Annotated in this window: 51 protein-coding genes and 3 tRNA genes (1 of these 54 running past the window's edge); 38 read left to right on the top strand and 16 right to left on the bottom strand. The window is 59.4% G+C overall.

The window, feature by feature from the left end:
* The 6 genes in view from VGL22_RS13570 to VGL22_RS13545 are tightly spaced (at most 33 nt apart) and all read right to left on the bottom strand, a layout consistent with a single transcriptional unit that may run on beyond the window.
* Positions 1-157, bottom strand: partial view of a phage tail protein gene (locus VGL22_RS13570; RefSeq protein WP_465267468.1) — the 5' portion only. The gene continues 311 nt to the left of window position 1, outside the view; 157 of the gene's 468 nt are visible here — the first part of the coding sequence; it begins with the start codon at positions 155-157; its stop codon lies off the left edge, out of view.
* On the bottom strand, positions 157-1,779 hold the full coding sequence (locus tag VGL22_RS13565; protein WP_465267467.1) for a hypothetical protein: 1,623 nt from the start codon (positions 1,777-1,779) through the stop codon (positions 157-159). The genes VGL22_RS13570 and VGL22_RS13565 overlap by 1 nt, the downstream gene beginning before the upstream one ends.
* 33 nt (positions 1,780-1,812) lie before the next feature.
* Positions 1,813-2,274, bottom strand: a complete 462-nt coding sequence (locus tag VGL22_RS13560; RefSeq protein WP_465267466.1) for a phage tail protein — start codon at positions 2,272-2,274, stop codon at positions 1,813-1,815.
* A 30-nt stretch (positions 2,275-2,304) separates the two neighbouring features.
* Positions 2,305-4,626: a phage tail sheath family protein gene (locus VGL22_RS13555; RefSeq protein ID WP_465267465.1), complete on the bottom strand. Its 2,322-nt coding sequence runs from the start codon at positions 4,624-4,626 to the stop codon at positions 2,305-2,307.
* A 13-nt stretch (positions 4,627-4,639) separates the two neighbouring features.
* Positions 4,640-5,503 carry a hypothetical protein gene (locus VGL22_RS13550; RefSeq protein WP_465267464.1) on the bottom strand — a complete coding sequence of 288 codons (864 nt, stop codon included), beginning with the start codon at positions 5,501-5,503 and terminating at the stop codon, positions 4,640-4,642.
* A complete protein-coding gene (locus VGL22_RS13545; protein ID WP_465267463.1) occupies positions 5,500-6,090 on the bottom strand; it encodes a Pvc16 family protein in 591 nt (196 codons plus the stop codon). Before VGL22_RS13545 ends, VGL22_RS13550 begins: the two co-directional genes overlap by 4 nt.
* Positions 6,091-6,718: 628 nt before the next feature.
* Between VGL22_RS13545 and VGL22_RS13540 the strand changes: the two genes are divergently transcribed.
* The 12 genes from VGL22_RS13540 (at position 6,719) to VGL22_RS13485 (ending at position 23,174) form a co-directional block, all read left to right on the top strand.
* Positions 6,719-7,462: a hypothetical protein gene (locus tag VGL22_RS13540; RefSeq protein ID WP_465267462.1), complete on the top strand. Its 744-nt coding sequence runs from the start codon at positions 6,719-6,721 to the stop codon at positions 7,460-7,462.
* Positions 7,463-7,474: 12 nt separating this feature from the next.
* Positions 7,475-10,150, top strand: a complete 2,676-nt coding sequence (locus tag VGL22_RS13535) for a molybdopterin-dependent oxidoreductase (RefSeq protein ID WP_465267461.1) — start codon at positions 7,475-7,477, stop codon at positions 10,148-10,150.
* Entirely contained in the window at positions 10,147-10,986 is an 840-nt protein-coding gene (locus tag VGL22_RS13530; protein ID WP_465267460.1) for a 4Fe-4S dicluster domain-containing protein, read from the top strand. Before VGL22_RS13535 ends, VGL22_RS13530 begins: the two co-directional genes overlap by 4 nt.
* Positions 10,979-12,079 carry an NrfD/PsrC family molybdoenzyme membrane anchor subunit gene (nrfD, locus tag VGL22_RS13525; RefSeq protein ID WP_465267459.1) on the top strand — a complete coding sequence of 367 codons (1,101 nt, stop codon included), beginning with the start codon at positions 10,979-10,981 and terminating at the stop codon, positions 12,077-12,079. The genes VGL22_RS13530 and nrfD overlap by 8 nt, the downstream gene beginning before the upstream one ends.
* A gap of 154 nt (positions 12,080-12,233) precedes the next feature.
* Positions 12,234-12,674 carry a chemotaxis protein CheW gene (locus tag VGL22_RS13520; RefSeq protein ID WP_465267458.1) on the top strand — a complete coding sequence of 147 codons (441 nt, stop codon included), beginning with the start codon at positions 12,234-12,236 and terminating at the stop codon, positions 12,672-12,674.
* Positions 12,671-14,290, top strand: a complete 1,620-nt coding sequence (locus VGL22_RS13515) for a CheR family methyltransferase (RefSeq protein WP_465267457.1) — start codon at positions 12,671-12,673, stop codon at positions 14,288-14,290. The genes VGL22_RS13520 and VGL22_RS13515 overlap by 4 nt, the downstream gene beginning before the upstream one ends.
* Positions 14,287-14,844: a chemotaxis protein CheW gene (locus VGL22_RS13510; protein ID WP_465267456.1), complete on the top strand. Its 558-nt coding sequence runs from the start codon at positions 14,287-14,289 to the stop codon at positions 14,842-14,844. Before VGL22_RS13515 ends, VGL22_RS13510 begins: the two co-directional genes overlap by 4 nt.
* The gene (locus tag VGL22_RS13505; protein WP_465267455.1) at positions 14,841-16,313 is read left to right on the top strand and encodes a HAMP domain-containing methyl-accepting chemotaxis protein; all 1,473 of its coding nucleotides are present in this window, start codon (positions 14,841-14,843) and stop codon (positions 16,311-16,313) included. The genes VGL22_RS13510 and VGL22_RS13505 overlap by 4 nt, the downstream gene beginning before the upstream one ends.
* A gap of 3 nt (positions 16,314-16,316) precedes the next feature.
* On the top strand, positions 16,317-18,338 hold the full coding sequence (locus tag VGL22_RS13500) for a response regulator (RefSeq protein WP_465267454.1): 2,022 nt from the start codon (positions 16,317-16,319) through the stop codon (positions 18,336-18,338).
* A complete protein-coding gene (gene cheB, locus VGL22_RS13495) occupies positions 18,335-19,477 on the top strand; it encodes a chemotaxis-specific protein-glutamate methyltransferase CheB (protein ID WP_465267453.1) in 1,143 nt (380 codons plus the stop codon). Before VGL22_RS13500 ends, cheB begins: the two co-directional genes overlap by 4 nt.
* A 14-nt stretch (positions 19,478-19,491) precedes the next feature.
* On the top strand, positions 19,492-21,549 hold the full coding sequence (locus tag VGL22_RS13490; protein ID WP_465267452.1) for a response regulator: 2,058 nt from the start codon (positions 19,492-19,494) through the stop codon (positions 21,547-21,549).
* Positions 21,550-21,698: 149 nt separating this feature from the next.
* Complete coding sequence (locus tag VGL22_RS13485) at positions 21,699-23,174, top strand: hypothetical protein (protein WP_465267451.1); 1,476 nt, start codon at positions 21,699-21,701, stop codon at positions 23,172-23,174.
* A gap of 56 nt (positions 23,175-23,230) precedes the next feature.
* Here VGL22_RS13485 and VGL22_RS13480 read toward each other — a convergent pair whose 3' ends face one another.
* On the bottom strand, positions 23,231-23,773 hold the full coding sequence (locus tag VGL22_RS13480) for an FtsX-like permease family protein (RefSeq protein WP_465267450.1): 543 nt from the start codon (positions 23,771-23,773) through the stop codon (positions 23,231-23,233).
* Positions 23,774-23,863: 90 nt separating this feature from the next.
* Positions 23,864-24,226, bottom strand: a complete 363-nt coding sequence (locus VGL22_RS13475) for an ABC transporter permease (RefSeq protein ID WP_465267449.1) — start codon at positions 24,224-24,226, stop codon at positions 23,864-23,866.
* A 57-nt stretch (positions 24,227-24,283) separates the two neighbouring features.
* Here VGL22_RS13475 and VGL22_RS13470 point away from each other — a divergent pair, with 57 nt between their 5' ends.
* Complete coding sequence (locus tag VGL22_RS13470; RefSeq protein WP_465267448.1) at positions 24,284-25,594, top strand: alkaline phosphatase family protein; 1,311 nt, start codon at positions 24,284-24,286, stop codon at positions 25,592-25,594.
* Positions 25,595-26,461: 867 nt separating this feature from the next.
* On the opposite strand, the gene VGL22_RS13465 is transcribed toward VGL22_RS13470, so the two are convergent.
* Both VGL22_RS13465 and VGL22_RS13460 read right to left on the bottom strand, forming a co-directional pair.
* The gene (locus tag VGL22_RS13465) at positions 26,462-29,134 is read right to left on the bottom strand and encodes an ADOP family duplicated permease (RefSeq protein ID WP_465267447.1); all 2,673 of its coding nucleotides are present in this window, start codon (positions 29,132-29,134) and stop codon (positions 26,462-26,464) included.
* Between the two features lie 3 nt (positions 29,135-29,137).
* Positions 29,138-29,473: a PadR family transcriptional regulator gene (locus tag VGL22_RS13460; protein WP_465267446.1), complete on the bottom strand. Its 336-nt coding sequence runs from the start codon at positions 29,471-29,473 to the stop codon at positions 29,138-29,140.
* A 526-nt stretch (positions 29,474-29,999) separates the two neighbouring features.
* On the opposite strand from VGL22_RS13460, the gene VGL22_RS13455 reads away from it, so the two are divergent.
* From VGL22_RS13455 to VGL22_RS13410, 10 genes are all read left to right on the top strand, one after another.
* Positions 30,000-30,401, top strand: a complete 402-nt coding sequence (locus VGL22_RS13455; protein ID WP_465267445.1) for a helix-turn-helix domain-containing protein — start codon at positions 30,000-30,002, stop codon at positions 30,399-30,401.
* Positions 30,298-30,651 carry a cupin domain-containing protein gene (locus tag VGL22_RS13450; protein ID WP_465267444.1) on the top strand — a complete coding sequence of 118 codons (354 nt, stop codon included), beginning with the start codon at positions 30,298-30,300 and terminating at the stop codon, positions 30,649-30,651. The genes VGL22_RS13455 and VGL22_RS13450 overlap by 104 nt, the downstream gene beginning before the upstream one ends.
* A gap of 161 nt (positions 30,652-30,812) precedes the next feature.
* Positions 30,813-31,079 (top strand): NAD(P)-binding protein, encoded by a 267-nt coding sequence (locus tag VGL22_RS13445; RefSeq protein WP_465267443.1) that lies wholly within the window; start codon positions 30,813-30,815, stop codon positions 31,077-31,079.
* Entirely contained in the window at positions 30,988-32,262 is a 1,275-nt protein-coding gene (locus VGL22_RS13440) for a phytoene desaturase family protein (protein WP_465267474.1), read from the top strand. Before VGL22_RS13445 ends, VGL22_RS13440 begins: the two co-directional genes overlap by 92 nt.
* Entirely contained in the window at positions 32,259-32,738 is a 480-nt protein-coding gene (locus VGL22_RS13435) for a glycosyl-4,4'-diaponeurosporenoate acyltransferase CrtO family protein (RefSeq protein WP_465267442.1), read from the top strand. The genes VGL22_RS13440 and VGL22_RS13435 overlap by 4 nt, the downstream gene beginning before the upstream one ends.
* Positions 32,735-33,058, top strand: coding sequence for a hypothetical protein (locus VGL22_RS13430; protein ID WP_465267441.1), 324 nt, complete (start codon positions 32,735-32,737; stop codon positions 33,056-33,058). Before VGL22_RS13435 ends, VGL22_RS13430 begins: the two co-directional genes overlap by 4 nt.
* 142 nt (positions 33,059-33,200) lie before the next feature.
* Positions 33,201-33,410: a hypothetical protein gene (locus VGL22_RS13425; protein ID WP_465267440.1), complete on the top strand. Its 210-nt coding sequence runs from the start codon at positions 33,201-33,203 to the stop codon at positions 33,408-33,410.
* 75 nt (positions 33,411-33,485) lie between these two features.
* Positions 33,486-33,902 carry an ABC transporter permease gene (locus VGL22_RS13420; protein ID WP_465267439.1) on the top strand — a complete coding sequence of 139 codons (417 nt, stop codon included), beginning with the start codon at positions 33,486-33,488 and terminating at the stop codon, positions 33,900-33,902.
* Positions 33,872-34,243, top strand: a complete 372-nt coding sequence (locus VGL22_RS13415; RefSeq protein ID WP_465267438.1) for a hypothetical protein — start codon at positions 33,872-33,874, stop codon at positions 34,241-34,243. Before VGL22_RS13420 ends, VGL22_RS13415 begins: the two co-directional genes overlap by 31 nt.
* A gap of 311 nt (positions 34,244-34,554) precedes the next feature.
* A complete protein-coding gene (locus tag VGL22_RS13410) occupies positions 34,555-36,309 on the top strand; it encodes an FAD-dependent oxidoreductase (RefSeq protein WP_465267437.1) in 1,755 nt (584 codons plus the stop codon).
* Between the two features lie 164 nt (positions 36,310-36,473).
* Here the strand turns inward: VGL22_RS13410 and VGL22_RS13405 are convergent, their stop codons facing one another.
* From VGL22_RS13405 to VGL22_RS13395, 3 genes are all read right to left on the bottom strand, one after another.
* Entirely contained in the window at positions 36,474-37,745 is a 1,272-nt protein-coding gene (locus tag VGL22_RS13405) for a hypothetical protein (RefSeq protein ID WP_465267436.1), read from the bottom strand.
* Positions 37,742-40,165, bottom strand: a complete 2,424-nt coding sequence (locus VGL22_RS13400; protein ID WP_465267435.1) for an Ig-like domain-containing protein — start codon at positions 40,163-40,165, stop codon at positions 37,742-37,744. The genes VGL22_RS13405 and VGL22_RS13400 overlap by 4 nt, the downstream gene beginning before the upstream one ends.
* A gap of 261 nt (positions 40,166-40,426) precedes the next feature.
* The gene (locus VGL22_RS13395) at positions 40,427-41,677 is read right to left on the bottom strand and encodes a caspase family protein (RefSeq protein ID WP_465267434.1); all 1,251 of its coding nucleotides are present in this window, start codon (positions 41,675-41,677) and stop codon (positions 40,427-40,429) included.
* A 583-nt stretch (positions 41,678-42,260) separates the two neighbouring features.
* On the opposite strand from VGL22_RS13395, the gene VGL22_RS13390 reads away from it, so the two are divergent.
* Together VGL22_RS13390 and VGL22_RS13385 are read left to right on the top strand one after the other, a co-directional pair.
* Positions 42,261-43,355, top strand: a complete 1,095-nt coding sequence (locus VGL22_RS13390) for a hypothetical protein (protein ID WP_465267433.1) — start codon at positions 42,261-42,263, stop codon at positions 43,353-43,355.
* A gap of 376 nt (positions 43,356-43,731) precedes the next feature.
* Positions 43,732-43,860, top strand: coding sequence for a hypothetical protein (locus tag VGL22_RS13385; protein ID WP_465267432.1), 129 nt, complete (start codon positions 43,732-43,734; stop codon positions 43,858-43,860).
* A gap of 404 nt (positions 43,861-44,264) precedes the next feature.
* Here VGL22_RS13385 and VGL22_RS13380 read toward each other — a convergent pair.
* A tRNA-His gene (locus tag VGL22_RS13380) sits at positions 44,265-44,339 on the bottom strand.
* A 125-nt stretch (positions 44,340-44,464) separates the two neighbouring features.
* On the opposite strand from VGL22_RS13380, the gene VGL22_RS13375 reads away from it, so the two are divergent.
* Both VGL22_RS13375 and VGL22_RS13370 read left to right on the top strand, forming a co-directional pair.
* Positions 44,465-44,541 (top strand) — tRNA-Pro (locus VGL22_RS13375).
* Positions 44,542-44,866: 325 nt separating this feature from the next.
* A complete protein-coding gene (locus VGL22_RS13370; RefSeq protein WP_465267431.1) occupies positions 44,867-45,361 on the top strand; it encodes a toll/interleukin-1 receptor domain-containing protein in 495 nt (164 codons plus the stop codon).
* A 10-nt stretch (positions 45,362-45,371) separates the two neighbouring features.
* On the opposite strand, the gene VGL22_RS13365 is transcribed toward VGL22_RS13370, so the two are convergent.
* Positions 45,372-46,631: a site-specific integrase gene (locus VGL22_RS13365; protein WP_465267430.1), complete on the bottom strand. Its 1,260-nt coding sequence runs from the start codon at positions 46,629-46,631 to the stop codon at positions 45,372-45,374.
* Between the two features lie 487 nt (positions 46,632-47,118).
* Here VGL22_RS13365 and VGL22_RS13360 point away from each other — a divergent pair, with 487 nt between their 5' ends.
* From VGL22_RS13360 to VGL22_RS13320, 9 genes are all read left to right on the top strand, one after another.
* Positions 47,119-47,349: a hypothetical protein gene (locus VGL22_RS13360; protein WP_465267429.1), complete on the top strand. Its 231-nt coding sequence runs from the start codon at positions 47,119-47,121 to the stop codon at positions 47,347-47,349.
* Positions 47,327-47,626 (top strand): helix-turn-helix domain-containing protein, encoded by a 300-nt coding sequence (locus VGL22_RS13355; protein WP_465267428.1) that lies wholly within the window; start codon positions 47,327-47,329, stop codon positions 47,624-47,626. The genes VGL22_RS13360 and VGL22_RS13355 overlap by 23 nt, the downstream gene beginning before the upstream one ends.
* The gene (locus tag VGL22_RS13350) at positions 47,623-49,653 is read left to right on the top strand and encodes a phage/plasmid primase, P4 family (RefSeq protein WP_465267427.1); all 2,031 of its coding nucleotides are present in this window, start codon (positions 47,623-47,625) and stop codon (positions 49,651-49,653) included. The genes VGL22_RS13355 and VGL22_RS13350 overlap by 4 nt, the downstream gene beginning before the upstream one ends.
* Positions 49,654-49,916: 263 nt before the next feature.
* Positions 49,917-50,216: a hypothetical protein gene (locus VGL22_RS13345; protein WP_465267426.1), complete on the top strand. Its 300-nt coding sequence runs from the start codon at positions 49,917-49,919 to the stop codon at positions 50,214-50,216.
* Positions 50,213-50,653, top strand: coding sequence for a hypothetical protein (locus VGL22_RS13340; protein WP_465267425.1), 441 nt, complete (start codon positions 50,213-50,215; stop codon positions 50,651-50,653). Before VGL22_RS13345 ends, VGL22_RS13340 begins: the two co-directional genes overlap by 4 nt.
* Entirely contained in the window at positions 50,640-50,933 is a 294-nt protein-coding gene (locus VGL22_RS13335) for a hypothetical protein (RefSeq protein WP_465267424.1), read from the top strand. The genes VGL22_RS13340 and VGL22_RS13335 overlap by 14 nt, the downstream gene beginning before the upstream one ends.
* Positions 50,934-51,482: 549 nt before the next feature.
* On the top strand, positions 51,483-52,031 hold the full coding sequence (locus VGL22_RS13330) for a hypothetical protein (protein ID WP_465267423.1): 549 nt from the start codon (positions 51,483-51,485) through the stop codon (positions 52,029-52,031).
* Between the two features lie 294 nt (positions 52,032-52,325).
* Positions 52,326-53,471: a TIR domain-containing protein gene (locus VGL22_RS13325; RefSeq protein WP_465267422.1), complete on the top strand. Its 1,146-nt coding sequence runs from the start codon at positions 52,326-52,328 to the stop codon at positions 53,469-53,471.
* Positions 53,472-53,519: 48 nt separating this feature from the next.
* Entirely contained in the window at positions 53,520-53,747 is a 228-nt protein-coding gene (locus VGL22_RS13320; protein WP_465267421.1) for a hypothetical protein, read from the top strand.
* Positions 53,748-54,243: 496 nt separating this feature from the next.
* Here VGL22_RS13320 and VGL22_RS13315 read toward each other — a convergent pair whose 3' ends face one another.
* The gene (locus tag VGL22_RS13315) at positions 54,244-54,588 is read right to left on the bottom strand and encodes a hypothetical protein (protein WP_465267420.1); all 345 of its coding nucleotides are present in this window, start codon (positions 54,586-54,588) and stop codon (positions 54,244-54,246) included.
* Positions 54,589-55,034: 446 nt separating this feature from the next.
* Between VGL22_RS13315 and katG the strand changes: the two genes are divergently transcribed.
* Both katG and VGL22_RS13305 read left to right on the top strand, forming a co-directional pair.
* Complete coding sequence (katG, locus tag VGL22_RS13310; protein ID WP_465267419.1) at positions 55,035-57,275, top strand: catalase/peroxidase HPI; 2,241 nt, start codon at positions 55,035-55,037, stop codon at positions 57,273-57,275.
* 260 nt (positions 57,276-57,535) lie between these two features.
* Positions 57,536-57,612: transfer RNA gene (locus VGL22_RS13305), tRNA-Arg, on the top strand.
* Positions 57,613-57,671: the final 59 nt, after the last annotated feature.

Here is a 57,671-nt window from a genome sequence, read left to right as displayed (position 1 = left end):
TGATGGTCTTCGGCTCCATCGTTGCTTCAAGCCCGGTGCACTCCGCGAAGCTCATCTCTGTGCTCGAACCTTGCGGGCCGTTCGCCAGGGAGTCGCTGGTGACCGCAACGCGGAAACGGAAGATATGCAGCGGAACGATACCCTGCGCGGTGGACATCAGCTCACCCCCGCCAGAACAGCGCTACCCTGCGCAGCGGCCCCGCTCGTTTCCAGCGCCAGCGTCACGCGGATCAATTCGATTGTGGACGCCGCGGTAAACGTCACCTGCGCAACCATGCGGCCGTTATCGAGATCGTTCTGTGTCATGGTGCTTCGATCGCACCGCACGCTGAATGCGTCGTCGGTTGAGGCACCTTCCAGCGCATTCATCCGCCACAAGCGGGTCATGAGTTCGGTGAGTGAAATTTCAACTCGTCGCCACAGCTGCGGTCCGTTGTTCTGGAAGACGCTCCGCTCGCCCAGCTGCCGGGCAGCTCGCGAGATCACTCCCACCAGGCGGTGAACCCGCGCAGGCCGATAAGCCTCGCCGGGATAAGCTGTCACATCGGAAAGCAGCCGCAGGCCGGAGGGTGTGAAGCCGAAGATACTAAGCCGCATGATCAGGGGCTTCCAGGAACCATCTCCCCATTGCGGCGGTGTTACCGGAATGGAAAGCTCATAGCCGGGCAATGAAGGCCAGATGTCCACGATCTCCGCCGGGACGACTTTGACGGCATCCATGAAAGCGCCGCGGGTGAGGGCGTTACATGCCAGCAGGCCGGCGAGCGCACCATCGGGCGGTTCCAGCGACTCATTGAGAACATACGATCCAGTCGTCCTCAGCCATGGATAGCCCAGTTGCAGAAAGGCGGTGGACAGGCCCGCATCAGGAGGCGGAGTTGTAGCATCAGGCTGGATGTTTTCCGGCATTTCTTTACTGATTGCATCGTGGATATCCGCAGCAAGCGCGGGGCTTGACGGATTCTCTGAAGCCGCAGCTGGATCAAGATGCTGCGGAAGAGGGAACGCGGCAACCAGTGTGATCTCCCGGATGCCGGCCTGGGCGAGGTACTGCAGAATGGTCTGGAGGCTTGCCGACCAGCCGTCGTAATCCGCGGGAGAGAGCCTTGGCGCCGGCAACGGGAACACCGGGTTTGGTTCGCCTGCCGCTTGCACCTGGGAGCACTCGACGAACTGCGACGGTCCAGCCTCGACCACGACAGGCACACCCTGCGCAAGCGTGGAGTCGGAGGCGGATAGCAGCGGCAGGTCCGGAACCGCAAGGATCGACACATCCGGCAACCCGCCCAGATGGCCAATGCCGTGCCAGTTCCTGCGATCGTTCGCAGAGAAGAGAACGCGTGGAAGCAGGGCGTCCAGCTTTTGTGCTTTGTCGCTCGCAGTGGGTTGAACATTGCCGGGAGTGGGGCCCAGCGGATCACCCATGCTTACGACATAACACCGTCTTCCACCCTGCGCGAAGAATGAGCGCACCGCAGCGGCCAGGTAGTCGGTCCCGAAACTTGCGTTGGATCCGCCGGGATCGAACAGCGCCGTGAACGTGGCGTAGCTCTCAATGGGAATGGGTATGTCAGTGAATGGCGGATTGATGGATCGACTGGTCGGGCCGGGTTGCGCATTACTACCGTTTGTCCAGCCATGCAACTGCAGCCATGCGACGATAGCGTCCGGCAGAGCGGCGCCCGTGGCTCGAGCCAGTCCCACAAAGCACGCGACATCGGTACGTGCGGGATCTGACTCGACCACTGGACGCGCGTTGTCGAAAACAATGCGGCTCATGGCTCACTCTCTTGAAGGGCTATGCTCTTTTGGTTACGAAGCCGGCGCTATCTCGTAGCCTTCGGCGGAGAGCACGAGTTCTTCCATGGCGACGTCGCCGCCGCCCTTGCCGGCCAGCGTTGGTCCGGTGTACTTCATAGGCACAACACGGCGCAGTTTCCATTGCTGAGCCGGTTTTCCCGCCTCATCGAGGAGAGTGATCACCACGTCTCGCTGGGCGGCGACGCCGGTGGTGCGCGTGGCTCTGATCCAGGCCCACAAGTCGGAGGAATCGACCACCCCGCGCTTCAGAGTGACGTCACCGACTTTGTGGGAGCCAGGGATTTTGCGCACGTGCGGCTCAGCGTCATTGCCGTCGCGGTATTCAGAGATATGAATGTCCGTCTCCAAGCCTGACACGTCTGAGAAACCGCCCAGCAATTTCTGAGGACTTCGCGGGCCGCTGAGATCGACCAGGTAGTTATATGCAGGTAGAGGCGCAGTTCTGTCGGGCATTGCGATTCTCCTTCACCACTTGGGTTGAGGCTAGCTCTGCTGCAGGGCCGTGGTCTGGCCGATGCGGAAAATGACAAACTCGGCTGGCTTCAACACGGCCACTCCGATAAGGCAGATCATGCGGCCGTTGTCGAGGTCGTTCTGCGTCATCGTGGTTCGATCGCACCGCACGAAGTACGCTTGCGAGGCGTTGTCTCCCAGCAGGTTTCCCTCTACGAATTCGTTATAGAGGAAGGAATCCACAGACTCCTTGACCCGCGACCAGAGCAACGGTCCGTTGTTCTCAAACACCGCCCATTGTGTGCTGTTGTCGATGGAGTGTTCGAGGTAGATGAGGTAGCGCCGCACATTGACGTACTGGAACTCCGAATCCGAACTGGCGGTGCGTGCTCCCCATACGCGGAATCCGCGGTTCGGGAAGGAACGCACGCAGTTGATGCCGAGGGGATTCAAGATGCCCTGTTCCGCGAAGTTGATATCGCGCTCCAGACGCGAAGCGCCCAGCACGACTTCATTCGCCGGAGCCTTAGAAACTCCGTGCTGCTGGTCATTGCGCGCATAGATGCCGGCCATGAAGCCGGTGGGGGGCACGGAAATCTCCGCGGCAGTCGCCGTCCCTGACTTGGCGAGAGGGTTGGGCGTCCAGATCCAAGGAACGTACAGCGCGGCGTAGCTGCTGTCGATGGCGCTGCGCACGCCCTCGTTATCTGAAGCGAGCTGATTGGGAGGCGTTTCCAGCACGGCAACGCGGTAGGCGCGGGGCTGGCTTACATGCGTGATCAGGCTGTTGATGATGTCCTGGCTGGCATCGAGGATACCGGAACCCGGCGCGCCCACGATGGCGATCTCTTCTATGGATCGCAGCAGGTCAAGTGCGGTGTCATAGTCGGTTGAAAGAGGCTCCGCGCCATCGTTGCCGTTCTGCAGGGTGAACGTCTGACTGGCGTTTGCACCGGGTCCGCCCCAGTTGGGGAAGATGGTTGAAAACAGCGTGTCCGGCGTCAGCGTGGAGTTGATGGTGAATGCAATCTGGTTCTGGAGCGCATCAATGTGCCGAGGCGGATTCGCGGAAAGCGCAGTGCCAAGGTAGTAGGGGTGCGCGCTGTGGAAGCCGAGTCCGTCGAATACCGCAGGGGATCCAGCAGCCGTGCTGGCCGTGACCTGCATGGTAAGTGCATAGAGTCCGGCAGGCGCATTCGCGGGCAACGCGTTCATCGTGGTGCCCGTCGCGTTGGTGTAAAAGGCGAAGGGCGAGAACACCGGCGCGCTCTGGCTGTGGGTAGCGGCCCCGGTGCGGGCAGCCACGGTAACTACCGTTCCCGAAGCATCGAGCGAAGACACCGTGAACGTCTCGTTGTCGATGAGCAGGACGGCGGGGATGCCGTTGACCGGCTTGGTTGCCGCGGCGGGCGCCGGGGTGGTGGTTGGCGCGGGCGTAGTAGTGGCTGCAGCGGCGGTGGTGGTGGGGCCCGCTGTGGTGGTGGGGCCCGCCGTGGTGGTGGCGGCGACGGTTGTAGTGGGAGCAACGGTGGTTGTGGCCGCGGCCGTCGTGGTTGGTGCTGGAGTTGTTGTCAGCGGTGCGGCATTGGAAAGTGTGAGCTGCAGAGCTGTGTTGTTGAGAGCCGCGAAGAGCACGCCCACCTGGCCCAGCACAGCCGTTCCCTTTGCGTGCGTCACGCCCGCGGAGCGAGTGACAGTGAGGATTGTGCCGCTGGGGTCATACCCGGTGACAGGAATGACCTCCGAATCGATGCGAATGTTGGCGGGAGTTTGCCAGGGAAACGGAGCGGTCAGGAATACCTTGGTGTCCGCGGCGGCAATATTGGCAGCGAGCGCTGACGTGTTGGCCGCTGAAGCGACCAGCGACCCTGCGGGCAAACTGCTCGCATTCTGGGTGCGTGTGGCCTTCAGCTTCACGCTGACGGTCTGATTTCCGGCGCTGCCGGGGAAGCGAGATGATACGACAACGTTGGTGGTTGCCGGATCCCCACTGCTGGCAATGCCCGCGTCCGCTGCGCTCTTAGGCGAGAAGACTCGCGACACGTAAAGTTGCGAACCGCCATTATCAAAGAACGCTTTGACCGCCATGGCCAGATAGTTCACGTTCTTGGGGTTGTCGTTCGAGACGCCGTCCAGCGCCAGCCTGTCATAACCGCCGTAGACATTTTGAAAATCGCCAAAGCTCGTGAGGAGCTCCGGTGTTGGCTTGTTGGGCACTGCCGGAAAGGCGGTAGTAGGACCGGTCAGCGTCACCCCTGCGAAGCCGACGGTGCTCGTTCCTACCCCTTCGATCGAAGGCGCCCGGAAACTGACCTCCTCCACGTAAACGCCTGGCGCTAAATACTCGGGCATTTTCCCTCCTCGTTCAAATCGAGATCGTTAGAGCGATCGAAACTGTTTGGCCGGGGCCAAGGTCGACTGATTTGGACGCACTCTTCCACTGCGGAGAGGGCGCCGACAGGTGCAGCAGGATGTCGTCGGGATTGGGGATGAAACTCCGTGGCTTTGTAAGAAGGCCAGGGTCGAACCACGCGGTGATGGTGGCCGGCGTTGTGGCTTCCTTGACTGCGCCGGTGCTGCTGGAACTCAGCTTCAATCCCAGGCCGGGCACCGCGAGCAATGCCTCGCCGTTAGCTCCGGTAACTCCGTTGATGGTCGGAACGCCTGCACTCTTCAACTGGACCACGGCCCAGGCCAACGCCGCAGGGGTGCTTGCATTGCTTGTCACGGAAACGCGAACCACTGCCCAGTTGGGAGCGACGGGCGATGCCGGAGTGGGATAAAGGACCACAGTTTGCGGGGTGGTGATAGCCGGCACCTGAGGTGCAGTTGCCAGCGCCGTAGTGGTGGGGGCTGGAGTTGTTGTAGAAGTGGCAAGCGTGGTGGTCGGAGCGGCCGTTGAGGTTGTAGCGGGCGAAGAGGCTCCTGCGGTCGGCAGCGGCTGCGGAACTGCGATATTGACGCGCCGCGGGAAATAGCGCATCGACGGATCCTGGATCGTTACTTCGAAGTTGGTCGGCGGCGGCCACGTGCTCGGATCGGGAACGAGGAAAAGGCTGGTAAGCGCCGCCATCTGGGGCGCATCCATCACCGCGACGACTCCGCTCCGGTTGCGGCGGAGAACGAGTTGCGCGGCCGTCACGGTGAGCGGGTCCTCGATGGTGCCTTGCGTGATCGCGTCGACGCATCGGAATCCGGATAGAACCCGGCGATCGACGTTCTCAATCATTGCACTCCTCCATCATCCGTGAGGGTGAAGCGTGTCGCCACTACGGGCGGCCCCTGAACCGTCCCTGTATCGATGCGCACGACGCGCGCGATATAGGAGACGCTCAAGCGATATTTGGGACCGAGCGCGTCCCAGATTCTCAGGATGTCTTCAAGGCTAAGATCTGCCGGCACCAATTGAATCGCTTCGGTCGTATCCCAGATAGCAGCGGGACTAAGAATGGAGTTATCCAGGATGGGTGTTGACTGAAGCTGCAACATAGTCCAACCGAGGATCGTTTGCTCAGCCTGAGCATCGGTTCCCCAGTAAGTAATCAAATAGTGCAAATCCAAAAACAACACCGGCTTTCTGTCGGGCCGGTCCTGAATCTGCGTCGCCGATCTGAAATTCTCGTTCGTTGTTATGCGGTGCAGAAACACCGTAACGACTTTATCGAGAGTGGTTGTATCTTCTTCGGCGATTTGTGAACTCGACACCAGTTGGAACTGGACGCCGGGATACTTATCTTTCAACTCCTGCGGAAAGCTGTTTGTCAGATATTGCGCCAGGGAGTTGCCAACTGAGTAGATGGCTGTGTAATCCGCCATTGCAGCTCCCTCGTGCGTGACCCGCGCGCAGCGGTTACGGTTCGATTTGGGCGATGCGATACGCCTCGATGATCGAGGTATTGCAGCGATGGACTACATGGATTTAAGCCGCTATGAACCTGTTTCGCGAGGCTTCGTAAATGAATCTTTACCTCTGCGAACGGTACGAATGATCCTGATGGGTATGTGTCCATCCACCAAGAAGGGGCCTGGGGCAAAGTGAGAAGTGCGCTCTATGATTTAGCTGAGGTTTGAGCCGCTTGTCAACATAAAAATCCGAATGCCTGTGAAGGTTCACTTTACACAGGCCGAACGGGACGCTGAATCATCGCGTTGCTCTTTAGCCCCTGCGCCCCAACGTGCTGATCAGGGAAGGCTTCTTCGCTCCGGCAATCTCAATTCAACTGCCGACATCGTAGCCAGCGCCAGCCCCGACCAGGGGGGCCGGATTCATTAGTGGAAGGTTAGGACCACATACATACAGTTCAACCAAGGATGTCTGGATTATGAATCGCTGGGACAATCGCAGCAGCCGGGTTTCTGATGCAGGTGGCGCCGGGCGCTGTAATACGCGTGGAGCGCGTTCCGCAATCCCTTTTCGAAACAATTCGGATGGTCGATTGCTCAGGTGACGCTCACGTTCACCATTGCAATCTGCGTACTGGACGTGGCCTCGTTCTTTACGGTTGTCCCGATCATGGTTTCGCCGCCGCGCGAGCGAGGCGCGAGCGATTCGCAATCCACGAAATTGGCAGCCCGAGGGCAACGCGTCAACTATTCCCGTCATCTGACAGCGCACGTGGCGTGTTCGCGCTGTGGAGGCAACCCGATGTCAGCAAAGCGAAAAGTACCGGCACGCGACCCCGAACGCGCCAGCGTCAATCAGCCGTTCAGCCCTAATTCCGTGAACAAGAGGTCGCGCCTCCAAGGGGCGACCGAGGTGCACAGCGTGTGCCCATACTGCGCCGTGGGCTGCAGCCAACTGGTGTATGTGAAAGGCGGCAAGGTCATCGACATCGAGGGCAATCCAGAAAGCCCTATCAACGAGGGGACCTTGTGTCCCAAAGGGGCGAACACGTTCCAACTAAACGTGAACCCACACCGGATCAAGCACGTGCTCTACCGCGCGCCTTATTCGAACCACTGGGAACGCAAGCCGCTGGAGTGGGCGATGGCCCGCATCGCCCAGCGTGCGATGGACGCTCGCGAAGAGGGTTTTGTCGAGACCCGCGACGGCAAGATACTCAACCACGTGACGAACATGATGTCGCTGGGCGGCGCCACGATGGACAACGAGGAGAACTACCTCATCAAGAAGTTGTTCAACGGCGGTCTCGGCATTATTCCGATCGAAAACCAGGCGCGAATATGACATAGCGCTTCGGTGCCCGGTCTGGGCGCCTCGTTCGGCCGCGGCGCGGCCACCAGCTTCCAGGAAGACATGCAGAATGCGGACTGCATCCTGATTATGGGCTCCAACATGGCTGAAGCGCATCCGGTGGGATTCCGCTTCCCCATGATGGCGCGCGAACGCGGCGCGAAGCTGATCCATGTCGATCCGCATTTCTCGCGGACGTCGGCAATGTGCCAGCAGTATGTGAAGATCCGCACCGGCACTGACATTGCATTTCTCGGCGGCCTGATCCATTACATTCTGCTCCACGAGAAGTGGTTCAAGGATTACGTGCTCGCGTATACGAATGCTGCGACCATCATCGGCGACGAATACAAGGACGCAGAGGAACTCGGCGGCATCTTCTCCGGTTTCAACGAGGAGAAGCGCGCCTACGATTCGCAGGGCACCTGGCACTATGCGAGCGAACAACGCGGCAGCGACCGGACGCAGGCCGACCATCATATGAAGGCCGAATCGTTTACGGAACGCACGGGTTCACTGGAGAACCCGGTTCCGGACAGAGATCCGACCCTGCAGCACCCCAACTGCGTTCTCAACATACTGAAGGAGCATTATCGGCGTTACACGCCGGAGACGGTGGCCAGCATCTGCGGTTGCAGCGAGAAAGACTTTCTGCGCGTTGCGCAAACCCTCTGCGACAACTCTGGCCGCGATCGGACCTCGTGCATCGTGTACGCGGTGGGCTGGACACAGCACTCCATCGGGGTGCAGATCATTCGCGCGGCGACGATCATTCAGCTCCTGCTGGGCAACGTGGGGCGCCCCGGCGGCGGGATCATGGCCATGCGCGGGCACGCCAGCATCCAGGGCTCCACCGATGTTCCAACGCTGTACGACCTGCTGCCCGGATACCTGATGCAGCCCTCCGCGCTGCGCGATCACAACACACTCGAGAGCTATCTGAACCAGGAGCAGCCGAAGACTGGCTTCATGGCGAATGTGCCCAAGTTTATGGTGAGCCTGCTCAAGGCCTGGTACGGCGATGCAGCCACGCGGGAGAACGAGTTTGGATTCCGATGGGTGCCGCGCGCGGATGACAACTACTCGCATCTGGCCTGCATGGTGCGCATGCTCGAGGGCAAGATCAAAGGCATGTTCCTGTTTGGGCAGAACCCGGCGGCAGGCGCTCCCAACGGCAAGCTCAATCGCGCAGCGCTGAAGAAGCTGGATTGGATGGTGGTGCGCGACTGGTTCGAAATCGATACGGCCGCCTTCTGGTACAAGGGCCCGGAGAATCCCGACCCGGCAACCATCGGAACCGAGGTGTTCTTTGTTCCTGCGGCTGCCAGCGCGGAAAAGGACGGGACATTCACCAACACGCAGCGGCTGCTGCAGTGGCATGATAAGGCGATTGATCCGCCGGAGGATTGCCGTTCGGATACCTGGTTCGTGTATGAACTGGGCAAGCGGCTCAAAAAGTTGTACGCAGCCTCCACGCGGGAGCGCGACGAGGGTCTGCTGCATCTCACCTGGGATTACGAATTCGAGCAACCTGAAGTGCTTCCGGACGGCTCTGTGAGCCGCATTGAAGGCGAGCCGGACGCGCAGAAGATCCTCATGGAAATCAACGGGTACACGGTAGGGGACCACAGGCAGGTGCGCGACTTCAACAGCCTCCGTGACGATGGTACGACTGCGTGCGGCTGCTGGATTTACAGCGGGGTCTTCCCGGAGGAAGGGGACAACCGGTCGCGTTCGCGCAAGCGGACTCCGGGCGTGTACACCAGCCCGGAGTGGGGGTTTGCGTGGCCACTGAACCGTCGAATGATGTACAACCGTGCGTCCGCCGACCCGGAGGGCCGCCCCTGGTCTGAGCGCAAAAAATATATGTGGTGGAACGCTGAGGAGAAGCGCTGGACCGGTCCGGACGTGCCCGACTTCGAGCCGACCAAGGCGCCCGATTATCGTCCTGATCCCGAAGCGAAGGGAATGGCGGCAATTGCCGGCGACGCGCCCTTCATCATGAAGCCGGATGGGCGTGGCTGGCTGTTCGCGCCGATGGGCGTGAAAGACGGGCCGCTGCCGACGCATTACGAACCCATCGACTCCCCCATTCCCAACCTGCTTTATCCCGAGCAACGCGCGAACCCCACCGTGGAGCGCTACGACGTACCGCTCAACAGCTATAGCGGCCTAACGGCGGAATACCCGATCATCGCGACTAACTACCGCCTTACTGAGCACTATCTCAGCGGTCCGATGAGCCGTTTCGACAGCTGGCTCAACGAGCTGCAGCCGGGCATGTTCATCGAGATCAGTCCCGAGCTTGCAGACGCTAAGGGCATCGAGCATGGAGGCTGGATGGTGGCGTGGAATTCGCGCGGCGCAATCGAAGCGCGGGCCATGGTGACGCGGCGCATACAGCCACTGACCGTGAACGGCTCGACCGTGCACCAGATTGGAATGCCGTTCCACTGGGCGTTCTCCGGGGAGACCGTCGGAGCCATCGCCAACGACCTGACTTCCATCAGTGCGGATCCCAACGTGAGCATGCATGAGGCCAAGTCATTCGCTGTGGACGTTCGCGCAGGACGCCTGGAAGGAGCGCAAGACATTGCACCTCTGCCTGCGGCTCCCTGGCCCACGCGCGAGCAGGTTCCCGAGACGCCCAAATCCGCTCAGCCGGAAGGACAATCCATATGAATGAATCACTGGCCCAGATCGCGAGCGACCTGCGCGACGCGTGGATCCGCCCCGAACCACCAGCCGACGAAGAAGAGACGGGCTTCTTCACTGACACAACGCTGTGCATCGGCTGCAAGGCATGCGAAGTTGCGTGCAAGCAGTGGAATCAGCTTCCTGCTGATGGGTTCAACTGGACCGGTCACAGCTACGACAACACAGTGGCTCTATCGGACACCACGTGGCGGCATGTTGCATTCGTCGAGCAGTTCGACCCCATCAGCGAGATTCAACGCTGGCTGATGATGAGCGATGTGTGCAAGCACTGCCAGCAGGCGCCTTGCGTGGAAGCCTGCCCCACCGGTGCTCTGATCTACAACGAATTTGCCAACGTGTACGTTCAGCAGGACGTTTGTAACGGGTGCGCTAACTGCGTGGTTGCGTGCCCGTTCGGAGTGATCGCGCGCAACGAGTCTGACGGACGGGCACATAAGTGCACGCTGTGCTACGACCGTCAGAAGGATGGGCTGGTGCCCGCCTGTGCCAAGTCATGCCCCACGGAGTCCATCAAGTTTGGCAACCTGAAGGACCTGCGCGAAGCGGCGCAAAAGCGCGTCGAAGAACTTCACGCGCGGGGCGAAACCGACGCCTACCTCTATGGCGCTGAAGCGTCGGGCGAATACAGTGCGCTCAACTCGTTCTTCCTTTTGAAGGACAACCCATTCGTCTACAATCTCCCCGAACGTCCGCGCCGGCCGGCGGCGCACCTTAAGAAGAATTACCTCTTCAGCTTCGCCGCATCCATCGCGCTTACCGCGATCTCAGCCGTACTTTTCTCCGGGGGAAGCCGTGGCTGACGTCCAGGAAGTCAACGACCCTCGCGATGTCTTCAGCCAGATCACGCCTGTTTACGACATTCAGCGCAGTGCCACGCCCGAGCGCGTCGGCCAGCCCGGATACTACGGACTGCCCATCCTCAAGCGGCCTTTCTGGAAATGGGAGATCGCGCTTTACTTCTTTCTTGAAGGCGTGAGCGCCGGTACTTACACGTTGGCCGCGGTTGCCGATATGACCGGAAACAAGCGTCTCGTCTCCGTGGTCCGCCAGGGCCGCTACATCACGTTCGGCACCATGCTCGCGTGTCCGCCGTTGCTGATTGCGGATCTCGGCCGCCCGGAGCGCTTCCTTCACATGCTCCGCATCTTCAAGAAGACCTCGCCGATGAATCACGGCGCATGGGCGCTCAACGGTTTTGGCTTATTCGCCACCGTGCTGGCCGTTCTCTCGGTGCCCGCGTCGAAGCTGCCTTTTGGGAAGGGCGTTTTGCGCATGGTGCAGCGGTTGGTTCCGCAGCGGATAGCTGGATTGCTCGGCCTGCCTTTCGCGCTGATGATGATCAGCTATCCCGGAGTGCTGCTGGAGACAACCGCCAACCCGGTGTGGGCGCACACGAATTTCCTCGGTCCCCTGTTCGGCGCGAGTTCCATGAGCACCGGGGCGGCGGTCCTCGCCTTGGCGAGCGCGCGTTCAGGCGATCATGAACTACACCGCCAGCTGGTGCGGTTCGAAGATATTGCCAGCGCAACGGAAGCCGGCGCCCTGGCCGCGTATGTAGTAAGCGCGGGGCCCGCGGCTCGTCCGTTGACCGTTGGCAGGCAGTCCGGGATGTTTGTGCTTGGCGCCATCGGCTTGGGCATTGTGGGCCCCGCCATTCTGCGCAGAAGCCGTTCCAGCGTACTCCGCTCGGTGGTTGCTCCACTGATGACACTGGCTGGAGGGCTCGCGCTCAAGTGGGCGATCACCTACGCAGGGCAGGACTCGGCGCTCGATCCCGAACTCGCCAATCGCAACGCGCCGTCAAAGACCGGGGACCCGTTTTGGGGACCCGGCGCCGCGGCCGACAAAAAATTCGCGCAGTCATCGGAATCCACCGACCAAGCGATGCGCTGATTGCTGCTCAGAATGCCAGGGCGGTCGCTTTGCGAATCCGCACTGCCGAGATGAACGCAACTGGCAGGCAGGGCAGCTAAACGCATGTGTGTGCAGGACTATGCCGGTTGCCGTGCCGTATCCGTTGTGAAATCATCGGTGACAGGAAGTTGCCGTGTCCCCGGTCCCTCGTTCCTACCTCATCGTTTGTGCAGGCACATTTCGGTGCGCTCTTCCTCTGTCAGAGGTGCGCGAGGTCACGCGCCCGCTTCCCGTCACCTCGGCTGCGGGAACCCTCGCAGGTGTGCTGGGGGCTACGGTCGTTCGCGGAGCGGCCCTGCCGGTAGTGAGCCTCAAGACGATCCTGGGGCAGCCAGGCGGGGCTGAGAGCCGCTTCGTGGTTGTTCGCACGCCGGATCGCGACTGCGTCCTCGCGGTTGATTCTGTGGAAACCATCGCCAGCATAGACGAGCGCGGCTTCAGTCCTCTGCCGAGCCTGCTGCACGGTATCGAAGCGGCGCGAGCCATTGCCGCGGCTGATCGTGACCTGATGGTGACCTTGGATCTGGCAATGGTAGCGTCCATGCTGCCCGCTGCCGACAAGGTGCCGGAATGAATTATCCGGGTAGCGGCATCGAGCGGTTTGGAGAGAAGATTGAAGCCGAATTCGGTCTCGTTTTTGACGAAAGCCGCAAGGAGCAGGTCCAGCAGGTCCTTCAGGCGCGCAGTTCGGAGCTGCACCTCGATCCGGAGGAGTACCTTCGGTTCGTTGGCTCCGCCCCGGGCGAGTGGCATGCGATTGCCGCGTTGCTCACCGTTCCAGAGAGTTACTTCTTCCGCCATATCGACCACCTGCGGGCATTCAGGGAGATCGCTCTTGCGGAGCGCACGGCGGCTCATCCGAATGACAGAACACAGCGCATTTGCTGCATCGGATGCGCGAATGGCGAGGAACCTTATACTCTCTCCATGCTGCTGCGCGAGCAGTTCGAAACCCAGCGCGACTGGCAGTTTCGCATTCGTGCCTGCGACATCAATCCCGAGGCGCTTCGTCGTGCCCGCCGTGGCGTGTATACCAATTGGGCGCTGAGAGCCACGCCGCCCGTTTATCGGGAGCGTTACTTCACCGCGGTGGCGAACCGATTCCGCGTGGCCGATGAAATCCGTGAGGCTGTGCACTTCGAGCACTGCAATGCGCTGAGCCTTTATCGGCCGGAACATGCGGAAAGCCTTGACGTCGTCTTCTTCCGCAACGTGCTCATCTACTTCAGCCCGGAGGCCATTCGGGCAGCGGTGAATGCGGTCGCCCATCTGCTGGCGCCGGGCGGGTTCCTGTTTCTTGGCCCGGCAGAAACTCTTCGCGGCGTCTCGGATGATTTCAAACTCTGTCACACGCACGAAACCTTCTACTACCAGCGCAAGCAAACCATCGGGGAACTGATCCCATTTTCGCCAGTCCGAACAGGAACACCTCGCCGCTCAGTCCCGCCCCCGGCGCTCGAGAACCGCGAATTCAATGGCGCTCACGGCAAACATCCTCTGTCTGCAGGCGCCATGAATGACGGGCTGGCGGATTCGCAAGGGGCAGAATGGGTGGATGAGATCGGCCGATCCGCGGAGCGAATCAAGGGTCTCGATGCGGACCGGCGGCACCGGCCCGCGGCTGCTCATATCAGGCCGGGCGCGGCGCCGCGCAATGAGATGATCTCTGCTCCCCGTCAGCTTGCGACCGTCGACGATGTGCAGCGCGTCATGACCCTCTTCCGTGCCGAGCTGTACGACAAGTTCCTCGACGAGATGAAAGTCATTTCGCCTGAAGCTGCGGATGATCCTGACCTGCAGTTGCTGCGGTCGCTCGTGCACCTGAATCGGCATGAGATTGGTGAGGCGGAGGCCAGCTGCCGGGCACTGATTGCGCGGGACTCAATGAACGCAAGCGGCCACTATGTTTTGGCGCTCTGCCGCGAGCATGCACACGACCTGGCCGGCGCTGCCGACCACGATCGGATTGCTATTTACCTTGATTCCGCTTTCGCGATGCCTCACATGCATCTGGCGCTGATCTCGCGTCGACGCGGAGACCACCACACCGCGCGCCGGGAGTTCGAACAGGCCATCCTGCTGCTTGCGCGCGAGTCGGAGAGCCGCCTGTTGATGTTCGGCGGAGGATTCAATCGCGAAGCCCTGCGCAAACTCTGCAGAAGAGAGTTGCAGGCGATCGGATCGGCATGAACGACAGGAACAACGCGCCCAGAACCTTGCGGATGAGCCTGGCGCGCCTTCGCGAGGAATTCGATTCGAGCTTTGCGCTCCCGCTGCACGCGGCCAACGCCCAGGCTGGCCGCATGTTGTGCTTCGCCGCGGGTGCAGTGAAGTTCGCCATTCCGATGGGCGACCTGCTCGCGCTCTCTCGATGCGGATCGATCGCTCCTGTTCCTTCGCATTCGCCTGGCCTGCTGGGCTTGGCGGTTGTACGCGCCCAGGTGGTTCCGGTTTATTCGCTGCCAAGGCTCACCGGGGCCGGAGCGCAGACGGGAGATTGCCACTGGTTAGCTCTGCTGCGCGGCGGCGTTCCTGTGGCGCTGGCGATTGATGCACTCGATGGCTACGCCTTCGAGAGCGCGGCCCAATCAGTCGCAGGAGAGACCGGGTTCAGCTTCCCACCGACGTGGAACACGGGCCTGATACGGCACAACGCAGAGTTGTACGCGACCCTGCGAGGGGCACAGATTTACGACATGATTACTCAAGGTGTGTCGCAAGAAGGGAAGGGAAACGCAACGTGAACGGACAGTCGACGTTTTCGCGCAAGCTTGCGCTCAGTTTTGGGGTTGTGGTGCTTCTCACCGTCATTGCAGCGCTCGTGGCCAGCTATGCCATGAGTCGCGTCATCACCAGAAAAGATCATGTGATCGAGGTGAACGCGAAGGCCCTCGTCTCCACTGAGCAGATGGTTACAGCTCTCTTCCGACGCTCGGCTGCGCTGCGAGGGTTCCTGCTGAGCGGCAGTCCCGAGATGGTCGATCGCATCGAGCAGACTCATCGCGAATTGCTCGATACGACCAACATGTTGCGCGCCAAGATTGAAGATCCTAACTCCCGCGCAAAGCTCGACCAGATACTCGAGGCAGACCAGACTTTTGAGAATGACATTCACCGCGAAATTGAGATGAAGCGGGCAAACGTTCCCACGGCCGAAATCGCGCAGTACGTCCTGCAGAATGCCCAGCTTGCCCGAAATCACGAGGAGCAACTGGTTGACGAGTTTGCCGCGGCCCAGCGTAACGTGCTCGAAGACGGGCAGCGCGAGGCCAACCAGGTTGCAAATATTTATCGAATGATTGTTGCGGCGATCACCGCCCTCGTAATTGTGACGGCACTGATCCTGGGGCGGTACCTTACTCGCCAGCTCACCGGCCAGATCGGGTCGGCAGTGCAGGACATCCAGAGTTCCGCCGCGGAACTGCAGACGACTGCTGCCGAGCAAGCTACAGGCGCGCGCGAGCAGGCGACCGCCATGAATGAAATCACGACCACCATGAATGAACTTCTGGCCACCTCGCGCCAGATCGCCGGCAGCGCTCAGCGGGTTTCGTCCATTGCAAATGACACCGCTACGTCGGCGCGGCATGGTGACCAGGTGGTACAGCGAGCCCACGAGTCCATCGCCGGCATCAAGCGTCAGGTGGACCAGGTGGTGACGCACATGCTGGAGCTGGGCCGCAAGTCGCAGCAGATCGGCGGCGTGGTCGACATCATTGGTGAGCTTTCAGAGCAGACCAACATCCTCGCCATCAATGCCAATATCGAAGCCGCCGGTGCAGGCGAGTCAGGTCGTCGCTTCGCGGTAGTGGCGGACGAGATACGCAAGCTCGCGGATCGGGTGGCTGTATCCACAAAGGACATCCGCAATCTCATCGAGGACGTCCGGGCCGCCGTGAATTCAACGGTGATGGCGACTGAAACGGGGAGCAAGGCGGTGGATGCCGGCACGCGCGATTTCAGCGACCTCGCCGTATCCCTTTCACAAATGGTATCCCTTGCCGGGACCGCAAGCGAGGCAGCGCGCGAGATCGAGCTGAGTACCAAGCAGCAGAGCACAGCGGTGGAGCAGGTCAATGGCGCTGTTGCGAACGTCGCCCAGGTGAGCCGGGAAGCGGAGTCGTCGACCACCGAGGCGATGCAAACCGCTTCAGAACTTGCAACTCTTTCGCGCAGACTCACACAACTGGTCAAGAGCGAGGTGAGCGCCTAAGCGATGTCGCAGGATCTGAGCCGCTTCTTTCAAGTCGAAGCTGAAGATCTGGTCGCGAAGATCGCGTCCGCGCTGGACCGCGCCGATGGGGAGATCATCGACGCAGAGACGCAGCGCGATTTGCGTCGCTGGGTCCATACGCTGAAAGGCGCTGCCCAGGTGGTGCGGCGCGAAGAGATTGCGCGCTCCGCGCACGAGCTTGAAACAGCGATGGATGGCCTCGCAGAAGAAGCCAGCCATGAGACCGCCCGCGAGGCGGCATTGCAAACCGTCAACACAATTCGTCAGATCCTGTCCGCCCCACAGATGCATGCTGGACCCTCAGAAGGGGCCGCAGGCGCGCCCGCAGATCCGGGTCGACCAATCGAGTCACTCCGCGTCGAACTGGGCGATCTCGACCGGCTGCTTCAGACGATTAACGAGTCGGCCATCCTGGCCCTCGGGATTCGACGCAGCGTAAAACCCCTCGCACGCGCCCGGGAACTGGCCGCCATGGTGCGCCGCGAGTCGGCGTCCGGAAGCTCGCGGAGTCTTCAGCATGTGCAGACCCTTGCGGATGAGATCGAAGACGTGCTCGCTGACATCCGACGCGACATCGACAACTCCCTCGCCATGGTTCAGCAGGAAGTGGAGGATTCGCGTTCGCTTGCAGAGCGGCTTCGCCTGGTACGGGGACAGACAATCGTACAGGTGCTCGAACGCGCGATGGCGGCTGCGGCCTCCGGATCAGGCAAGCTGGTGAAGCTCGAGTCGCGCGGTGGAGAACTCGAGTTCGACGCCCACCAGCTCATCGGAATCCGCGATGCCCTGATCCAGATCGTGCGCAACTCGGTCGCACACGGAATTGAATCTCCGGATACACGCACCTCCCAGGACAAATCCGCCACGGGGACTGTCCTTGTTGCGTTCCAGCATCAGGGGTCGCGCAGTGTGATCTCGGTGCACGACGACGGCCGTGGAATCGATTTCGATGCGCTGCGGCGCATCTCTGTCGAGCGAGGCTGGCTGAGCACGAGCGCGGCACAGGCGGCGAGCCCGGAAGCACTTACGGATGTTCTTTTGCAGCCCGGCGTGACCACCTCAGCTTCGGTGAGCATGCTCTCAGGAAGAGGCGTCGGGATGGACGTGGTCAGCCGGACCGTCGCGAAATTGAAGGGCGAGCTGCGCATCAGGACGAAGCGAGGAGAGGGCACAACCTTCGAAATATCTCTTCCCGCATCTTTGAACGCTCTGCCTGCTCTGATCGTATCGGCGGGGGGGCGGCAGTACGGCATACCGCGCGATTCGATCGTGAGAACAGTGTCTGTCAACAACCTGGAGCGGCTGGGTCGCAGCTTTGTGCTCGACGGACGAACCATGCCAATGGTCCACCTTGCAACGCTGATGGGTGTGGAGACGGGAGATGCAGTTGTCGCCGCAGAAATCGCGGCCCGGCCGCAATCTTTTCTGCTCGGTCTGGACGGCATGCTTGGTATCCGGCAACTTGTGCTCCATGCACTACCGGAGTTTCTGGAACTTGAGCCCTACGTCGTGGGTGCGGCCGTGGACGCCGACGGCCACGCACTACCCGTCGTGAATCCTCTTCTGATGGGGTCAAACGTCAACCAGCACCTGAGTGCCCGCAGCGAAGCCGTCTTCGCAGGGCCGCAGGCGCTGCCCATACTCATCGTGGACGATTCCCTGACCACCCGTATGCTTGAGCAGAGCATCTTTGAAATGGAGGGCTACAACGTCGAGCTTGCCAGTTCCGCAGAAGAAGCGCTCGCAACGGCACAGGAACGGGCCTTCGGATTATTTCTCGTAGATGTGGAGATGCCCGGGATGGACGGTGTGGCATTCGTGGAGCACATTCGGCGCGATCCTGCGTTGCGCGACATACCGGCAGTTCTTGTCACCTCGAAGGGAGCAGCCGAAGACCGCGCAAGGGGACTGAAGGCCGGAGCCCGCGACTACATTGTGAAAAGTGAGTTCGACCAGCGGTATCTCATCCGGCGGGTCAGGGAGTTGATTCGGGTGGCTCAATGAAAAGAATTCGTGCACTGGTTGTCGAAGACTCTGCAACCATTCGCAGATACCTCGTTGGAGTTCTGGCGGCGTCGTCGGAGTTTGAGGTTGTGGGCGAGGCAGAGAATGGACAACAGGCAATTCGATTATGCGAATCGCTGCGCCCTGATGTGGTCACGATGGACATCATGCTGCCGGTGATGACCGGCGTGGCAGCTACTGAGTACATCATGGCGTGGTGCCCAACACCCATCGCTATCGTCTCAGCGTCGGTCAATCGCGGGGAGGCGCTGCAGACTTATGACGCGCTCGCGGCCGGGGCCGTTGACGTGGTCGAAAAGCCCACAGCAACCGAGTCGCGTGAACAATGGGAGAAAACATTCCTGTCGCGGGTGCGCACTGTTTCGCGAATCAAGGTCATCACACATCCTCGCGGTCGCCTCAATGGCAACAGTTCCGGGGCGCCGCGTCCTCTTCTCGCACGGGGGCAGGTTCAGCCGGCTGGAGCGCCATTTGCCGTCAAGCCGATTCCCGGGACGTCCTTGCCTGCAAACTGGCCGGATGCCTCAGTCCGCTGCATCGCCATCGGCGCCTCCACCGGAGGCCCTGCCGCCGTCGCAGACATCCTCAAGGTGCTTCCCGCCGATTTCCCGATTCCCCTGCTGCTGGTCATTCATGTCTCGGATCAGTTCGCATTTGCACTCGCGGAGTGGCTGAGCACCCAATCCAGGCTGCCAGTACGCTTCGCACAGGACGGCGAATCGCTTCCGCAGGTCGGGAATCCCGGCGTTCTGCTGGCGCCGGCCGGCCGGCACCTGATCATCAGCGGGCAGAGTATTCGTCTCGTCAACCGGCCCGAACGGCATTCCTGCCGGCCATCGGTGGATGAGTTGTTCGAGTCGGTCGCCGTGCAAATGCGTCCCAATGCCGCCTGCGTACTGCTCACCGGTATGGGTCGCGATGGCGCATCGGGCCTGCTGCGGGCGCGTGAAGCCGGATGCTTGACCATCGCCCAGGATGAGGAGACGAGCGTAGTCTTTGGAATGCCGGGAGAGGCCATCAAGCTGGGGGCCGCCGCACTCACACTGCCTCTGCAGCAGATTGCCCCGATGCTGATTACCCTGAGTTCGCACATCCAACTGAAGGGAGGATATGTCTGAGAACCTTCGTTCTGGTGATTGACGACAGTTCGACCTTCCGGGAGTATCTTCGCAGCGGCTTACAGGATGCGGGCTACGATGTGCTGACCGCCGAGACAGGCGAGCAGGGGCTTGCCCTCGCGCAGAGCAGCGAGATCGGTGCCTTTATCGTGGACAATGTGCTGCCCGGAATTGACGGCGCATCGGTCGTGCGACGTCTTCGCCAGCAGGTGCGCCACCGCCGCACTCCATCGCTGCTGCTTACCTCCTCTACCGATCCTCGCCACGAGTTGAACGCCCTGGAAGCCGGGGCAGATGCCTTCGTGCTGAAGGAAGAGAGCATGGAAGTGTTGCTGGCGCGTCTGGCATCCGCCCTTCGTTCGGTTGGGGCTTCCATCTACGACTCGGTTCCACAGGGCGACCGCAGGCCTCCCTCGGTGTTGTTTGTGGATGCGTTGAAAGACTGGAGCGAGCCGGTAGCCGCTGCCCTGCGACAGGAAGGTGTGGACGTTCGCGCCGGAAAGTCCGAGGGGATCGCTTCCCATCCGTCCGATTGCATCGTTCTCAGTGTGAGCTCAGTCGCAAGCGCTAGCGACCTGATCGCAAAACTCAGAAAGAGGGATGTTCCTCGATCCCCAAGGATTGTGCTGGTGGGGGAATCGCAAAGCCGCACCGAACTCGTGGATGCGATCGCACTCGGAGCGGACGATTACCTGCCCAGCAGCGCGGGCGAAGCGGTGATGACTGCGCGGCTGCATGCGCAGCTTCGGCGCAAGCAGCTCGAAGACGAGAATGAGATCGCGCGCGAGAATCTGATCCGGCATCGCATGGAACTGGAAAACCAGACGCAGTTGGCCGCCGCTCGCGCTGCCATCGCTGAGGAACTGCGGGCCGCCCGCGACATTGCAGAGAGAAAGGCGCGGGAGGCCGAAAACCTCCTGGCCCAGAATGACGCGGTGTTTCGCAGCATGGCAGATGGGCTCGTTATTGTGGACCTGAACGGAGGAATCATCCAGGCGAATCAGGCGGCCATGAACATCTTCGGCGTCTCTGAACCCGCACATCTCGAGCGCATGCTCGATCCGAACAGTGCTGCCGCGGAACTTCGGACTCTTGCAGGGGAGATTGTGCCACCGTCTGAGTGGCCGTTGTCCCAGGCATGCCGGGGCGTCTCAATCAGCAACCTGGAGTTGCAGGTTGTACGTCGTCAGGGCAATTCGCAGTTCCTCGCCACCTTCAACGCGGTGCCGGTCAGAGATCGCGAGGGGACACGGATCCTCGCTGCACTTACCTTCCGCGACATCACTTCTCTGAAGCGGTCTGAAGAGATTCTGCGCAAGACCGAGCAGCTTGCAGTCACAGGACGTCTCGCCGCCAGCATCGCTCACGAAATCAACAATCCCCTTTCCGCCGTTATGAATCTGCTCTTTCTTGCAGAATTGGACGCCCGCGACAATCCGCACACTGCGGAAATGCTGGACAAGGCGCAGAAAGAGCTCCGCAGGATTGCCGACATCACGCGCCAGACGCTCGCCTTCTATCGCGATTGGAACCGGCCGATCGAGACTGACGTGTCCGCCATGGTCTCTGACATTGCAGACATGTTCACCGTGAAGCTGCGCGTTGCGGAGATGGAGGTTCAACTTGAACTGGATGCCTCCGCTCAGCCGTGCGTGTATCCCGGAGAGTTGCGGCAGGCGATCAGCAACGTGCTGTCCAATGCGATTGAGGCTTCTCCTCGCGGCGGCACTCTGCGCGTGCGGGTCAGAAACACGGTGAATAATGGCACTCCTGGCGTTCGTATCACCATCGGAGACTGCGGACACGGCATTCCGCGCACCTTCTACTCCGAGATGTTCCAGCCATTCTCTTCTCTCAGGGGAACCAATGGAACGGGTCTGGGACTCTGGGTGACGCAGGCCATCATCGTTCGGCATGGCGGAAGCCTTCGTTTCCGCAGCCGCACCGGCGTGCCTTCCGGCACAGTGTTCACCATGTTCGTTCCTTTTGTGCCATTGAACGCTCGTGCCTCTGACACTATGGGCAACCTCTTCCGTGACCTCGGGCGCGAACTGCTGTCCCCCGGCCGCTGACGCCATCGGCCGAAACTGTCGCGACCGAAGCGGCGGCGCTTTTCATCCCATTCAGAGCGCCCCGGTCTGATGATTGATTCGACCGTGTTGTCGCCATTGGAGAGGCACGGCAGCTTCAGCGTAGAAGCGGAATTCGAGAAAGCGAGACGATGCGATTATTTCTGATCCTGTTACTCCTGTTTTCGGCTTTTTCAGATGCTCAGGAAGAGCATAAGCACCCCGTACCTGAAGAGCTGGGAGCCGTCTCGTTTCCGACATCTTGTCAACCTCACACGCAGCGGGAGTTCAATCGGGCGGCCGCTCTCCTGCACTCTTTCGCTTACTCCACTGCCGAAACCGCGTTTGAAACGGTGGCTGAACAGGATCCTCAGTGCGCAATTGCCCATTGGGGCATTGCGATGACTCACTTCCACCAGCTATGGGACCTGCCGCCTTCGCCCTCCGATACTTCTGCCGCCCAGAAAGCACTCAGGCATGCTGCGACGCTAGAAGAAGCTTCCCCACGCGAGCGTGCTCTCATCGACGCACTGAGCTTCGTGTTCAACGACGCTGACGTCGTGCCATTCAGCGCACGTGCATTGAAATACGAAACCGCGATGCGTGAGCTTGCGGCAGCAAATCCCAGCGACGTCGAAATCCAGGTGTTTTACGCACTGGCTTTGATCTCCAACGCTTCCCCTTCTGACAAGGAACATCGAAGGCAGAAGCAGGCCGCCGATCTGCTCGAACCGCTTTATCGCCAGTTTCCGAATCACCCCGGCATCGCTCACTACCTGATCCATGCCTGCGATAATCAGGAACTCGCGGCGAGGGGTCTCCCGGCTGCCAGAGCCTATGCGATGATCGCGCCATCAGCCCCGCATGCCCTGCACATGCCTTCGCATATCTTCACAAGGCTTGGACTATGGGATGACTCGATCACATCGAACCTTGCCGCAATGAGCGCCGCACAACAGCAAGGCGATATCGGCGAACAATTGCATGCAATGGATTATCTGGTCTACGCCTACCTCCAGCGCGGACATGACCGGGACGCCCTCCGCGTCATTGATGAGCTCAACAGGATGCAGAATCTCGAGCCAGGCTCCTTCAAGATCGGGTATGCTGCCACGGCCATGCCCGTCCGGTATGCAGTCGAACGACACCAATGGAGCGATGCAGAGAAGATCAACAATCCCGCAGATTCCGCCCCGCCTCAGGTGGTCGCAATTTCTGTGTGGGCTCGCGGTCTTGGTTTCGCTCACAACAGCCACATTCAGGCGGCGGACAAGGAGACCGAGACACTGCGCCAAATCGAGGGAAGGCTTCGCGCCTCAGGGAACGGCTATTGGGCGAGTCAGGTCGGCATCATGAGACGTGAAGACCTGGCCTGGTCGGCTCAGGCTGCGAACAGACCCAGGGAAGCAGCTGACCTGATGCGCGGAGCGGCCGATGATGAGGATAGGATTGAAAAGCTGCCGGTGACGCCGGGGCCCATCATCCCCGCGCGCGAACAACTCGGAGATCTGCTGCTGGAGCAGGGCGATGTCAGTTCGGCATTGAAGGCATTTGAGCTCGCGTTGGCAAATGCTCCCGGCCGGCGAGGAGCACTGCAGGGGATCGTCCAGGCTAAGCGTTCTCACTGACAGTGCGACATCGCGAACGCACTCAGTGAGATCGCCATCATGCGAATTCCCTTGCTCTATTCCACACGCAGAGCTTGCACCGGGTTGATAGAGGCAGCACGGCGCGCCGGTATCCAACTAGCTACAGCGGCAGCCACCAGGAGAGTCGCAACGGAACCCGTCAGCACCAAAGCATCCGCCGATTTCATTTCGTACAACTGCGAGCGTACGTACCGCACACAGAACATTGCAGCGGGTACGCCAAGCGAGAGGCCGAGAAGCGTCTGCGCGATTGCCCCACGCATCACCATCGCTGTGACCTTACTCCTGGCTGCGCCCAATGCCATGCGAATGCCGATCTCCGGCGTTCGCCGCGCCACCCCATACGCGGTTACCCCATACAGGCCAAGGGACGCCAGCAGCAGGGCCAGCGCGCCGAACAGCGTCGTCAGCCGCGACAGCAGCCGGTCCTGGCCGAACTGCTCGGCGATCTGGTCCGTGAACGTCTGGGACCTCACGACACTAAGATTCGGATTGATTCCGGCCAGGGTCTTCTCCGCAAGTTGCTCCATCGATGGAACAGGCCGGCTCGTCTTCAGCACAATCGCACCGGCGCACATATTCTCATCCTTATCAATCGGGTAGTCGGCGCTGAGTGGCCGCTGCATCCGTGGGACAAAGTACATCATGTGGTCCGACCAGGTGGCGCTCTAGTAGGCAGTATTCTCTACCACGCCGACAATTTCCCAGTCGCCCGCCGCTTTTTCGTCCCAGCCGAAATGCTGCCCGATGGGATTCTCCCCCGGCTTGAACATCTGCTTTACAAATTCCTTGTTCACCACTGCTACGTGTTGAGAGTCTGCTGTGTCAGCGGCTCGGATCCCACGTCCCATTACGACGCGCGTCCCTACGGAACTGAAGTGCTCTGCATTTGCTTTAATGAAAGTCGCGATTGCGTTGTTATCTGGCTTGCCCTGGATTTTTGCTGCAAGATTCGGCGCCCGCTCGGCGAGATTTCCGCAGGCAAACCAACCAACCTTCTTTGTTGTCCATCCATTTCGATAGGGAAACATGCCCCGCACAGGTAAGAAAGACGAGACTGCGTGCGGTTGGCAAGAAGGCTAATCTGTATGCACAAGATTTCGCGACGCGGGTTCGTGGGCACATTGGCCGCGGCATCGTTCGCCAGGGCAGCCAACGCTGGCCCTGTCTCGTTCGTTCTCGATGACGAGAGGCGCGCGCTGCCTTCGCCGCAGAACTCCGGGATAGAACACGTAGTTCTGGTCGCGATGGAAAATCGCTCCTTCGATCACATTCTGGGCTGGCTGCCGCATGCAAATGGGAAACAGGCGGGCCTTACGTACCTCGACAAATCAGGCCGTCCCCATCCCACGTACCATCTGACGGATTACCAGAATTGTGCGTTAGCCGATCCGGACCACTCCTATGTCGGCGGTCGTATCCAGTTCGACGGCGGCAAGTGCGACGGTTGGCTCAAGGCCGCGACAAACGATTCGTTCCCGATCGGATATTACGAGGCCAAAGACGTCAGCTTCCTAAGTCAGGCCGCGCCGCACTGGACTACATGCGATCACTATTTCGCCGCTATTCTTGCGCCCACCTATCCCAATCGTTTCTACATGCATGCAGCGCAGACAGATCGGCTCGATCAAAGCACCAGGGTGTCGACGCTTCCGACCCTTTGGGATCGCCTTGCCTCGGCCGGAATTGACGGCCGATATTTTTATAATGACATTCCGTTCACAGCACTGTGGGGAGCGAAGTACCTGGGCATAACTCATCCTTATGTCGAGTTTCTAGCCGCTTGTGAGACCGGTATGCTTCCGCAGGTTTCCTATGTCGACCCGCGATTTATCGATGAGTCCGGCGGCACGTCAAATGACGACCATCCTCACGCTGATATTCGCAATGGCGAGGCATTCCTCAATCAGGTGTATACAGCTGTGGCGACCAGCCCCGCGTGGCAAAACACCGTACTGATTATCACCTTCGATGAGTGGGGTGGATTTTTTGATCACGTAGCTCCCCCGCTGGGACCGATTCCTGCGGCAGATGCTGCTCTCGGGAGCGACGGGCGCCTGGGATTCCGGGTGCCCGCGTTGATCGTCTCACCCTTCGCGCGCAGACGGTTCGTGGCCCGGCGTGCGTTCGACCACACGTCGGTGCTGAAGCTCATTGAATGGCGTTGGAATCTGGCCCCGCTGACTGTGCGTGACGCTGCCGCGAACAATCTGGCGGCCATTCTCGACTTCGATGAACCCAACATGAGCGCTCCCGCATTCAGAGTACCGATCGGTCCGTTTGGAACTGTATGTGCGTCCGGATTGACCCCTGCTGTTCCGGGAGGCACCAACGAGCAGAACGAGTGGTCCCCAGTTGAGAGCCTGGCAAGGCAATATGGTTTCCCAACTGCTCCGTGACCTCGGACTCGTGGCGCCGGATTACTGCCGCAAATCGGTTCGCCTTAAGCGACCCCGGCGGAGGAGTCTCAATTGAGGCGTACAGGGAGAGGCACTCATCGAGGTTAAATTGTCCCTATTCCGGATCGCGGCTGTCTAGGAGCACATGATATTGCCGGTGATCCACTTGGCTCTGCAGTCGCCGACGCGTCGAATGAGAACCAATGGCGCACCTTGTCTCACAAGAAAGGTTAGGCCGTCACGACATACTATGCAAACAATGGCGGCGTCGCTTAGGAAGATGCCGCGTCGAGCAACTCCAAGGACTAACCCAGGGGTACACGACTTCCATACGCGCCCGGTGAATGGCACCTCAAGTTTCTTGTCGAGCTATATCGGTGCATGCCGGCACCCAGCAAACAACGGCGAGCAGCAAAGCGAAAACGCCCAGGCTGTTTCGCCGGGGCATCGGCTGGCGGAAATTCCAATCAATAGCAGGCACGTGACTGCAGGCCCGGCCGACTGGTGGAAACGCAACGTGCGACGAATGGGCATGGTGAAGATAACCGGGATGAGGACGGAACTGCCACTGTTTCGTTGTCGACAACAGGACCTTCGGGCAGAGCATCGGCTATTCCCACAGCGATGCCGGCTTGTTTCGAGAGGTCCTTGACAGTTGTCTGGAATGTCGAGCGGGCAAACGTTCATCCATATGGGTTCGCTCTGAACGACGGGTGGCAACGGACAAGGCATAGGGGCCGAGTGTCCACTTGGACGTAAGTCTCCAATCGCAACTTGTGACGAACCACGTAAATCTTCTTGAATCAAGAGAGCGCATCGCCCTTTCTTGTCAACCGCGGTTCGGGAACCATGCAGATCAACCGCTAGCTATTCGGTTCGCAGTGTCCGTATTGGATCAAGGCGCGAAGCATACCAGGCTGGAACGAGGCAGGCCGCAATAGCAACGAACAAGAGCAGTCCAGCCACGGCACCAAATACCATGGGATCGAGCGGCTCTGTCTCGTAGAGCATGCTGCGGATGAGTCGAACGACGACCGCGCTCGCGGGCAAGCCGATCAAAAGTCCCGCCATCGCCGGCTTGAGGCCGTCCAACAGCAAGTGACTCAGCAAGGCTTTGCGTTGTGCGCCAAGCGCCAGGCGGATGCCAAACTCAACCATCCGTTGGGCCACCAGATAGGCCAGCACGCCGTAAAGCCCTGCCGCGGCGAGAACCAGCGCGATGATGGCAAATGCCATAACCAGAATCGCATCGAATTTCGAGTCGATCGTGCTCTTGCCTATAGCCTCTCGCAATGTCATGACGTTCGAGACCGGTAAGTCCGGGTCGAGTTGAGCGACGATCTTCTGCACGGGAATTGCCATCGAGTCCGCGTCATGGGCGGTTCGCACCACAATGGTCGCAAAGTTGTAGCCATTGCCGTAGATGGGCCAATACAAGGTGGGATTGGGCGGTTTTGCCACATTCCATCGCACATCCCCGACCACGCCGATGACGGTCCATACGCCGCCTTCATCGATCGTCCTGAGATGCTTTCCGATGGGGTCTTCGCCGGGAAAATACTGTTGGGCAGCGCCACGGCTGATGAGCACAACGTTAGCCCGATCGCCGCGCTCATCGTGGTTGAAGGTGCGTCCTTTGAAGATCGGAAGCCCGATTGCCGAAAAGTATTCGGGATCGACGCCGCGCAGCATGAAATCAAGTCCCTGGCCCTTCAGCAGGGGCGGATGCTCGACGATGCTCATGAGATCGTCGCCGTTCCATCCTTCGCCCGGCGCCTCGCTCACCAGGCCGGCGGACGAGACGCCGGGCAGAGCGCGGACTCGGGCGATGAGCTGCTCGAAAAATGCAATCTTCTGTTCACCCTGCTTATAACGAGCATTGGGCAATCCCACACGCAGGGTGAGAGCGTTGTCGATCGGGACGCCGAGATCAGAAGAGCGCAGATGCTGGAAGCTTTTGAGCAGAAGTCCTGCGCCGACCAGAAGCACAACTGTCAAGCCTACTTCCGCAGTCAGGAGGAGACGCCGCAGCAGCGCGCGCGACCTTCCGCCGCTGTGCGAGCGAGAGCCCTCCTGCAATCCGGCCAGTATATTGCCGCGGTCCGCGCTTTGAGCGGAGATGAGGCCGGAAAAGAGGGTGCAGAGGGAGATGACGGCCAAAGTAAATGCCGCAGCCACACCATCAAAATGAATAGCCTCTATGCGATTCATGTCATGGCGGGCATGAACCAGCCACGCAAGCGCTGCCCAGGCCAGCAAAATGCCGAGCGCGCCCCCTGACACTGAGATCAGCAGGCTCTCGATCAGGCGTTCGCGTATGAGGCGCATGCGGCCGCCTCCCAAAGCGGCGCGAACAGCAAACTCCTTGTTGCGCGAGGCGGCGCGCGCGACCAGAAGGCCGGCGACATTCATGCAGGCGATGAGCAGTACGCATCCGGTAGCGCCCTGTAGCGCATAAAGCGGTGTTTTGTAATTTTGCACGGCATCGTCGAGCATGGTTCTGCTGATGGCGCCAGGGTGTACGGCGGGTTCAGGATGAGCGGACTTGATTTGCTTCTGCAAGGCGTCAACACGCGCCGCAAGCGTGGCCAGCGAAACACCCGGCGCGAGGCGTGCAATGACCAGGAACTCGTGATCTCCATAGGTGTTCAGCAGAGCAGCCGGCGCCTCATGTCTCACTGGCGTCCAGATCTGGTCGGTGGCGCCTCCAAATGCTCCGGAATAGACGAAGGTGGGAGGCAGGACGCCGATAATCGTATGCGGTTTGTCATCGAGCCAGATGGTCTTTCCTGTGATGGCCGGGTCAGCCCCATAACGGCGCTTCCAAAAGCTCGCAGTGATCATGGCCGTAGCCGGCGCGCCCGGCCTGTCGTCGTCCTGGGCGAAGGCTCGTCCCTTCATGGGCTGCACGCCGAGCAGCGAAAGGAAATTGCCGGTGCACCATGCCGCTTCTACTGCTTCCGGCAGCTTTCCCCCTTCGCCGGAGACGTTATATCCCTGAAAGGGAGAGACAAGGGCCATCTGTGCGAGGGATTGCGTTGACCGTTGCCACTCCCAGAAGCTCCCCGCATCTACAGGAAGCCATGGAGCGGGATGCTCTTCACCGTTGTCTGCCTCATAGAGCAGAGCCAACCGGCCCGGATCGCTATACGGGAGGGGCTTGAGCAGGACGCTGCGGACAACCGTAAACAATGCAACGTTCGTTCCAATGCCCAGCGCCATCACCAGGATGGCAACGAGCGTGAATCCGGGTGTGCGGCTCAAGGTCCGCATCCCGATGCGAAGGTCGTGAAAGAACTGCTCCAGTCCATTCCAGTTCCAGGTTGCTCTTGTCTTGTCCCGCACGAGTGCCGCATTGCCCAGTCTGCGCAAAGCGACAAGTCGAGCCTCTTCCGGACTCATTCCGCCGGCGACGTTGAATTCAATCTGCCGATCAAGGTGGTCGCGGATCTCGTCGTCGAGTTCCGAGTCCAGGCGGTTGCGATGAAACAGCGCGCGCACCCGCAGCGGTATGGTGTAGATCCACTGTTCCAGTCGCATCGCTCAGACCTCCGTAAGCCGCAAGACGCCGGAAATCGCTGTCGAAATGCGTTCCCAGTTTGCCGCTTCTTTCTCAAGGTATTTGCGCCCGAGTCGCGTCAGAGAGTAAAACTTCGCCCGTCGATTGTTTTCGGTCGGCTTCCATTCGGCATGAATCCAGCCCTGGTTTTCAAGCTTGTGCAGAGCGGGGTAAAGGGATCCGTCGCTCACCTGCAATACGTCGCCAGATACCTGCCTCAGCCGTTGGCTGAGGGCCCATCCGTGCAGCGGCTCAAGAGCGAGAATCTTGAGAACCAACAAATCCAGGGTGCCCTGGACGAGGTCAGAAGGTTTGCTCATGCGCGTTCCTCTCGGTTACCGAGCGATAATAGCCCACCTCCCCTCGGTAAGCAAGGGGAATTTCTTCCATTTGGCCAAAAGATTTGCGCTATTGGCTTGAGGACAAATCACTCGTCCCTACCGAGCCAACGTCAGATAACGGGGTTGAATTTTGAACCGCGGCGATTTTGCGATCCACATTGCCGTAAAGGCGTTAGCCCGTCGACTGAGAACAAACCGGCGCGTCGAATTTCACAAGGGAGGCCAGGCTGTTTGAACGGCAATTTGCAGTGCCTGCCTCGACTCGGTCGGACAAGTGGTCGCGCAAGCTAACCTCAGCAGGAGTGTCAGAGAAAACCATTCCGATCACTGATCCGCGCTGGCGGGATGGTTCTAAAGGATGTCGTCGTACTTGATGGCGAGATATTCGCGCCAGTAGCCGCGCAAGGTCGCTGCACCAGCGAGGCGACCAAGAGCAGGCGAGACGCTGCTTGACATATACGCAACGGGTTTTGAGTATGAGTAAACGAGGTACCGTAGCCTGCGTATGTCCGCCAACCGAGAACGTTTGCCCATGAACAAAAAAGCGAAAGGCCTGGGTACTGACGCCGCGGTAGTTCAGGAATCACTGCGACCGTACGCCATTGCGGACAAATTGCGCACCCTGCGTCTGCGCCACAGCATGGGCCTTGCGCAACTCGCCGAGCACACAGGCTTTTCGCCGGCCATGTTGTCACGCCTCGAAAATGGCCGGCTCGTCCCCACGCTTCCGACGCTCACCCGCATTGCCCTGGTCTTCAGCGTGGGGCAGGATTACTTCTTCAGCGATCCAAGGAAGCGCCAGTGTGGTCGCGGTGATACGGCGCGAGGAGCGCAAATCGTTTCCGTCAGACCCCAAATCCGATCCGGTGCCGTGGCACTTCGAAAGCCTCGACTTCCGCGTGAATGAGCGCAAGCTGAATGGCTACCTGGCAAACTTTCATCCGTTGCCGCACGATAAACTTGCACCCCACCATCACCCCGGAGTCGAACTGCTTTACCTCATCGAGGGGAAACTCGAAATAGTTATCGGAATTGAAACATTCGAGCTTTCGGCGGGCGATTTCATCTACTTCGACGCGATGCAGAAGCATAGCTATCGTAGCCTGGTGAGGTCGTCCTGCACGGCAATCGTGGTGACCACAGGATCGCCGCGCTAGAATCCGCTCGTATCGGCCGAACCTGCGCGACCGGAACGCGGAAGCCGGCATGGTTTACTCGCACGCAATAAGTGATGGATTGTTTGCGTCTTAGAAAATCAATTCTCGTCCCGAGCCTCTGATCAATCCATTTCCTTTTCCTCCTCGCCTAAGGTCGGGGAATGAGTTATGACCGCAAGAGCGGCAAGAGCCGGAGCATCATCGTAATCGGAGCGGGACCGGGCGGGCTCGCGACATCCATGCTCCTGGCGCAGCGCGGATTCCGAGTTCGGGTTTTCGAAAAGCAGGATGTGATCGGCGGCCGCGACCGTCGGCGGCAAGCTGAATCACCTTCAGATGCAGGGATTCAGCTTCGACCTGGGACCGTCAATCTTTACGCTCCCGCAAATCTTCCGGCCCGTGTTCGAAGGAGACGGCAAGCGTCTTGAAGACTACATTACCCTCGAACGCGTCGATCCGCAGTGGCGCAACTTCTTCGAGGATGGAGTCGTTGTCGACCTTTGGGAAGACCCTAAACGGATGAGTACCGAACTGGCGCGCTTTGGGCCGAACGTCTTTGCGGAATATACGGAGTTTCTCTCTTATTCCCCCCGGCAATACGAAGTTGTGGAGCGTGGCTATCTCAACCGCGGGCTCGACACATTGTTTCAGTTCCTGCGCTTCTACGGATGGCGCGACGCGCGCGGACTCGACTATTTGCGATCGATGTCAGGCAGCATCTACAAGCGCTTAAGCAATCGCTACCTTCGCCACATCTTCGAGTACTTCATCAAGTACGTGGGCTCCAGCGCACTCGATTCCCCCGCGTTTATGAATCTGATTCCGAACATTCAGATGCAGTTCGGACTGTGGTATGTCTCGGGCGGCGTGTATCAGCTCGCGCGGGCGTTTCGCCTTGATGCCGACACCTGGTTCCTCGATGGCGGCTTCGACAGAATGATGTCGTGCTGGTTGCGGGAACGCGAGCCGCGCCTCGTGCTATCCCTGCTCCCTCATCACGAAGTTCAGGCGGTCTACGAACAACTTTCGCTGTTCTTCAACATCCTCATGGCGGCCGGCGCCGGAGGATTCGGTGTCCTGACGCCGCCGCGGCTCTTCGGCCACTCTTTGCTCATCTCCAGGACCACCTACTTTGGTGCGGGCGGACACGCAGCGGTCTCCGGCGTAGTGCTTGAAAACCTCCGCTGGGCAGGCAAACTGCGCGCCTGCGGAGCGCGCATCCGCTGCCTCGGCGGCCGCGGCACTCTTCATATGCGCATGTTCCCTGCGGGCTTCCGGCAAATGTCACAGAGCTGGGAGAAAGCTTTCGTCCAGGGCGCGACGGACTCGGGGGCTCTGGTGCTTACCGTTTCAACGGTATGGATCTCCGCCCTCTGGTCGACCACGCTGCTGCTCATCTATCCGCGCCCACACACGCTCCGCATCATGGCGCTTCTCTACCTGCTGCTCAGCGTGCAGCTCTGGTGGTTTGCTCGCCGGCTGGGAACATACCACATCCTCACTGCTCTTCTGTTTCCTTTTCCGCTCGCCTACTACTGCATCGTGTTTGGGCGCTCCGCGACGCGAGCCGCTCTCGGGCGCAAAACTCTTTGGAAAGGCCGCGAAGTGTGAGCGCAATCGTATGGGCGGCAAACCCGCTGGGCTGGCCTTTCATTCACCTCTTCATTGGATATGTTGCTCTGCGGCTGCCCTCGTCTCTCTTCGCCCACGACACCTGGCTCACTGCCCCGCGCCGCCGGGAACGGGACGGCCGCTTCTATCGCGACTGGCTTGCCATTCGTCGTTGGAAATCTCTGCTGCCTGATGGCGCCCCCTGGCTCGGAGGCCCCGCGAAGAAGATGATCTACTCTCGCAATTCTTCTTACCTCGTGCGCTTCCTGGTTGAAACCCGCCGCGCGGAAGTGGCGCATTGGGCCATGCTCTGCTGCCTGCCCATCTTCTTTCTCTGGAACCCGCCGTGGGCTTGCTTCGTCATGGCTGCGTATGCCCTGGCCGCTAACCTCCCTTGCATTGCGGCTCAGCGCTACAACCGCATCGCGGTCTCCCGCGCAATCCGCAATGTGCACGGCGCACTTACCTGCCCATGAATCCGCCCAAGCACATGCACCAGTCCGAGCCCGTGCGTCGCCGCTATCTGTTGCAACTGGTGTGCGTGCCGGATCCGCAGCGCGAGACCTGTACCTACGCCGCCCGCATCCGGCCCTGGACCGCGCGCACCGGCGCACAGCACAAGGCCCGTGAACGCAGCTTCGCCGACGACTGCGCACTTATCGCAGCCGTCAACCCGCTCCTGCCGCCCGGATCGGACGTCCGCGACATCTTCGACCACATTGAAAGCCCAAACGGATTCTTCTACGTTCTCCAACTCACGAGTCAGCAGGCGCAGCAGCTGGGATGGCGTGAATGAGAATCGGGGCAATCCACTATCGATTTCTGGAAAATTCCCTTTGGACATTCCAAATGTGTGGCGGTATGTTCTGTGCAATGGCCAAAGGAGAGACCTTGCGCGCAGATTCATCTGAAGTTTTGCAGGGCAGCGGACCGAGCGCGTGGAGAGTTTTCAGAATCATACACTGCTGTTTCTTCCCAACCTCCTCTTGGATCTCAGCTTCGGCCTCCGCATGTTATGGAAGAGCCCGGCATTCACGGCGATCGCGATGCTGATCCTGGCGCTGGGAATTGGGGCGACGTCTGCGATCTTCAGCTTGATTCAGGGTGTGCTGCTAACCCCGCCACCCTATCTGAACCGCAACAGTTGATGCTTATTCAATCCGTGCGGACGGACGGGCGAAAGATGGACAGCCCCGACGCTGGGCAGCGCAGCAGTGAATGGAATGGAACGAAAGGTGGGATCGTTTCAGGGAATTGCGGGCTATGGCTGGGCTTTCAATTTCCTGATTCGCGATGACGGCAGCCAGTCCACGCAGGGCATGGAGGTAAGCAAAAACTACTTTCGACTAATGGGCCTTAGGACAGCCCTCGGGCGCGGCTTCGACGATTCGGACTTCGGGCAGGTACATGTTCAGTCAATCCTGCTCGGATACGAGTTCTGGCAGCCTGCGTTTGGCGGCGACAAAGAGATTATTGGAAAGACGGTGCGCATCAGCCGCTGGGAGTCGCCACCAGTTGTGATCGGAGTAACGGAACCTGGAGTGCGACACCCTCGCCAGGAGCGGCCAAGGAGCCGAATTACGACGTCAACGCGACGGTGGATATGTGGGTGCCGGCCGATCCAAACCCGAAGTACCTGAAGGATCCGTATTGGAATGTGGTGGGCAGGTTGCGGGATGGAGTCACTCAGCAGCGCGGCCTGCAGGAACTGGCCGCAATCACGGCAACAGAAGGCAATGAAGAAAAACAGTTTGAATGGTTCACGCCGCAACTGGAGCCACTGACGGATGAGATGAACCGCAAAAGGATAGCGACAAAATCGCTCTGCCGATGCGCGCGGTCACGCCTGATTACTTCAAATTGCTGGGATTGGCGCTCATCGATGGGCGGGAATTTCGATCGAATGACGATGAGCCTGCTGGGCGCCAGCAAGGCGCGCCGGAAGGGTCGATTCTCTGGAGGGCCGCTGCGCTGCGAATAAATCGTGGCACAATAGGACCTATCAGACTTTGTACTGTCTGGCGATTCGATCTCTCGAGGCAGGCGGAAAGGTTTATTCCGCCCATGCAGATGTCAGGCTTCCGCCATCGACGCGAGACCTGAGCATCGACTACATTCCAGCCCGCATCCGCCTATACCTACTTTTTACCTGACAGTCTCTGGCAGCGGGTGCGCCGTCTTTTGCGACTGGAGCGGGATGGGTTGTTGAGGTCTCGGCGAACGGCGCATGATTCGTGGCTCCAGAGTAATGTTGGCTACATACCATAAAGTTGGCTAGCTGGAGGGCTAAAGATGGCGAGCAGAAGCGGAGATTTGCAGGCAGCAGCTGTGGCCGCGTCACCCGACAAAAATGTGATCGAGTGGTTCGGACCTGAGTTCCGCTCGGATCTTGCGTTTCCCATTTTGACGGAAGATCAAGTGGAGCGACTGAAGAGTTACGGCGAGGAATTGCGGATCCCGGCACACAGCGCTCTCTACAAGCAAGGCGATCGGCTGATCGACATGTTTGTGGTGCTGGAGGGCGGTGTCGACGTGTCGGTTCCCGGACCAGATGGCGCAAACCTCGTCTATGGAAGACACCGTGCGAATAGTTTCACTGGAGAGTTTAATCTTTTGAATTCACAGAAGGCGATAGTGGGAGCTTCCACTGTCATGGACAGCCGAGTTCTGCGGATCTCGCGGGGTCAGCTTCAAAGGCTGATGCGTGCCGAAGGAGACATCGCGAACCTCATTGTTCAGGCTTCGATCTGGAGACGAATCGGCATTATCAATGCCGCATCGAGCGGCGTAACGTTGAAGGGCATGCAAGACGATGCCGCGACGCTAACCTTGCAGCGATTCTTCACGCGCAACAGCTACCCCCACCAGATCGAGTGGGTGTCTGTGATTGACGTCGGAACGTCCAACGGTAAACGAGACTACCCACAGGTAATATTCCCGGACGGCCGAGTCCTTATAAGGCCGGAGATACCCGAGCTCGCCGACGAACTGGGTATCACCGAGTTGCCTGAGCCCGACAAGATCTACGATGTCGCCGTGGTGGGCGCCGGGCCGGGCGGTCTGGCAGCCGCCGTGTATGCAGCGTCAGAAGGTCTGTGTACCGTGGTGCTTGAGGGGATTGCGCCGGGCGGTCAAGCTGGGATGAGTTCCAAGATTGAGAACTATCTCGGATTTCCTACCGGATTGAGCGGGCAACAATTAGCGAGCCGGGCTCAGCTGCAAGCACTCAAATTTGGCGCACACTTTGCAATTTCTCGCGACGTGATAAGTATCGAACCGTGGAACGGAATTCACAGGCTGGTGCTGGCCGGCGGCATTGCGGTGTGCGCACGCGCGGTGGTGGTGGCCTCGGGTGCTCAGTATCGCCGACTGGAGTTGGAGAACTACACCAGGTACGAAAACCAGGGGCTCTACTACGCTGCGACTCCGATGGAGTCGCTATTGTGCCGGGACCAGGAAGTGATCGTCGTAGGCGGGGGAAACTCGGCCGGACAGGCCTCGCTGTTTCTGTCGAGTATGACGAAGCATGTGCATCACATCATCCGTCGGCCGACATTAGGCAGCACGATGTCGGAGTACCTTGTATCGCGCATCGAGAGCTCTTCACGGATTACGCTGTATGCCGATTCCGAGATCACGGCGCTTGATGGCGATCCCCGGCTTGAATCCGTAACGTGGGCGAACAGAAAGACCGGGGAGTCGACCCGGAGGCACGTTGGGAATGTGTTTGTCATGATTGGCGCCGAACCGAACACCGGTTGGCTGTTCGGCACTGTGAAGCTAGACGGCAAGGGTTTCATTCTCACCGGGGCAGGGTGTGGGTTTGAAAGCACTCCTTACGCAACAAGTGCCCCTGGGATCTATGCGGTGGGGGATGTGCGAGCGAGTTCCGTCAAGCGTGTCGCGTCTGCGGTGGGCGAGGGGTCCGTCGTAATCTCCGACATCCATCGCTATCTTGCGGATTTGAGCAATCACTTGGGAGCCGATCCGGATTCGACTGTCTCAGCGATGCGACTGGCCACGCCCTCGAAACACAAGAAGTTGTAACTGCCCCTATTTCGGCTGCATGATCCCCTAAAGGTCCGTTCATCAAACGGAGATGATCTGCATAGTGACCGCGTTCCGAACACATCGGGGTACAAGAATCGGGTAAGTCCGAGCCGAGCGCTTCGTAAATGTCTTTGCCCGTAGTCTTCTCAATGCCGGTGCCGCTAGAACGAATAAGAGACTCCCGCCAAGGGCACGATCTTAGCCCGAAGGCCAGAGTCGTCCAGTTTGACTGTTGCATTGACCGTAATGAGCAGGTTGTTCCAAGGATTCATTTTGACGCCGACCGCCAGATCGTTGGAATTATACGAGCCATTCACCTTGACGATAGTTGTGAACGTCTTCGGTACCCCGGCCACCTGCACGGTGATAGTCCGAGGCACGGACACTTGGGGAGCGTTGAAGAACTCGCGCCCCAGCAGGTCTCCTACAATCGTCAATCGCTTCGTCGCCCCGACGTCCACACCTAGGTTATAGGTGAAAAAGCCAGGCAAAAGCTGCTGATGGCCGTCCGCATTCGTATTGAGCACGGAGTGACTGTTCCATTGATAGGCCAAATGGGCGTGGGGGCTGACGCGGCTACGTGCCGACGCGACGACAAAAGGGTTCAGCCCATATGCGCCTGTCCCAAGATAATCTTCCGCCTCACCGGTGGGGAACCGGAAGTCGCCTCCCACAGCGACGTTGTACTTCTCCCTTTTCATGACTTGATCTTTGAGCTGTAAGACGACGTCTTCCACGCCGGCTGCAGCACCTGGGATGTATTCAGAGAAGGTCGCCGTTGCCGACGTGGTTGTGCTGTATTCCGCACCTGCCGCACTGACCCCCATGGACACCCGGCCAAATGGCACTGCTGCCGAGATGTTCAACTTATCCGTCAACCCATAAGTCCCCAATCCGACATACTGATCTTCCTGCACGGCGACGCGCGTGACGGGAACGGTGATCACCTGCGGTTGATCCACGGTCGGAAAATAGAAGACGATGGGGAGCTTCTTCAGGCTGTTTCCATCAATTGTGCTGAAAGCGAAGCGCTGGTACGTCGCGGAGAAATACGCAGTTCGTCGGGGAATGGTATCTGCGCGTTCGGAGAGAATGGGGCCAAAGCTGGCTTGAATTGGCTCGATTACTCCGGCCGAGCCCAGCCGGAACAGAAATCCTGACGCACGAGACGGAAGCGGCAGTTGCGTGATTTGGGTGCCTAATGCCGTGTTGAAGAAGTTGAAGGTCGAGGCCGTGGTGTGGAAAACGGTGGGAATGAGGCAAATGAGCTTTTGATTTCCACACGACGTCTGCGAGGACGCGCACCCGGCTGCAGCCAGCACGCAGACGAGCAGTATAGACCGGAAGACGCCCGAAAGATAATTCTCCGTGTGATTTTGCTCCAGCGCGTGGTCGACGCGGCAGCAGATACGAAATTTTGCAGAGTGTCTCATTGAGTCTCACTCACGTCGATGGGAACAATCAGAGAGAGTTGAACGAAACCGTCTTCATTTGGGTCGACCGCTTGGTCGACGATCGTTAATTGGTAGTTGCCTGCAGGCGTAGCGTTTGAAGGTTGCGCCGGAGGTACTTTGAAACCTCCGCCGCAATCCTCCAGGAACGGGCTCAAGCACAGGAAGAGGACACACACCCAAATTCGGCGCCGACGGAAGACAAACAGAAGTGCGATACATCCAGGCAGGCACAAAGCGACCAACAGCTGGCTTGTGCCTCGATGAATCTGCGCTGCTGCCTTCCCGATCGTCGTCACTTGCAGTGTGACAGGAACGGCGGCCCTGGAGAGGGTCACAACCGGTGGAATCGAACTGCAGGAAATGCCGATCGACGAAGCCTGAACGACGGTGCCATCCGGTTCTGTAGCGGTGGTGCAGACGAACTGGACCTGTTCAGGTGGATGCTTCGACGGGGAGGCCAGATATACCGTGAAGGTCGAGCTCTGGCCCGAAAACACCGGAGGAATGAGCGAGGCGGTGATTACCTCTGTCGGATAGCTCAGGTTGACCGAAAGGCCGAGTTGATCGATTGCACTCACCTGGATGTCATAGAGACACGGCAAGGCGGGACCGCCATTGCATGTCTGCGATGGACTTGAATAGGTGTGGGTCGGATCGAATACCGGCCCGCTTCCGGTCGAGACCGCCCTCTGATCCGACCAAGCCACCGTCACGGTTGTCGGCGAGCCCTGCGGGTCTGTGCAATTGGCCGCCGCGCGAACCGTGTAATTCGTCATAAACTTGGAGGTCTCGGTGCCCTGCATCGCCAGTGTGCAGGTGGGCGGGGAATTCACAGCGACAGTGGCGGTGTTGCTATCCGCCTGACCAGCCGTGTTGGTGACTCGTACCCAATAACTCGTTGTCACAGCTGGTGTCACCACGAGAGATGACTCCGTCGCACCCTGCACAAGGTTGGCAGTATTGCCGCTGTTTCCGGTGTACCACTGATACGAGAGAGGTGGAGTTCCTGTGGCCGTAACACTCAACGTAGCCGGGGTCCCATTGGCGACCATCGTGCTGCCCGGTTGCTGTGTGATGCTCGGTCGGGTGAGCGGCTTCACCGTTACCGCCGCAGTACGACTGGCGGCTGCGCCGTTTGCAACGACGTTGTTCACCCGCACCCAGTAGTTAGTCGTCACGGTCAGCGGAGGCGTAGTAAAGCTGGAACCTGTCGCGTTCGGCACCGGCGTATTCGTGTTGCCGGACGCGCCCTGATACCACTGGTAAGCCAAAGGCGGCGTCCCGGATGCCGCCGCGGAAAGAGTCGCCGTCTGCCCGTACTCGATTGTCTGATCCGCAGGCTGGGTAACGATTCCCGGCTCGATAGACGGCATCGCTGCGATTCCGACCGGGGAGGTTGCAGCGTCGACTGTGGCCGTTACGGATCCAGTGCCGGTGTCGACGGCGTACACCGTGTCGGCAATCACATACACCGTGTTGCCGTCGGCCGTGATGGTGAGAGCATTGGGATCCGTCCCTGCAGCGATTGTTCCAACGTAGGAGAGAGAGCTCAGGTCGAATTCGAAGATGTTGGTTTGTCTTTGGCTGGAGAAAAGATTGGGAGCTGCCAGGAAGATTTTTCCCGAAGGAGCAATCGCAATTCCGTTCTCTGAAGCGGCCCCGATGGTGCCCGCGTACGCGTCTGTTTCCACGTTCGTCACGGTGTTAATGAAGGCAAGTCCAAGCCGCTCCTTTATATCGGAAACAGAGCGAATAAGATATGTTCCGTCGGAACTTACAGCAATCGCGGCGTGCGAGTCGAAAACTCCTCCAGCAACCCGAGTTTCCGAGACGAGTTGGGCGGGATTGGAATTCGCCCGGTATTTGTGTACACACGGATGCGGCGTGGCACTGCCAACCAGGCAATCCGAGGCGACATACGCATAGACGCCGTCCGGACTGAATGCCACCGAGATCAGTTGCTCATTGGCCCCCGCGTCTATTCGATTGGGGGCCGCGCTGCCCTGCAGGTCAATCACCTCTATGAAGTTGCTGAGGGAGACACTGCTGGGCGGTGCCGTCTCCATCACCCACGCCTGGCTGCCATCCGGAGAGATCGCGATCTGGTATGGCTGAGCGCTTAGACGGGTTGGAGCGACGTTGCTGCTCAACGTGTTCGTCAGCGTGTCGATTGCCTCGAGAAAATATGCGGGCGTGGAACTAGAATTGTCGGAATAGGCGAAGTAAGCTAGCGCATTATCAGGGGTGACCGCAATCGCGTCAGGGGGAGCAGAATCCGACGAATACGCGATCTCGCCGTTCGATGTGATCACCTTGTTGTTGCTTGAATTGAAGACTCCGATTCCTTGGAGTTCTCCGTCAAGAACATAAACGCAGGGATAGGTCGAGGTTTGCGGCACACATCCTGGTGTTTGCCCCGCGGCCGCGGCGGACACGTGCAGAAGGGCCGCAGCGAATAGAGCGGTATAGGCGAGGCTGCGCCCAGTTGAGCGGAGGCGGCCCGCACGAAGTGTTCGTGTGACCGCGGACCGTCTGGGCGGATTCGCTTGCACCCTCTCGAAACGCATATGTCTCCAGGACTTTGCCAATTCGAAAAGCACGCTGTGCACTCTAAACGGCAGACATGCGTACCAGCGCGTTGGGAAACGGGGAGGCTCGCGTCAGTTTGGCTTCACTTCGTTGACCAACCAATCGCTTTGAGATTTGTCAGATCTTTTCAAAGTGATACTCACTGAATCGCTCTGGGGGGGCTGCACCTTCCCCGCATAGGTATATCGCACCACCTGCGAACACCTCACCTGCGCTGCGTCTGAATCAAATGCTGGGTCCTTGCAATTGAGGTGCATCCGCAGCGCATTCATTTTGTTGAATGTGGCGTTGAGCTTACCTTTTTGTTGCTTGCTCAGGGTAGGCCAAACTTCCATCAGTTCGGAAACGCTCTCGCTTTCATAGGCATCGGCATATCTATGGAGCGCGGTCACAACGCCTTCTATGGCAGGGTTGAGCGGTGGCGGTGGCGCTGGCGAGGCGATTGATGGAATGGATGGCTTGCCGGAACCTGTGAACGTTGCCGGAACAGTTCGAAAAAAGATGAAGTCTCCGCCGTCATGCCCAGAGTCCCGAATCACCTCGTATTCCGGGCTCTGGAGCGAACTTCCAAATACTTGCGTGTAGACCTCGCTGGACAGATACCTCGCCGGGAAGGGTGACTCGTCGATGCTGCCGAACTGTGCGAGTAAGGCGTGGGCAAAAACCGAATGCCCATCAGGACCTCCATCCGACACCGGTTCGTCTCCGCCGCTTGCCATCAGATTTCTCGATTTGGCGGTGAACCATTGATTTAACTTCCCGGAACGGTCTGCGGGAGTGATTCCCTCATAGTCTCCCCGCGATCGGGCCAGTCCACCTGAGAAACAACTGTCCGATATGATTAGTATGTGCCGAGAGCGAATGGCACGAAGATCATCCGCAAGGTCGGCGGCGCTGATCCAGTTCACGTTACTGTCTTGCGTTGCATCAATAGGGAGCCAGTACGCCTGGCCGCTATCTCTAAGTCCGTGCCCAGCGAAATAAATCACCAGGTTTGTGTTTTCGTCGAGGGTTCGGCGAATCTCGTTCAAGGCGCTCAGGATGTCGCTGCGATTCGCATTTCTCAGCAAGTGTACCTTGAATCCGAATTTCTGGTCGAGAACCTCTGCGATTGACTCTGCGTCGTGCACAGCTGTAGTCAACTTGCCGATACTTGCATAGTCGTTGTTGCCAATCACCAGAGCGTAGAACGACGCCGATGATGAAGAAGTCGGAACAAACGACGTCGCGGTAACATCCATCACGCCACGGTTCTTGGCGGTGTCCTGACCGTATAGGAGCCCGACACACGCCCAGGCGGCCATCGCCGCAGCCACGGTCATGGAGGTATGCCGAAGTGACGGAATTCCCATCGTGGGCCCCCCGTTTTCACAATCCAGCGGCGATCAATGTGCGCAAATTCCAGTCGGTCGCGCAATAGGCGCAGGGTGTAGGCTTCTCGGGATATCGGGTCGCGAAGTCCCCAGCCCGTGAACGGCGATCATTGTCCGCAGCAAAACCGATAGAAACAGCTGGACCGGGGAAGAAGTCGTTACCGGGTTAATGCCGATTCCACTCGTGCTCAGCGCCTTTTTGCGAATTGCCTTTGGACGGGCAGCCTTTCAGAAAAGGGTGAATCCGAACATCGGGGAAAGTCGGTCTCAAAATGGCCCAAAGAGGTCAGGAGAGGATGCTACCGCAGTTTCAGCGGGGCGTCTACACTGATTTTTCGCCACGTCGTTAGCCGCAGTTCGGTGGGATCGACCGAAGAAGCGTTAGGCCCTTGTTACTTCTCCAAACGTGATCCTAGCAACGAGATTAGATGCTGGACTCGTGTTCTTCCCCGAATTCATTGATCAAGTGGTATAGGATTATCGACCAGGTTCACGTGAATGGCTCTCCACTACGCATGTCTGGAGGAAACCTATGATCGAGCGCATTTTCAATGATCTCGTGGCCTGGGCGATTCTCGGCGGGATCGGGGTGCTGGCATTTCTGGTTGGATTGCTCTTCAAGAACAATTTCAAGAAAAGCACCGACACTGACGATCCGAGTTGGGGCGACGGTGCACTTCGCGGCTTGGAAGGGCTTATTCTCGTCGCCATCGGTGCATTGCTGGCCCGCACCTTCATCAGCCTTCTGATGGGATGGGCAAACGATTCGGCAGGAGCCGGGCTGGCTGTCGGCTGGGGCTTTTTTATCGTGCCGGGCCTTATCGATACGATCCCTTATCTAACTAAGAGCGCCCCGATCCTCACCAGCGTTGACGTGCTCATGATGTTCGCCACTGTGGTCGGCGGCGTCTCCGGCGCCTTCAGCGGGTTGTGGAAGATTTATAAGTGGGACGGCCTTGGCTGGATCGCTTTTCCGCTCGATGTGACTTGGGCATTGGCCGGGAATACAGTCGGATGCCTCTTGCATATCATCAATTTCGCCTGGGCCCGCCACGCCGATGAAGACCGCTCAAACGCGCACCGTTATGAGAGTGGCTTCTGCCTCCAGTCTGGATACGCGTTTACCCAGGGAGCGGTAATGAGCAGCCTGTCTGACGCGCCGGGCGCCGATCTTTACAACCACGAATTCACACACGTCTGGCAGGACCGCATCTTCGGCCCCATGTACACGCTCACCTATCTCGGCTGGATGGTAGTGTGGCTCGTGCCTTCAATGATCGCCGCCATCTTCCAGGTTGGAATCACAAAAATCTTTGCCGGTCCGCAGGCCTGGTGCTATTTCAACAATCCGTGGGAGGCATGGGCCTATGCGGTAGGAAAGGCGCCTCGGGACAACATCCGAGGCCAGAGCGCCGAAGTTAAGAAAATGGTCTGGTCGGGGGGCTGGGTGATCGGCTGGAGCGTCGTCTTCTTCCTCCTATCGGGTCTGCTGGCCGTGCTGACCGTGAAGTCAGTTTGGATCGAAGCAGGTGCCAAGCCGGCGTCCACTCATGTGCAGGGCAAGAGTGCACAAAAATCGAAACCACCATCGCCTCCCAAGAAGCCGGCGAATCCACCGCGTAAATAGTTCGATGGACTTGAGAATTGGATGATGAGTCAGCACCGTGCCAGTTGGCAGGAGTGCTCATAAAGACGTCCAAGGCAACGACGCTGAAGAAACGACCATATTGCCGATCAGTTAGCCTGTGGTACGTTTACTGTCGCAAGGCAATTGTTGGTTTCGCGAGGCTCAGAACTGTCCCTAGTGGGCGGTGAGTCCGACCGAGCCGGAACTCGTTACCTGATGAGTCTGCGATCGGGGTGGTGCAGAGCCTCCTCCACTACTTGAGCCTCCACCACAGCCGAACTCGCCGCCGCGACCGTCAGAACAATCCCCACGCAACCACAAACAAGATCCGGTCCGCGGCCCATCTCAGTCTGACGAAAACAAGTGGAGCAGGAGGATGGGTAGCATCAACAGAGCTGAAGCTGGTCCCGGTATCGTTTCCGTGAAGCCCACTGTGATCTGGTATGTTCCTGCTGGCGTTGTCGAGGAAGTGGTGACGGTTACCGCACTCCGCGTGGATGAATAGCTGCAATCCGCCCACTAGGTAGATTCAGACCGCTCACAGAGATGTTCGTTGCCGAGGACGACAGAGTCACTGGATATGTAGCAGTTGAGCCTGAAGTCACTGTGGCTGTCTGGTAAATGCCGGAGGCCGTTGCGAATCCTGGAGAATCGACCTCGATCTGCAAGGAGTTGAAGGATCCGCCGCCGGGAGTTGGTATCTGCACCGAAATTGCGGTTCTTCCTGTATTGGCGATATAGGAAGCCGGAACTTGCACTGAAAGTTGTGTCACGCGCCCATTGCGTGTGGAGCGGGGAACTCCCCCGTATACTGTCGAGGTCGTTGCGAATCCCCGATCCAGTTACCGTAAGCGCGAAGGCAGCACTACCTGCGCTGATAGACGCCGGCGAAAGTTTTGAGCTTTTTATTGGGGCGGCTAGTGGGGATCGAACCCACGACATCCTGAGCCACAGTCAGGCGTTCTGCCTCTGAACTATAGCCGCCATAACCTCTCGATTGTAGCATCATCGGAGTTGGCAGCGAAGAGCCTCCCATGCCCCGTGGCGCCCCCCTTGATGCGGCTTGCTGGGGCGAGCCTGGGAAATCCCGGGTACAATCGGATCAGAGTCGGGGCGTAGCGCAGTCTGGTAGCGCATCTGCTTTGGGAGCAGAGGGTCGGGGGTTCGAATCCCTCCGCCCCGACCAATCAATTCAACAATTTAAGGCATCGATTTCGCCTTAGAATCAGTAGCGTACGGGGTATAGTACGGGACTCGATAACCTTTGAGAGTGGCGAGAGTACGACATGGCTAGATGCACAGCACCTGTAAGGGGGCATCGCACAGCGAGCGCTAGAGCGGAATGCCCTGCATGCGGCAGCCGCTACGGCGGTTACGGCGGTTACGGCGGCTACACGCCCTCTTACTCGTCCCGGTCTTACTCCCCTTCGCTGAGCAGTGGGGGCAGCTCAAGCGGCGGCAGGTCCAGCAGCAGCAGCGCAAGGCCCAGATGGTCGCCAGCCAGTTCCTCCGTGGTCTACACGCCTGCTGAGGTGCGGGCACTCACGCCGGTCCGCGAGACCATTGAGAAGTTAACGCTCCTGCCTGAGCGTCGGGACTTCTTTCTCTGCCATGCGTGGGATGACCGGGCAGGGGCCGCTAAGGAACTGTACGATCAGCTCCAGTCACGCGGTGTCTCGGTCTGGTTCAGCGAGGTGGACGTCCGCCTCGGCACACAATTGCTCCGCGAAATAGACAAAGGATTGGCGAAGTCGCGAGTCGGTATCGTGCTGGTCACACCTGCGCTGCTCCTCCGTTTAAAGGGAGAGAGTATCGCCGACAAAGAGCTGTCGGTACTCCTGGCACGTGACCAGCTCGTCCCCATTGTGCACGGCACGACGTACGAGGCTCTCCGGGATGTTAGCCCCATGCTCGCCTCGCGAAGCGGCCTGAGTACTGTAGAAAACCCGATGACAGTGGTCGCATCGAAGCTCGCCGAGCTGGTCGCCGTTAGCACTATCGCGTAACCAGAAGCTATTAGTTGGTTAGCAGCCGAGGCGGAGATGTTCTATCTGCTCCCGAATCGTGCGGAACGGCGGCGATCGCCTCGACAGCCCGCCGCATCGCGCTCTCCTCGAAGTGACCGTACCGTTCCGCCATCTCGATCACCGTCGATAAACGCCACCCCACAACTTTGGCAATGATCGGTAGAGGCTGCCCGGCCGCAATCATTCTTGATACCGCGGTGTGTCGAAGGTCGTGAAAGCGGAACGAGACGAGCCCCGCTGGAAGCTGCTCTAGTACCGCTCCGCAAGTCTCGCAGCGGTATCCCTTGGTCTTGCCGTCGCGAAGCGTCCCTGCCATGCAGGAAGGGCAGCGGCGCTGGGTCCTGCGCTTTGCCGACTCCCACGCAGATTGAATCGTGCCGACCGGCTTTTTGGGGTCGTTGTCGAATACTTTGACCACGCCGCCGAATGTTCCCTTCTTGCCGTGCAGACCGTACCGCGAAACCGGAAACACGTAATGGTCGGGTTTGCGATCGGGGAACTCTAACGCCCAGATGCTGAGAGTTTCGAGAGCACGTGCGTTGAGCGGCACGACCCGGCCTGTTCCGGCTGCCGTCTTGTCCTTTCCGATTTGGATACGCCGCTTTTGGAGATCGACACGGCCCCACTGGAGGGTGCGGATGGTGTCGTAGCGCGCGCCGGTATCGATGGCGAGTGTAACGAAGGGGAGCAGCGCGCGGGAGACCGAGCGGGCGCATTCTTGGAGCAGCAGCGCTTCCTGTTCCGCCGTGAGCGCCTTACCCACGTCCGCGCGCTCGGGCAACATATGGACCTCGTCCTTTAGCCGCGCCCAGTGCCCGGTGTAGATCAGTATTTTGCGCAGAACGCCGATATCCATGTTGATGCTTCGATTCGACGGGTTCTTGGGCTCGGCGAGGCGCGCCTTCTGATACTCGGCGATGTCGGCCGCTTCGATGTCCGCCAGTAGCCGGTCTTTACCGAACGCGGGCAGAATCTTCTTTAGAGCAGCAGTGACGATGCCCTGCATTGCGGGGGACCACGGTTGCTTGCGCGGCTTCGCTTGCCACGCTTCGGCGGCTTCGCCCAGATAGTAAAACCGCTTCTTAGGCCGCAGCCCCGAGGCACCATCGCGGAGGTCGTTGAGCCGCTGGTCGTGGACGCGCTGAGCGCGTTTGCGGTCCGTCTCGCCCGTGGTCTCGTAGACGCGCTGGCCCTTGAACGTAAAGTCCATTACGAAGACGTTTCGGCCCTTCGGTTTGTAGATCGCCATACCCCTGCCCCTCTTTCCGCAGGAAGGATACCCCCCGTACGCCAGAACGCCAAAGAGAAATCTTGACATATCGGCTCTGTAAGTAGCGGTAGTTATTAGAGTTATAGTGGTAGCTAAGAGAGACCAATCGGTTATATACTAAGTGAGCCTACCTAACTCGGACTTAGGCCTGAAGGAATCGCGCTCAGCAACTCTAGGCGCGATGAGTGCAAGGCTGATACCCGAGGGTGAAGGGGAGAGAATGCGTGAGGTGGCGCTGCAGTAGCCGCCTAGCCGATTGGACAACGGCACAAAAGCGCATTCGGCCAAGAGGCCAGCAACTACGGCCGACAGCCCGCCCCGCCGCCACCAAAATAGCGAGCTGATTCGATCTGAGGTAGACCTAATGAGTCTCTCTGCTCGCGCCGTACGTCCGAACGCTGCCCCCGCAGCCGCGACAACACCGCCCGTTTACTCGACAACATCCCTACACTTGGCTGCATACCTATTGACCACGCAAAGCGACCTGCAATTCCTCGGCGCAGAGGTGGCAAACACGAGGCGGCAGCAAGCTGAACTTTGCTTCGCGGACCCGAAAGGAATCGGCGCGCGCATCGCTGAAGAGTATCAGCAGAGCCCGTTCCGTGATTTCGTCGAAGCGCAAAGGTATTTGCGGGTGGAGATTGGTCGTGTAATCCGTGAAGCGGAGTTGGCGGATGTTAAGCCCGTCCGCGTCTAAGACACGCCGCCCATTGTTGACCGTCGAGGAGTTCGCGGCGGCCTTAAACGTCAGACCAAAGACAGTAAGAGACTGGGTGCTTGAGCGCCGATACCCGTTCGTGCGTGTTGGGCGACTCGTACGCTTTCGCCCCGAAGTGCTCGATGGACTGATCGAGTGTGGCGAGGTTCCGGCGCGGCTCCGCCGTACGCACCGCCGTACCCACGAGGCGCGGCCCAAGGACCTGCTGGGAATTGCCACTGCGCCTTTCCGCGCCGATAGCGGGGGTGCGCGATGAAAGCCACTGTGCAACAGAAATTCGCCGCCGAGTTGAAGCGGCGACGCATTAGCGTAACGGACGCGGAAAGCCTGCGTTTGACCCCCTCGGACGCGGGCATAACTATCCCATACCTGCACCCCGTGACCGGCAAGCCGCACTCGAAGGTTTGGCGCACTCGGTTTTGGGAAGAGAACAAAGAGGGGCGGCGATATGGGCAGCCGCTCAAGTCGGGTGTGGAGGTTTACTTTCCGGCCATTATCGATTGGAAGCACATCCTTTCGGATACCAGTATTCCGGTACTGATAACGGAGGGCGAGTTTAAGGCGTGCGCAGCCTGCCAGCTTGATATGCCGTGCATTGCGATCGGCGGGGTGGACAGCTATGGCGGTGTGAACCTGACTCCGTGGCTTCGGCTCGTCAACTGGAAGGGACGAGCAGTTGACGTCTGCTACGACTCTGACTTAGCGGACAAGGAAGGTGTTGCCGAGGCACTGAAACGGTTCTCCGCAGCGTTAGATCCTCTAGGCGCTAAGGTGCGCGCGCTGCAACTGCCGGATAGCGAAGATGGCGAGAAGGTGGGTCTTGACGACTACCTGCACGCCAAGGGTCGCAAGGCATTTGCAAGACTTCGCGCGGCGGCGCAAAAGCCCGGGCCGGAACCTCGGCGCGAAGGGCTCTTGACCAAGTGGGTCTCGGAGCATCTGCAGAGCCAGGGACGTTATGTCCCGCAGCTAGATCATTGGATACTCCTTAAGAACAACGTCCTAGAGCCGGATATTACTAATGTTGCTTGGGGGCGCGTGAACGAGTTGTGCGAGACGCTTGCGGCGCAGCAGCCGAAGAAAACGGACCGCATCTGGATGGACCGCGCTTCGACAGCTACTGCGGTAATGAGCAAGCTACGCGGACTCCAGGTGCTCTCGCTGACTACGGACAAGTTGGACCAAGAGCCTAGCCTAATCGGGCTGAGCGATGGGTCTGTGCTAGACGGGTCGCCCGAAGCGCTGCGCCAGTTCTTTCGAACCGGGAAGATACCTGCGCGGCCTGACCCGTTCGCGGACGCCATAACCAAGCGCCTATCTGTGGTGCCCGAGCCCGGGGAACCGAAGGCGTGGCTTCGATGCTTGCGGCAGTGGATGCACGGAGACGATGGCGTTATCGGGATGGTCCAGCGTGCCTTCGGGTATTCGCTAACCGGGCTGGTGTGCGAAGAGAAGTTCTTCTACGTACTAGGACCGGAAGGTACGGGGAAGTCGAAACTATTGGACCCGATATTCGACATCCTTGGTACTTACGCCTATGCCATGCCGCGTGACTTGGTCGAGGACCACGGCGAGAAGCACGAGCCGCACGCCGAACACGTTTCCGGCATCGAAGGCAAGCGATTCGCACTGTTTACCGAGAGCGGCGAAGGTGCGCGCCTGAACGAGAAATACGTGAAGGCCCTCACAGGAGGCGGCGACCCGCTGCCTGCTCGCGCGCTTTACGGCAAAGCGCGCACATTGATCCCGGTCTCCAAGCTGTGGATTATGTCCAACCACGATTTAGGGTTGCGCGGGTCGGGGGAGGGCATTCGCCGTCGCCTGTTGCTAATTCCGTTCGATGCCAGGCCCTCCAAGCCCGACATGCAACTGCTGGACAAGCTAAAGGCTGAACGCGGGCGAATCCTCTATTGGATGCTTCAAGGACTACGCGACTGGCACGAGCGCGGCTTGGACCTGCCGCAATGCATCCTGACCGCGTCGGCAGAGTACGTGAAATCCCAAGACCCCTTCGGGCAGTGGTTCGAAGAACAGTGCACAGCCGAATCAGGAGCAGAGATTCGGCTCCTGGCGCTGTATACAGACTTCGAGATGTGGGCGCGTGGCCGTGGACAACGATGGCCGCCGCGGATAGAGAAGTTGCGCGACTGGTTGAAGGGGAGGGGATACGAACTCCCACCTAAGCGTCACGATGGACGCTATGTCGTCGGCATCCGTCTGGCGTCGAAGGTGGGACTGAATGAACAGTTCCGGGGAGGGAAGGTCGTGCAGATGCGGAGATAGCCCTGCGCGCCGCCGCGCCGCTCGCGCCGCCTCGGCCTATAAGTGGATATAAATGGGTACCTAAAGAGGGAGGTACTTAGTTATAGAAGCTTTGCCGCCTAGGCGGCGCGAGCGGCGCGGCGGCGCGGCCCGAGGCCGAAAGAGGAGCAGATGATAGAGCAGCTTCGGCGGCAGACGCAGTACTCGTTTCGCAATCTGGATGTGGTCGTCCCCAAGTGACCTGCCAGACGAACATCCCAACCTTGAACAAGGAGAAAACGCCGATGAATGGGACCGATTGGATTGATGGCTTCGTGGCCGAGTTGGCGGAGGGAGTCTCTGAAGCCAGCCGTCGCGACGGCAATGTAGTGCAGCCTGATTGCGCGCGGCTGAACATGTACTACCAGATGCGAATCGCGGGCGCTCTGGAGCGAATCGCGGAACGTCTCGACGCGCGCGCCGCCGCACGCCTCCGTACGGATCACCGTACTCCGGGTGCGAAGGCCACAAGAAACCAAGGAACGGAAACAGCGCGTGTCCGCCCCACGAGCGGTAAGGTGCGCAAACGTGAGGTGAAGAAGTGACCAAGAAGACCAAAAACTCGGCCCTCGTACGCCGAAGTACGCCGCCCGCCGCGCGCGCAGGGCCGCGGGTCGATAAGGCAGAGGTCGTCATCGCAAGGCTGCTGCGCGGGGGCAGGCTTACTGACGTGGCGCGAGAAACCAACATAGGCTACGCCACTCTTCGCGAGTGGCTAGCCTCTGAGTGGTTTCGTACGCAGTACCAAGCGGCACGGCGGCAACTACTCGACGCGACCATCGACAAGCTGCGCAGCGTCGGGTCCGACGCGGTTGAGTTGCTGTATCGGGTGATGATGGATCCCAAAAAGCCAACGACACCGCGGGTCGGGGCAGCGCGCAGTTTACTTGAAGTCCTTCTCCGCGCTGTCGAGACGCAAGACCTGTCGGAACGCCTTGAGCATCTGGAGGCAGCGGTGAAGGAGGCGAATGAGGGACATTAAAGGACGGCTGAAGAAGCTCGAAGAGACGTTGCATATCGAGTCGGTGACGCTCTGTTGCGAGGGTGGCGAGACGATAACCATCCGGCAGCGCGACGTATTGCCGTTAGTCCTTGCCGGATTCCGCAAGCGGTACGCGGAGATCGTCGGGATTCCGGCCCGAGGTTCGAAGTACGACCGAGAGTTGGCGCTACTAGAGCGGGTTGCCACCGTACCAGTAAATGACCCGATGCTGAGCCTTGTATCCAGCGTCTTGAACCGACCGAAAGGGGGAGGGAAATGAACGATCCAAAAGCCATTCGATCTTACGACCTACGACGGCGGGCTGAGAGGCGAGGCGATATGATCCGTGCTTCGCTCTCTATCATGCTTGAGCACAGTACGCGCACAGCACGCACACTGGCAGCCGATGGAGGCGAGACCAGGAGGCTCGGGATAACGCGAGACCAGCTTCTGATCCTTCGCGAAGTGACCGGAGCGCGGGGTCGCGCCTCTGACGGGCCGCAGGATTCGGCCTTAGAACGCATGGAACGCGCAGCCGCAGAGTCTTGTGGGCTCGCTTGAGGAGATGAACGCGATGCTAAGAGCCGGACCGATTACTGGAAGAATTGGCCTCAACCATGGGCCGCTTACCAACAAGCTATTTATGGACGACGTTCAGCCTGTGTACGAGGGTGTGCGGCCGGGTTCCTCTGATCTCCCGCCGTTTGGACCTTCTGTCCCGTTCGACAGCGGTTGGGGAGCATCGGGAGCAGCTGCCGCGTCTCCTCTCGGACACGGTGGGGCTGCTGCCCCGCGTCCGCTCGGATTGAGCGCCAGCGCTGAGGCCCAGGTGACCAGACAACTTGCGTCCGCGCCAAATTCGGATGCGCGGAACCTGCTCGCAGTGGAGTGGGCTGAGGTGAACCGGCGCGTGCGGGAGTTCTTGACCGAGGCTCGCGCGCAGCGGCTCTCGGAACTGCAGGCAAACCTTCAGGACGTTCTAGCGGGGGGCCGCGCGGCTCTGGACAAGTGGAAAGACTGCGACACTGAAGCTCGTACCGCGCAGGGACGCTTGAACGCGTACTTTGACACGCTTGGGAGGGCGCGTGTGGAACTGATGCAAGTGGAAGGCGAACGCCCGGACCGTGAGCAGTGGCCTACGGCGGAGGAGTTGGCGGAGTATGACCAGCGGCTCTCCCGCGCACAGGACAGGGCGCGCCGAGCCGAACGCCACCATTCAGATCTGACAGATGTGTTCGCCCGGGCCGAAGCCGCGGCAACTAACGCGGCAAGAGCACTGGAGGCACTACGAGAGCAGCGTGACCAGTTGCAGGCACAGATAGACGGGAAGCCGTACCGGGGCCCATTCGGGCTTACGGTACCAGCGGGCGGAGTTTAGCGAGATGGTGCGCGCGCCGTGGGGGTAGTCTCCTTGCCCCGAGAGGGAGCGGCGTCCGCACCAGCGGTGGGGCGGCATCTCACAGGCTGTCCGCCCCACTTTAATTTATGCGTGTCGTTGGCTGTGCTCTGCGACGGTGCGCGCTCTGGCGGATACCGCCTCCATGCCGCCGTGTTCGCCCTTTTGTCGCTCATGAATGGGCTGACGACTCTGGGCTGGTAAGCCCCTCACCCGACAAAAAGCTATAATGCTTGTCGTAATCTGCTGATGAACTTTGCCCGAGGAGGGTTCGCGTTGGCTTTAAAACAGCCCGAGAAAAAGGTGGCCAAGAAAGTCGCCAAGAAGAATGCGCCTCAGCCTGCCGCATCGGAAGCTCCCAAACATTTCATGCAGTCCGATTTCCCGCAGGTTAGCCTGCAGGAGGCTCAAAAACTTGCTACGGCCATAATGGACAATTTTGCCGGCGAAGGCGGGTCGCCGCCGGACGTGGCGCTTGCGGTAGGAATTAGCCCGACGAGCAGTGGATGGAGGGTGATTTCCGGCGCTTCAATCGCATATGGCCTGACTAACGGCGGAGTTAACGCTGCAAAGATCACGATCACAGATCTCGGGAAAAAGCTCGTTGCTCCTGAGGAGGAAGGCGCAGATATGGCGGCGCGCCGCGAAGCTATTCTCAAGCCGCGCCTTTTGAAAGAGTTTTTCGAAAAATATAGACGCGCCAAGCTGCCGGGAGACGTTATCGCGGCCAACGTCTTGAGAGGCATGGGGGTGCCTGCCAATCGCGCTAACGATGCGCTCGCCATCATAAAGGAGAACGGTAAGTACGCTGGAATCATCCGCGACACGCCAACCGGTCCGTTTATCAACCTGGACTCGCCTGGAGTTCCCGCGCCCATCTCTTCTCCGGTAATTTCGACAGATGATGATGAGACACAACCAGCAACAGAAGCGATAGCTAAGACAACGCCGTTTCAGCCACCGCCGATTAAACCCGTAGTCGCGGTCATGTCCGACGCGAAGGCCGATCGAGTTTTTATTACACACGGCAAGCAGCGTGGGATCGTGACGCAAATTAAGGAACTTTTGGAGTTCGGAAAATTCCAGCCTGTGGTTTCAGTCGAGCGCGAAACAACGGCAATCTCTGTGCCTGAGAAAGTTTTCGAGGATATGCGTTCTTGCTCTGCAGGTGTCATCCACGTCGGCGCTGAAGGGAAGTACCTCGACCACGACGGCAACGAGCATTCCAAGCTCAACGATAACGTCTTGATTGAGATTGGCGCAGCAATGGCGCTCTACGGCAAAAAGATGATTTTGCTGGTAGAAAAGGGCGTTTCGTTGCCGTCGAACTTGCAGGGTCTTTATAGGTGCGAGTACGAGGGCGACAGACTAGAATACGAGTCGACAATGAAGCTGCTGAAGACGTTTAGCCAATTTCGATAAACGTGAAGCCCGCCGCTAATCTGGTGGACAGCGTGACATCGGAGATTTATGAACGTGGATTACAAGGGCTGCTTTTTGCAGGCAATTCCGAACGAATTGGCAGATGGCAGCGGCTGGACCGTCGAGCTTTACGTCGCCAGACCGGATGGGGAAGCCATCCTAGATACGCAATACCTCTTTGAGCGCAAGTTCCCGAGCGAGCGGAGCGCCGTTGACGCGGCAATTGAGGCAGGAAAGCGGCTCATCGACGGCACCATCACCCCAACGAACGCTTAGGGTACGCAACAACGTTAGAGACCTCCCGGCCCGGCACTCGGAGGGGGTAGGCCACCCTGCGGCGGGCCCGGTGTGGTCGCTAGTCGTTCTAAGCCTCACAGCGACTCGGTAACCCCCGTTCGAGCCGTTTCGTACGGGGGAACGTACGGGAGAACTCGCCAGTAATGGGCGGTAATCGGCGGTACTCAACGGCGACAGTACGCCGACCTAAATTGCTAATTAATAACCAGTTTATGGCTGATATGAGTGGGTTTAGGGCCGAATTGGGCTAGGCGCTTTGGGAGCAGAGGGTCGCTGGTTCGAATCCAGTCGCCCCGACCATTCACGGCATAGATTTTGAAAGCTTGAATCGCTCCATACATGGTTGTTGGCAACCCACAGACCCGCGAATTACCATTTCTTCATCAGGGTCAGTGGGAGCCTTTCTCCGGACCAGACGTTCCCCTCTGTTAAAGCGCAGCAGACTACCGACTTTCACTGTATGTCTCAGTTCTGTTCACTTGCGTAGGGGCCGCCGCGAGAGCTGTTCCAACCACCGGGCGAGTCGAGTTGTTGCCATGATGACGCTCGAGCGCGGGGTGGTGTTTCGGCTCTCAATCGGCAGGATTTCTGGCTGAGCCAGATGATCGATACCTGCGCATCTCACGTCGATAGCCGTCAGGCCATTTTCCGCCGTGAGACGGATGGTTCGTTTACGGCCTACTTCAGCGACCATGGCCATATGTTCGGTGGTCCTGAAGGGGGAAAGCGTCGCCACTTCGTAGCCTCGCGCTGTTTGGACAAGCGAATTTACCAAAAAATCCATGCGTCCTTTGAAGTCGAGCGTGCACGAATAGTCCATCCCATCGATTCCGAGCGGCTGTCGCAGATGGTGGGCCAATTGCCTTCCGAATCGGTGAATACATTGGCCATCGCGCAGGTCTCCGCCTGCATCGCCCGGCTACCAGATGCCCGTTTGCTGAAAGCCGTATACGAAGCGATTACAGACGAGGGCACCGGCGGGAACCAAACAGGGCAAAACCTTGCCTCACTATTCGGCGAGAAGGGGTCCCGGCCTCACACAGACGTCTCTCCGAGGCTGCGTAGTCAACGAACACAGGGGCCTTGAGCTTCTGCTAATTTGAAACGGCAAGGGACACGCCGGCTCGGGACTTGAGCGAGCACTGGGCGCGCGGACCGATTTCAATCAGATGAAACTACGGACCGGCATGGGAAGATGGTTCGTTCAAATCGCGCCAGGCTCCTATACTGAATCTGCCCTCATAGGCAGCAAGTTCGGAGGTATTCATGGCGACCGATTCCAAGTGCCCGTTCTCGGGTGACATGCTCAAGCACACGACCGCAGGATCGAAGGGAAACCGCGACTGGTGGCCCAATCAACTGAGACTCGAGATTCTCCACCAGCAATCGCCCGTGTCGAACCCTCTGGGCGAGGAGTACAAATACGCTGAGGACTTCAAGACCCTTGATATGGACGCGGTCATCAAAGACCTTCACGCCCTCATGACGGATTCGCAGGAGTGGTGGCCGGCCGATTATGGCCATTACGGACCTCTGTTGATCCGAATGGCCTGGCACTCCGCGGGTACTTACCGCACCTTTGACGGCCGCGGGGGAGGGGGTAGGGGAGCACAGCGCTTCGCCCCTCTGAACAGCTGGCCCGACAATGTGAACCTCGACAAGGCCCGCCGCCTCCTGTGGCCCGTGAAGCAGAAGTACGGAAAGAAAATTTCCTGGGCTGACCTGATGATCCTGGCCGGCAATGTGGCGCTCGAATCCATGGGCTTCAAGACCTTCGGCTTTGGCGGCGGCCGTGCCGATATCTGGGAGCCGGAATTGGACACCGACTGGGGCCCGGAGGGCACTTGGCTCGGCGACCAGCGTTACAGCGGCGAGCGCGTCCTTGCCAATCCGCTGGCCGCTGTGCAGATGGGGCTTATCTATGTGAACCCCGAAGGGCCCAACGGCAACCCCGATCCTGCTGGATCGGCGCACGATATCCGCGAGACATTTGCCCGCATGGCCATGAACGATGAAGAGACCGTGGCGCTGATTGCCGGCGGCCACACATTCGGCAAGACGCACGGCGCTGCTCCGGCTTCACACGTAGGCGCTGAGCCCGAGGGTGGAAGCATCGAAGATCAGGGCCTCGGCTGGAAGAGCAGCTTTGAGACCGGCACCGGTCTGCACGCAATCTCCAGCGGCCTGGAAGGCGCCTGGACACCTACGCCGATCAAGTGGGATATGAGCTACTTCGAAACCCTGTTCGGCTACGAGTGGGAGCTGACCAAAAGCCCGGCAGGCGCGCACCAGTGGAAGCCGAAGGAGAACGCAGGCGCGGGCACCGTTCCCGATGCGCATGATGGATCGAAGAGCCATGCCCCGACCATGCTCACCTCGGACATCGCCTTGCGGGTCGACCCCGTGTATGAAAAAATCTCGCGTCACTTCCTTGAGAAGCCCGCGGAGTTCGCAGATGCCTTCGCGCGCGCCTGGTTCAAGCTCACGCATCGCGACATGGGGCCTATCGCGCGCTACCTCGGGCCGCTTGTGCCTAAGGAGCAGCTAATCTGGCAGGACCCCGTTCCCGCCGTCGATCACGAGCTTGTGAACGAGAAGGACATCGCCGCCCTCAAGGCTGAACTGCTCGCGTCCGGCCTGTCGATTGCGCAACTCGTAACCACCGCGTGGAAATCGGCCACCACCTTCCGCGCCAGCGACAAACGCGGCGGCGCCAACGGCGCGCGCATTCGCCTTGCTCCGCAGAAGGACTGGAAAGCCAATGAGCCGGCGGAACTGGCAGAGGTTCTGTCCAAGCTCGAATCCATTCAGAAGAGTTTCAACCAGCGCCAATCCGGGAAAAAGAAAATTTCGCTTGCCGATCTGATTGTGCTCGGAGGCAGTGCCGGTATTGAGGCCGCGGCCAAAAAGGCGGGCTCCGATTTGACCGTGCCTTTCGCACCCGGCCGGACGGATGCCACGCCGGAGCAAACCGATGTCGAATCGTTCGGCGTGCTCGAACCTAAGGCCGATGGATTCCGCAATTATTTGAGCGAAGGCCGCGAGGGCCACGCCTCTGAAATGCTGTTGGACAAGGCGCAGCTCTTGAGCCTCACTGCGCCTGAACTCACCGTGCTGATCGGTGGCATGCGCATGCTGAGCACTAACTACGGACATTCTCAACTGGGCGTGTTCACCAAGCGCCCTGAGACGCTGACCAATGACTTCTTCGTCAACCTGCTTGACATGCATACGAAGTGGGAGAGATCAGCAAACTCGGAGCACGTGCTGGAGGGCCGCGACCGCAAGACCGGCGAACTCAAGTGGTCTGCCACGGTAATCGATCTCGTCTTTGGTTCCAACTCCCAACTGCGCGCAATCGCGGAGGTGTACGGAAGCGATGATGCACATGAGAAGTTCGTTAAGGACTTCGCAGCCGCCTGGAGCAAGGTGATGAACCTCGACCGCTTCGACTTGGCCGCGTCCGCCAGTCAGCAATCTGAGGAGGCTCATCTGACGGTCCAATAAGCAGCACGCTGCAACGAGCAGATCTGCAGAATGAATTTGTCGCGGCCCAACCGGCTGGAGTGAGCAGTCATCGCCCACTCCGGCCGCGTTTGCGTCAGGCGCCACCCCAGGCTCGCCCGCCAGAATCATTTGGGCGGCCCGACACCCAAAAGCCATGTCTGCGGCAGAAACACATGTCTCCGCCCCAGCAGCGCGTGTCTTCCAGCCTTCCAGCTGCAACACATGCCTCCGGCCCCACAAAAGCTACAATGGATTCTTACGGGCGAGTAGCTCAATTGGATAGAGCACCGGCCTTCTAAGCCGGGGGTTGTGGGTTCAAGCCCCGCCTCGCCCACCATTGAAAACAAAAGATTGCGAGTTGCGGCAAACTTTTTCTCACACTGTCTTTCGATTGAC

The organism is Occallatibacter sp., from assembly GCF_036502485.1.
In the GTDB taxonomy this organism is placed as follows: Bacteria; Acidobacteriota; Terriglobia; order Terriglobales; family Acidobacteriaceae; genus Telmatobacter.
Note: the sequence above shows the minus strand (reverse complement) of the source record. Positions and strands in the feature narration are given on the sequence as shown.

What these genes read in the sequence shown, in the direction of transcription:
- VGL22_RS13565 (WP_465267467.1), bottom strand. Translation starts at nt 1,779, where the DNA reads ATGAGCCGCATTGTTTTCGACAACGCGCGTCCAGTGGTCGAGTCAGAT.
- VGL22_RS13405 (WP_465267436.1), bottom strand. Translation starts at nt 37,745, where the DNA reads ATGAGACACTCTGCAAAATTTCGTATCTGCTGCCGCGTCGACCACGCG.
- VGL22_RS13430 (WP_465267441.1), top strand. Translation starts at nt 32,735, where the DNA reads ATGAATCCGCCCAAGCACATGCACCAGTCCGAGCCCGTGCGTCGCCGC.
- VGL22_RS13560 (WP_465267466.1), bottom strand. Translation starts at nt 2,274, where the DNA reads ATGCCCGACAGAACTGCGCCTCTACCTGCATATAACTACCTGGTCGAT.
- VGL22_RS13470 (WP_465267448.1), top strand. Translation starts at nt 24,284, where the DNA reads ATGCACAAGATTTCGCGACGCGGGTTCGTGGGCACATTGGCCGCGGCA.
- VGL22_RS13550 (WP_465267464.1), bottom strand. Translation starts at nt 5,503, where the DNA reads ATGATTGAGAACGTCGATCGCCGGGTTCTATCCGGATTCCGATGCGTC.
- VGL22_RS13420 (WP_465267439.1), top strand. Translation starts at nt 33,486, where the DNA reads ATGGAACGAAAGGTGGGATCGTTTCAGGGAATTGCGGGCTATGGCTGG.
- VGL22_RS13365 (WP_465267430.1), bottom strand. Translation starts at nt 46,631, where the DNA reads ATGGCGATCTACAAACCGAAGGGCCGAAACGTCTTCGTAATGGACTTT.
- VGL22_RS13500 (WP_465267454.1), top strand. Translation starts at nt 16,317, where the DNA reads ATGTCGCAGGATCTGAGCCGCTTCTTTCAAGTCGAAGCTGAAGATCTG.
- VGL22_RS13515 (WP_465267457.1), top strand. Translation starts at nt 12,671, where the DNA reads ATGAATTATCCGGGTAGCGGCATCGAGCGGTTTGGAGAGAAGATTGAA.
- VGL22_RS13445 (WP_465267443.1), top strand. Translation starts at nt 30,813, where the DNA reads ATGAGTTATGACCGCAAGAGCGGCAAGAGCCGGAGCATCATCGTAATC.
- VGL22_RS13510 (WP_465267456.1), top strand. Translation starts at nt 14,287, where the DNA reads ATGAACGACAGGAACAACGCGCCCAGAACCTTGCGGATGAGCCTGGCG.
- VGL22_RS13475 (WP_465267449.1), bottom strand. Translation starts at nt 24,226, where the DNA reads ATGTTTCCCTATCGAAATGGATGGACAACAAAGAAGGTTGGTTGGTTT.
- VGL22_RS13355 (WP_465267428.1), top strand. Translation starts at nt 47,327, where the DNA reads ATGTTAAGCCCGTCCGCGTCTAAGACACGCCGCCCATTGTTGACCGTC.
- VGL22_RS13440 (WP_465267474.1), top strand. Translation starts at nt 30,988, where the DNA reads ATGCAGGGATTCAGCTTCGACCTGGGACCGTCAATCTTTACGCTCCCG.
- VGL22_RS13545 (WP_465267463.1), bottom strand. Translation starts at nt 6,090, where the DNA reads ATGGCGGATTACACAGCCATCTACTCAGTTGGCAACTCCCTGGCGCAA.
- VGL22_RS13485 (WP_465267451.1), top strand. Translation starts at nt 21,699, where the DNA reads ATGCGATTATTTCTGATCCTGTTACTCCTGTTTTCGGCTTTTTCAGAT.
- VGL22_RS13320 (WP_465267421.1), top strand. Translation starts at nt 53,520, where the DNA reads ATGAACGTGGATTACAAGGGCTGCTTTTTGCAGGCAATTCCGAACGAA.
- VGL22_RS13350 (WP_465267427.1), top strand. Translation starts at nt 47,623, where the DNA reads ATGAAAGCCACTGTGCAACAGAAATTCGCCGCCGAGTTGAAGCGGCGA.
- VGL22_RS13385 (WP_465267432.1), top strand. Translation starts at nt 43,732, where the DNA reads ATGGGTAGCATCAACAGAGCTGAAGCTGGTCCCGGTATCGTTTCCGTG.
- VGL22_RS13555 (WP_465267465.1), bottom strand. Translation starts at nt 4,626, where the DNA reads ATGCCCGAGTATTTAGCGCCAGGCGTTTACGTGGAGGAGGTCAGTTTC.
- VGL22_RS13455 (WP_465267445.1), top strand. Translation starts at nt 30,000, where the DNA reads ATGTCCGCCAACCGAGAACGTTTGCCCATGAACAAAAAAGCGAAAGGC.
- VGL22_RS13335 (WP_465267424.1), top strand. Translation starts at nt 50,640, where the DNA reads ATGAGGGACATTAAAGGACGGCTGAAGAAGCTCGAAGAGACGTTGCAT.
- VGL22_RS13395 (WP_465267434.1), bottom strand. Translation starts at nt 41,677, where the DNA reads ATGACCGTGGCTGCGGCGATGGCCGCCTGGGCGTGTGTCGGGCTCCTA.
- VGL22_RS13390 (WP_465267433.1), top strand. Translation starts at nt 42,261, where the DNA reads ATGATCGAGCGCATTTTCAATGATCTCGTGGCCTGGGCGATTCTCGGC.
- VGL22_RS13460 (WP_465267446.1), bottom strand. Translation starts at nt 29,473, where the DNA reads ATGAGCAAACCTTCTGACCTCGTCCAGGGCACCCTGGATTTGTTGGTT.
- katG (WP_465267419.1), top strand. Translation starts at nt 55,035, where the DNA reads ATGGCGACCGATTCCAAGTGCCCGTTCTCGGGTGACATGCTCAAGCAC.
- VGL22_RS13480 (WP_465267450.1), bottom strand. Translation starts at nt 23,773, where the DNA reads ATGTGCGCCGGTGCGATTGTGCTGAAGACGAGCCGGCCTGTTCCATCG.
- VGL22_RS13530 (WP_465267460.1), top strand. Translation starts at nt 10,147, where the DNA reads ATGAATGAATCACTGGCCCAGATCGCGAGCGACCTGCGCGACGCGTGG.
- VGL22_RS13410 (WP_465267437.1), top strand. Translation starts at nt 34,555, where the DNA reads ATGGCGAGCAGAAGCGGAGATTTGCAGGCAGCAGCTGTGGCCGCGTCA.
- VGL22_RS13315 (WP_465267420.1), bottom strand. Translation starts at nt 54,588, where the DNA reads ATGGACTATTCGTGCACGCTCGACTTCAAAGGACGCATGGATTTTTTG.
- VGL22_RS13345 (WP_465267426.1), top strand. Translation starts at nt 49,917, where the DNA reads ATGAATGGGACCGATTGGATTGATGGCTTCGTGGCCGAGTTGGCGGAG.
- VGL22_RS13465 (WP_465267447.1), bottom strand. Translation starts at nt 29,134, where the DNA reads ATGCGACTGGAACAGTGGATCTACACCATACCGCTGCGGGTGCGCGCG.
- cheB (WP_465267453.1), top strand. Translation starts at nt 18,335, where the DNA reads ATGAAAAGAATTCGTGCACTGGTTGTCGAAGACTCTGCAACCATTCGC.